Origin of the sequence: Moraxella nasicaprae, assembly GCF_025643275.1 — a bacterium.
Classification (GTDB): domain Bacteria; phylum Pseudomonadota; class Gammaproteobacteria; order Pseudomonadales; family Moraxellaceae; genus Moraxella; species Moraxella nasicaprae.
On the sequence record NZ_CP089977.1, the window covers coordinates 747,726 to 805,396 of the forward strand.

Consider the following 57,671-nt stretch of genomic DNA (forward strand, 5'->3'; position numbering starts at 1 on the left):
AAATTTAAAACGAGTAGAACTTACCGTTTATACCGACAATCAAAAAGCCATTAGCCTATATCAAAAATTTGGCTTTGTTATTGAAGGAGAACACAAGGCTTTTGCATTTAGAAATGGCGAGTTTGTGAGTGCCTATACAATGGCGAGAATTAAGGCTTAATAATAGGAGTGATTATGCAAACGATTAGTTTTGAAGTGAACGATACTGCTTATCAAAATTTTATCAACAAAATTGGCAAAGAAAATTTGCAATTATATTTTGCCAATTTTGTCAATGACTATGGCAAAGATGATAATAAGTTTCCGCCTGCCTATCAAAAAATCGGAATGGCAAAACCTTTTAAAATTCCAGAAAATTTTGATGACGAAATGACGGATTTTAGTCAATGAATTATTTGCTAGATACACACATTTTATTATGGGCATTGCTTGATGACAAACAATTTAGCAAAAAGGCAAGGGACACCATTCTTGCCAATAGCGATAGACTGTATTTTAGCAGCGTTAATGTTTGGGAAGTAGCAATCAAATACAATAAAAGTCGCAACAATGGTTTTGATGATTTTATTGAGCCTAATTATTTTTATCAATTATTAAAAACAGCACGCTATAAGGAATTGGTTGTCAATAGCCAGCACGCCATAGCGGTTAAAGATTTGCCAAATATTCACCAAGACCCTTTTGATAGAATTTTAATCGCCCAAGCAATGAGTGAAAACCTTATTTTAATGACGGCTGATGAAAAAATTAAGCAATACTCCAATCTAAACCTGTTAATGGTTTAATAACACATTTGTTTAAAAAGAGAACCCATTATGACCACCCCAAACCTACTTATTGACGGCTATGAAGTTGTCATCGGCATTGAAATCCATTGCCAATTAAATACCAATACTAAAATTTTCTCGCCTGCTTCCACTCAGTTTGGGCAAGAACCCAACACCCAAGCCAACATCATTGATTTGGCAATGCCAGGGGTGTTGCCAGTGTTGAACGCCGATGTCGTTGAAAAAGCGGTCAAATTTGGCTTAGGGGTAAACGCCCAAATCGGTCAAATGAACGCCTTTGACCGCAAAAACTACTTCTACCCCGACCTACCCAAAGGCTACCAAACTTCTCAGATGGCACACCCCATCGTGGGACAAGGCTACATTGACATTTTGGTGAACGCAGGGCAAAAAAACGAATACACCAAACGCATCGGCATCACCCGTGCCCACCTAGAAGAAGACGCAGGCAAATCGGTGCACGATGCTGTTCCCCAGATGACAGGCGTGGACTTAAACCGTGCTGGCACACCCTTGATTGAAATCGTCTCCGAGCCAGACATTCGCTCGGCGGACGAGGCGGTCGCCTATGTCAAGACCATTCACGAGCTGGTTACTTGGCTTGGTATCTCTGATGCGATTATGGCGGAAGGGTCGTTTCGTGCCGACATCAATGTCTCGGTACACAAACCAAACACCCCCTTTGGCACTCGCTGTGAGCTTAAAAACCTAAACTCGTTTCGCTTTATTGAACGAGCGATTAAATCAGAAATTGAACGCCAAATTGACCTCATCGAAGACGGTGGCAAGGTGGTGCAAGCCACTCGCCTATACGACCCCGAAAAAGACGAAACACGGGCAATGCGAACCAAAGAAGAGGCGAACGATTATCGTTATTTTCCTTGTCCAGACCTATTGCCTGTCATCATCAGCGAAGAGACTTTGGCGGCGGTTAAGGCAGCCATGCCGGAATTACCAAGCGTACGAAAAGAACGCTTTGTGAGCGAATTTGGTCTGTCTGCTTATGACGCTAATGTGCTAAACGGCAGTCGAGAGCTGTCCGATTACTTCTTACAAGTGGTAGAAAAAATCGGTAAACAACATGCCAAAATCGGTGCTAACTGGATTATGGGCGACTTGCTTGGCTCATTAAACAAAAATGAGCTTAACATCAAGCAATCGCCAATCGATGCCGAACGCCTGTCAGGTCTGATTCTTCGTATCTTGGATAATACCATCAGCGGCAAAATCGCCAAAGAAGTGTTTGGCTATCTGTGGGAATCTGACAAATCAGCCGATGACATCATCAATGAAAAAGGTCTAAAACAAGAGACTGACACAGGAGCGATTGAAGCCATTATTAAAGAAGTTTTGGCAAACAATCAAGCCATGGTGGACGAATATAAAGGCGGTAAAGAAAAAGCCTTTAACGGTCTGGTCGGTCAAGTGATGAAAGCCAGTCGTGGTAAAGCCAATCCCGCTCAGGTCAATGAGCTTTTGAAAAAATTGATTGGCTAAGCGACCAGTACACAATAAGCCTCAAATGATGATTTGAGGCTTATTTTTTGGTCAATCAAAATCTTAATCCAAACATCAATCCAACTGGCACATCATCACTCATGCAGCCTATCCAATGACGCCAGCCAATGCATCAATGACAACCCAAAAAACAAACCACACAGCAAGGGCAAGATGAAATTAACACTTGCAATCCATGCAAAACCTGCTAGAATATCACACACAATTTTCTCGGAGTGTGGCGCAGCTTGGTAGCGCACTTGCATGGGGTGCAAGGGGTCGTAGGTTCAAATCCTATCACTCCGACCAAACTATAATCTAGGGCTATCCGTCATCGTACGATAGCCCTTGTTTTTTCTAGCTTTTAAGCCTTTTTATTGTCTATCACAGTCTTTTATCGTCCGTTGAAATCTATGTTTTTTGTTGGTATATTTGTTGGTATAAAAATTCTTATACCAACACTTAGGGTAAATTATGCTAACAGACACCGCCATAAGACGGCTTAAACCGTCCGACAAATGCACCCCAAACCGCCCTGATAAATATTCAGATGGCAACGGCTTACAATTATGGGTTAGACATACAGGGGCAAAAAAGTGGGTTATCGCTTATCGTTGGCAAGGCAAACAAACCAACATGACATTAGGCGATTATCCCGCCATCAGCCTACAACAAGCACGCCTACAAACCCTAGAAATCCACACCAAAATCAAACAAGGCATTAACCCCAAAACCGCCAAGCCTAATGCCGTACTTTTTGGCGAACTGGCGGACGAATACCACAGCAACAGAAACCCAAACAACCCCACCAACAAGGGCAAGCATACCGTAGTAGTTGGTACATACAAGCGAGACTTTGCCCAATACCAAAACGACATAGCCCCACACCTTGCCCACTTAGACATTAACGCCATTACGCCCCAAATGGTGCTTGAAGTTGCCAAACGCATTGAACAGCGTGGAGCATACGACATGGCAACACGAGCCGTAAACCACATTCAGGCGATATTCACATTGGCACGCCACAAGGGGCTGTATGAGCGTATGCCACCCACCGATGGCATTAAAAAAGCCCTAACCAAGACCAAAACGGAGCATTTTGCACGCCTAGACTTTGGGCAATTACCACGCCTGCTAAATGACATTGAGCAGTCAAGTTGTGAGCCATTAACCAAACTTGCCTTTATGTTCGTTTGCTATACATTTGTACGCACCAAAGAAATGAGATTTATGACATGGCAAGAAATAGATTGGGATAATGCCCTATGGCGTATTCCTGCCGAAAAGATGAAAATGAGAAAGCCCCACATCGTCCCACTAGCACCCCAAACCCTAGCCATTTTACGCCAAATACAGGCATTAGGCTTGTCTGATACTTATGTATTTTTTAACCCAAAATCCAAAGCCCCAGTTAGTGAAAGCATTTTGACACAAGCCCTAAAAAAACTAGGTTATAAGGGCAAAATGACAGGACACGGATTTAGAGGCTTGGCAAGCACCAAACTGCACGAATTGCAATACAGCCACGAAGCCATAGAGCTACAACTAGCCCACAGCAAGGCGGATAAAGTAAGCCAAGCATACAATGGGGCAATGTACCTAGATTATCGTGTGCAGATGATGACAGAATGGGCAGAGTTGATAGACAGTACAAGAAACAAAGATTTGCTATAACCCCTTTTTTAGCCTACCCCCTTTTTTTGGGGGTTTTTTATCATACGCCACCATCAAAAAACCCCACATGAGTAGCAAAATAAAAAAATTTGTGGGAAAAGTATAAAAAAATGGTGCAATTGGTGCATAAGCCTTGAAAATACTAGGTTTAGCATTAAAAAAATGGTGCAAATTTAATAAAAAACGGTGCAACTTTATAAAAAAACGGTGCAACTTGTGGTGCAAGTAACACCATTGTAGGTTATTTTTGTTATTTTTTTTATCAGACAAGGCATAATCACGGTCAATCGACTGTTATTTCAGCCTGTTTTTGGTAATGGGTAAGTTTGTCATGAGTGGTTTTATAGATGGTTTTAGATTGAGACAATCTAATTAGTTTTTGCAAGACTAAAACCATCTAAATCAAGGGCTTATTTTTTTATCATCTTTAAATTTTGCTATTTTTTCATCATATTAGGCATAATATGTTGATGACATCAACATATCCATGCCATCATCTTTAAAATTTTGGATTTTTTAAAGATGACATTTGCCAAGTCATTATCAAAGATATATAATAACGGTATATACCAAATGGAGCTAAGGCAATGCCCATAACCACCGTATTTATGAACAATCGCACCCAAGCCGTACGCATTCCCAGCGGTTTAAAATTTAATGATGATATTAAGCAAGTCATCATCAGAAAAGTAGGTAAAGAGCTAATTATTAGCCCCCAAGATGGCGTATGGGACAGCTTTTTTTTATCCGATGAGCGTGTATCAGATGATTTTGACCGCCCCACGCCTGCAATGCCATCACAACGAGCGTCATTTGATTAAGTTGGAGGGGTTTAATGCACCGCTTTATGTTAGATACAAACATTGTTATCCATATCATCAAACAAAAGCCAGCAAAGTTGTTGGGTAAATTTAATCAGTATGCTGGCAGGATTTGCATTAGTGCTATTACAGCGTCCGAACTATGGGCAGGCGTGTATCACAGTCAAAGAGTGTATGAAAATGGCAAAATTTTGGCGGATTTTTTGTCAAGGATTGATGTGCTACCCTACAAGCCTGATTGTTGCCAGTACTATGGGGAAAATTATGCACAGCTTGCCAAAGATGGGCGATTGATTAGCGAAAATGATTTACACATTGCCAGCCACGCCAAATCACTAGGCTTAATTCTAGTAACCAACAACACCAAAGAATTTGCACGAGTACAAGGGCTTGAATTGCAGGACTGGCTGGAATGATACAGGCGTTTTTTAAACCATTTGCCAAAAATTAAAATACTTTGGTATCAAATCGCAAAATATCAGAAAGGGCAAATGATGGGATAATGTGGGCTATAATGAGATGGCATAAAAGGCGGTAAAAAAACATAACAAATTATTATATCAGCAGACAAGCAAAAGCCCCAAAAACGGGGCTTTTTGTTGGCTTTGTGTAAATAAATTCATCATGACATATTAACCCATTTTTACCCATTCTTACGCATTTTTACCCATCTTAAATTAAAACAATCCGTTATATATCAAGAACTTACATTTTGAAACCTGCCAAATTTGGCATATCATACGCCCTATCTCAAGCAATCTAGGAGCGTATATTATGAGCCAAAATAATCCAACCACCCTACCCCAAGACGGCATGAGCCGATTAAATCAGCTTTTACCCTATTTGCCCATTGGTAAATCCACCGTTTGGGCATGGGTAAAACAAGGCAAATTCCCACCGCCCATCAAGTTTGGCACGCATTGCACCGCATGGAAAAATAGCGATATTTTGTCATGGCTGGACAATCCGAACGGCTGGCAAGAGCCTAAGAGCTTGCAAGGGGGTAAAAATGAGCAAGGCTAAATCTGTTTATGAATATCTGCTAACTGGTGCAAGCATTACCCAAAGGGACAGTGTGGCAATGTTCAATCTATACGCCCTAAGCCAAACATTAGGACGATTAAGGCTAAAAAAAGGCATTCCCATTAAATCTACCGACGAAGTCAGCACCAACGGCACAAAATACACACGCTACTGGCTGGATAGAGCCTACATTGAGAAAGTAAAAAGCGGTGAGATTAAAAGGTACGCCTAGACATTAAAAATCCCCCTTGCCAAACAAGGGGGAACACCAAGCTGGAATATTATATAATGAATAAAATTCAATTTAAAGCTATATTTGATGAAAATATTTCACTTGATAAAAGCGTGAATGTGGAATATGATAAAAATCTCTCTCAAAACTTACTAGCCGTTACGCCAAACGGTTTAAATTGGCTTTTTTTACGCCCAAACACCGCCCAAAGTGGTGTAGGCATGAACCCATCATATACACACAATGTAGATACATTGTGCTTCCCCTTTATGGTGTGGTTGATATTACAAAATAAGCCAGTTGGCGAATATGTAAAGCGGTATCTAGTAAGACCGAGAGTGAGACCACACCGCCCATTTATGGGTAAATTACTCAAAACTTTACTAGGAGCGTCAATCATGACCGCATTTCTTACTGGCATTCTAGCCAAACTATCCCACTTTACCCCTGCTGAAAGCCTTGTTATTGGCTTTATCGTTGGCTTGCCCATTGCTTGCCTTGTCATTGGCTTGTTAGCGGTCATGGGGGTGTAAGATGGACGCACTACAACAAGAAAACTACTTTTTAAAATCAGCCCTAGAAAGTGCGACATTTACCCTAAATACCGTTAATCAGTTAATGGCAATTATCCATAACCACGAATTAGAAACGCCAGAATTACAAGCCCTGCTTTGGACGATATGGACGCAAATCGAACAAGTCATTAACGACACCAAAGACATTGCAGGGGGTGTAAGATGATAATTAGCTATCTGGTTAAATGCAAAGAGCTTAACTTTAATCGCTGGTATGATGATTACGAGACCGCCCACACGGTTGTATTACAGCTTGCCAAAGATTACCCCTTATTGACCTTTGAGATGTACAAAAACACGCTTTTTGTTGATGATGACGAGTTGGGCGAACAAGGGGTAAAGGCATGAATAGAAACGATACCATCACGCCAGCACACACCGTGCAAGAAGTAGATACCATTGATGAGCTTATCAAGACCTACACACAAGCCAGCGATGAGCAAATCAACTATCCACAGCTTAAAGAGCTTGCCTCTAACGCCCTGCTATGGATTGATGATGATATTAACGAACACAAAACGGCTGGCAAAGTGGCAATGGTGCTACAAAATCACAAGGGGCAAGCGGTCAATCTAGCCATACTGGGCAATCAGCCAAACCAAAAACCCCATCTAATCAACCATCAGCACATAGGGGCTGGTGTATTGGGCTTGCTGGCGTGTGATACCGCCTATGTGTTTGATGAGCTGGATTTGGCGTATGAGATGGCAAGCCAATTACAAAGCAAATCAGATGATTATTGCGTGTTGATTGCCTTTGGAAAAGTCGCACAGGTTGCCAAAGTCTTTGCACAGACAAAACGCCTGATTTTACCCATTTACCGCCACCAAGCGGACGAATTACAAGCCAAGATAGGCGATATACCTCATGTGCAAATTCACGCCTGCCTAGACCCCATACAAGACACTTTGGCAAAGTTGGACGGTAAAGACAGCGATATAAGCCCCATCAAAAGCCTAGATTTTCGTTATCAAGGCGGTTATTTTACCATCAAAGAGAGCAAGCTACACTATGCCAAATATGACAGCAAGACCGAGCAAACCCATGAATTATTCATCTGCAATGCCTTGTATATCGATGGGCAAACTAGGGATAATCAAGGCGGTAACTGGGGGCGTTTGCTACGATTTAGCGATAATGACGGCAGGGTTAAAACTTGGGCAATGCCCACCGCCCTACTGATGGGGGATAGCCGAGAATATCTTAAAATTTTGGCAGATATGGGGCTTGTCATCAACACCAGCACCAAAGCCAAAGCCTTATTAACCGCTTATATCCAATTCCACCCATGCACCGACAAACTGCTATGTGTGGATAAAGTGGGTTGGCATGATACCGCCTACACCTTACCGCATAAGACTTGGGGCGATGGCGTGATACTGCAAGCCAGCCACAGCACACACAGCTATCACACCAAAGGCACGCTAGAACAATGGCAACAGTATGTATCAAAGCCATGTATCAATCATGACCGCCTAGCGTTCGCCATTTGTACCGCTTTTGCTGGCACGCTATTAAAACCGCTTGGCGAGACAAACAGCATAGGCTTTCATTTTGTGGGTGCGTCCAGCATGGGCAAATCCTTAGCCCTACGGCTGGCGGTCAGCGTGTGGGGTCATCGTGAGTTTGTACGCACTTGGAACGCCACCAGTAACGGCATGGAAAGCATAGCAAGTTTGCATAATGATAATTTCTTGGCACTTGACGAATTGGGGCAATGCGATGCCAAAAAAATTGATGGCTTAATTTATATGCTAGGCAATGGCGATGGTAAAACACGCATGAACAAGAACCTAACCGCACGCCAGCCCCACCAATGGCGGATTTGTTACCTATCAACAGGCGAGATTACCTTAGATGGCGTACTAAAACAAGCAGGCAAAAGTATCAGAGCAGGGCAGGCGGTCAGATTTGCCCACATCAATGCAGACGCTGGCAAGGGCTTAGGAATGTTTGACACCCTAGCAGGGGCAACCGATGGGCATAGCTTGGCAGTACAGCTAGATAATCACGCCAGCCAGTATCACGGCACGGCAGGCGTGGCATGGCTGGACTATCTAACCAATCATGCCTATTTGCCACAGCTAAGGGGCTTTATTGATGAATTTATTGCCTTGTATGATGGGCTTAGCAGTCAAGCAATGCGAGTTTGTCAGTATTTTGCTATTGTAGCAGGTGCTGGCGAGCTTGCTACAATGGCAGGCATCACAGGCTGGGGGCAAAGACAAGCCCTACAAGCGGTTAAAGTGTGTTTTGATGATTGGCTAAATACCTATGGCAAATATGGGGATATGGAGCTTTACGGCTTAATCGAGCGTGTTATTACCGCCATTGAAACGCACCAATACGGACGAATGACAAACCTACAACAGACCGTCGCACTTAATGATAGTTTTGCTGATGGCAAACCCAACTTATTGGGATATATTGATAAAGGCTTGTATTTGTTTACCAGTAGTGGTTTTAGCGAAATAGCAAACCCATTAAACAAGGTTCAGGCAATCAACATACTACAAAAAGTTGATTTAACCAAAGCCAATCACAGAAAGAAATACAAAAAACAAATCAACGGCAAACCGCAATTATTCTATGCCATCAAAGAGCAGATTTTGACCTTTTTAGACGATGAAGCATAGAAACATAAAATTACACAAAATTACAATAAATCCCATAATAAAAATATGGGATTTTTTGTTTTTTGGGAAAATGGTGCAACTTGCACCATTTTTTTGCAGAGTTGCACCATTTTTATTTTGCTAAAACATAGTAATACCAATGTCTATGCACCAATTGCACCAGTTGCACCACAAAAAAACGCATATACAGAATTTTTTATTTTTTAGGGTGAAATTTGTGTAAAGTTTTGTAATTTTAGAAACAATTAAAAAAGCGTTGATGACGGAGCAAAACCCCAAAATCCAACCCACCCCCCAATCAAAGCATTTGGCAAAATGATAACAATAGGCAACCAATGACAGCCCACCAATTAGCCAAAAATTAAAATACTTTGGTATCAAATCGCAAAATATCAGACAGGGCGAGCAGTCATCAAAGGTTTTGATAAGGCGGATAACGCCACAAAAAAGTAGCGTTTTTTATGGGTAGTGTGGCGGTTGTGATGGGGTTTTTGTACATTATAAAAAAGACTTTTCCGACAGATACGCACGCGAGGATTTTTTAGCCTATTTGGAATGGTAAAAAAGGTTCTTTGTATGATAAAAATCCCATTTGAAAAACAACCCCATGACAAGGGGTAATTTTGATATAATTAGGGGCGTAAATAGACCAAAATAACCCAAAAATAGGGGGTCACTTTTTTTATTGTTGGTATATTTGTTGGTATAAAAATATTTTTGTTTTTATAAGTTATTGAAAATAATGGATAAATTTATTTAGTTCGGTTTTTATAACTCCGACCAAATTATAATCTAGGGCTATCCGTCATCGTACGATAGCCCTTGTTTTTTCTAGCTTTATTATGGTCTGCTGGCAAATCAATGTTCATGATTTTAGCCATCAAACATCAATCGCCATCAACGATTTATCCATGCTTTGATACTCGCATCGCCAAACTTAATGCCTCATGCTCAGTCGCAATATTTTATGTTATAATAACACGCATTAAATCCATAAAAATATTAGGGCTTTTTATGAGCAAGTACAACCCCTATGCCAACAGCACATCCATGCATTTTTTTGGCATTGATTTTGATGAAACGCTGATTAAAAAATACAATCAACAAGCCCCTCGTTATACCTCGTACCCCACCGCTCTTGAATTTTTACCCATCGAAGCTGATGCTGAACAGCAGATTTTAAGCCAGCAAAATCCACAGACACCCTTATCTTTATACATTCATATCCCTTTTTGTCGGCATTTATGTTACTACTGTGGCTGCAATAAAATCATCACCAAAAAGAACAGTGACGCTGGCGATTATTTAGACTATTTATTTGCTGAAATTCGCCACAAAAAATCCCTATTGGCTGGCAAAAAAGTCAAACAGCTACATTTGGGCGGAGGTACGCCTACTTTTTTAAGCGATGATGAGCTGATTCGATTGTGGCAATTTTTACAAGAAGAATTTGATTTTGATTCAGAGGGCGATTTTTCCATCGAAATCGACCCCAGAGAACTGGGCGACAATACACTAAGCGTACTTAAACACTTAGGATTTAATCGGCTTAGTTTTGGCGTGCAAGATTTGAGCGAAACCGTCCAAATTGCGGTCAATCGCATTCAGCCAAAAAGTCTGATTGAGGCTGTCATGAATCAAGCTCGTCATTTGCAGTTTGACTCAATCAACATTGATTTGATTTATGGTCTGCCCCACCAAACCACCCAAAGCATGAAGCAAACCATCGATGAAATCATCAAGCTATCGCCAGATCGTCTGTCGGTATTTAACTACGCTCATCTGCCAGAACGATTCGCCCCTCAAAGACGCATTGATGAGCGTGATTTGCCAAGTGCCAAAGACAAACTGACCATGTTTGGCAACATCATCGAGACCCTGACGCAAGCAGGTTATCAATATATCGGCATCGACCATTTTGCCAAACCTGATGACAGCATGGCAATCGCCCAACGCACAGGACAACTGCATCGTAATTTTCAAGGCTACACCATTTTGGGCGAGTGCGATTTATTGGGATTTGGCGTCAGTGCCATCAGTCAAATCGGACAACACATCACCCAAAACCCCGCCACTCTTGCTGATTATCAGCAGCGTATCCAAGAAGGCTTATTGCCTGCCATCAAGCACATTCAAAGTCAAGAAAAAGACGCCTTGCGTCGCCATGTCATCATGAATTTACTCTGTCATGACCGCATGGATTTTGCAACAATTCGCCAAACATTTGGTATCGATGCTCCCACCTATTTTGCTGACGAGCTAAGTGAACTTGCCAAGATGGTCGATGATGAATTGCTATATATTGACGAAACAGGCGTGCAAATTTTGCCCAAAGGTCGTATTCTAGGGCGTAATATTGCGATGATTTTTGATGAATATTCCACCAGCAAACAGGGTAGATTTTCCAAAGCCATCTAAAAGCCATCAAAAAAAGCCCATCATCGTGGGCTTTTTTTAACGGCGTTTTCTCCGAATCATCTGCCATAGCGTCTCATGCTTGACTTTTGGTACTTTAAGCGTGACTGTGCCAGACAGCATATCATGCACCGCAAGCCCTCGACGATTGAGCAAACAAAATAAATAATTAAACCAAAAACCCATCAAAGTCGCCACTAACACCGCCAAGCGAGAACCATGAATCAAAGAGCCAATCAACGCACATAAAATCGGCAACAAACAAGCACTGATGATTCGCACAAAACTCAATCGCCAGCCTAGAAGATTGCCTTGATTGTCCACTGTTTTTAATCGCCAAGTCTGCATGCCCAAAGTCTGTCCTGACTTTCGCCAAAAAATTCCATAAAAACCTACCAAAGTCAGCACAAAAGATGGAGTCATCACCAAATTTTGATACCAAAGTGGCAATGATTGAGCCTCTTGGGAACTGGAACCGACATTCAAAAACAGCAGCGTCCCAACCACCGACAGCACCGCACCCACCAAAAATAACATCGCCAAAATCAGCATGCCATCATAAACGATTGCCATGATGCGTACCAATGGCTTGGCGATGGTGGTTTGGTCGGTATTTGAATGCACTTGATGATTTGACATAATGAGTATGGTTTGATGATTTTGGGCTATTGTAGCACAGATTGGCGGATAGTCAATTTGTATGATGATGCTTGACTTCGCTGGCAGACTTTATCACATAAAGTCCATAGGTTGGTAGCTTAATAGACGAGATGATAACATCAGTCAGACTTTGGGGCAAATCACTCTCCTACCCCATCTAGCCTCATCACTTGACAATAAGAATCATCGATGACAAAAAGAAAAACACCGAAATCTTATGACTTCGGTGTTTTCGGTATATGGCGCACCCGGAGAGATTCGAACTCCCGACCCCTTAGTTCGTAGCCAAGTGCTCTATCCAACTGAGCTACGGGTGCGGATTTAACGATTGATTCGTATCGTTCGTTAGTGTCGGCTATTATACAGTATATTTTCTGTTTGTCAAGCCTTTTTTTAAATTATTTTCGAATATTTTTTGTTTCGAAAATCAATGGCGGTGAAGGAGGGATTCGAACCCTCGATACCCGTAATTAGGTATGGTTCCTTAGCAGGGAACTGGTTTCAGCCACTCACCCACTTCACCGAACTACTGGCTCAATGACTTGCTACGGTCATCTGGCTATCCAACTATGGATAATTTCGCCTGTCGTTGTGGGGAGTAATTATAGCAAAAAAATTTTGTTTTGCAAGTGGTTTTTTATATTTTTTGGGGAATTTTTGATATTTTCTCAAAAATTCCCTAAAAATCTCATCTATCGGCTTTATAACATCTGCCATAGATGGTGACCGATAATACCAATGAATTTTTCAAGCAACATCAATGAAAATAACGCCACCAAAAATGATAAATCAATCATGCCCACATTTGGCACAATGCGGCGAAATGGTGCAATGATTGGCTCAGCAAGCTGCATCACCAAAGACACCAAGCCGTTGCCCGTCTGGGTAAACATCACAATCCAACTACACACGACCGAAGCCAGTAGTGTATAGCGAAGTAATGATAAAAACTTGATGACACCTGATAAACTACTCACAAAAAACAGTTCAAGTGGCGTGATGTGCTTGCCCAAAATCACTGCATTCACCATCACATTCACCAGATACAAGATGAACATCAATACCAGTGCCGAAGTATTGATACGCCCCTTGCTCACTGTCGGAAAAATATGCGAAAAAACATCAACAATCTTCGTCAAGCGATGAGTGATTTTGGCAAATGGATTGGTGATGTCAATCTGAGCAAACTGCGTCATGAATCGCAAAAACAAAAACATCAAGGCAAAATTGATGAGCATATTGCTCAAAATAAAAGGGGCTGTATTCATAATCACATCTTTATTGGTGGTTGATTAACTTTGACTTAGGATTTCGCCCAACTCAACACTACGGTCGCTGCACGCCTGCATGGCTTTGGCGAAGGCCTCGCCCACTTGGTCGGCATACAGACTATCTAAGGCAGCAGCAGTTGTACCGCCTTTGGAAGTGACTTGCTCACGCAAGGTTGCAGGATTGGCATTCATCGCCATCGCCCCTGCTCCACTTAGGCTTTGAACCGCCAATGTATGAGCATCTTGCTTAGACAGTCCCATCTGCACCGCTCTGGCAATCATATTTTCTAGTACATAAAAAAAGTAAGCAGGTGCTGAGCCAGCCACCGCTGTCACTGCGTGCAACAACTGCTCATCATCCACCCAAGCAGTCACCCCAGATGCCTGCATGATTGCATCCGCTAATTGGCGATTGTCATCAGACACCGATTTGGCATACAATCCTGACGCACCCAAACCAACACTGGCTGGCAAATTTGGCATACAGCGAACAATATTGGTATAGCCACCCAGCATATCGCTGAGCGTCTCTACCGACAGACCTGCGGCAATGGATAACACTAATTGATTAGACAAATGCGGGATTACGCTGGCACACACTTCACGCATCACTTGCGGCTTGACCGCCAGCACCACCACATCAGCCTCTTCGATGATTTGATGAGCATCTTGGGGTTGGCATGCTTTGACGCCTTTTTCGGCAAATGCTTGACAACTGTCCTTATTTGGGTCAGAAACGCCCAGATTCAGTCCAAGTTGATGCTCCTGATTGGCTTTTAGCAGTCCATCAATGATGGCTCTTGCCATATTGCCACCACCAATAAAGCCAATGGTTTTGCCTTGTAAGCCATTAAATAAATCGGTCATCATAATCTCCTTGTTGATTAACTTAGCTATTGTACATCATTTGGTGTGTCGGGTGCAAAATATCGCCATACACCCATATTGCATTGCTCACCTGTGGGTATCTGCCATATCATCATTGGGGCGATGAGGTATTGGCTAGATTGATGATGATTGACGATGGTCAGTTGATACAACTGTGAGCGTAACCATACAGGCAATCCTAATCTTTGATGCAGTTTTTTGGCACGATAAGTATGCTTGCCAATCTGCACCACATCATCACGAGTAACCACCTCCACCTTGATAAGCTGATGACCATCAGGGATTTGCCACGATAAGGTAAGATGCTGCCAACACCACATCAGTCTATCATCGCACCACTGTATCTGACACGATTGCATCTGACACAGCCAAACATCGTATCGATAGCGATACAGTTTATCCTGATGGCGACAAATCATCACGCCAGCCTCACCATCCTGCCAAAACAGCCTGCTTTGATGGTCGTTATCTACTCGTTGTATCAACGATGATACCTGAGCGATGAGTTCGCCATTAGGCGATTGGATTGCTCCTCTTTTTAGCCAATCATGAATACACGATGCGTGCATGATTGCAGGCATTTTGTTAAATTGGGCAATGTCTAGCACCGCCTGATATGGCAAAAGCGTCATCTCCTTGATGTCAGGCTGCCAATCTTGTATGGCGTGCTGAATAATTTGGGCAGACTCTCCCAATAAAGCAGCACTTTTGGCAATATTGGCGATGGCTTGTGGATTAAGCTTAGTCAATACAGGCAAGACTTGCTGTCTTAGCACGCCACGCACAAACAAATCGCTTTCGTTGGTGGGGTCGTCCACATAAGGCAATCCATACCAAGCGGCATAATCACTGATTGCATCACGCAATACAGACAACCAAGGTCGCCACAACCAAAAACGCTTTGCACCCAATGATTTGGCTTGCCATACTTTCATCGCTGATAGTCCTGACACCCCCGCTCCATCAATCAGACGCATCAGCAGGGTTTCAGCTTGGTCGTTGGCATGATGAGCAAGCAATAAAACATCATCATCTTGTAGCACCTGACCAAACGCCTCGTAACGAGCCAGACGAGCGTGTGTTTCGGTGAGTTTTTCTAGTTGTACAGATAAAATCTGACATTCAAAATCGTGCTTGACCGCCCAGTTCTGCACCAATCTTGCCCAGTCATCATTGACTGATTGCCAGCCATGATGCACATGCAACAAAATCGGCAATCGGTCTATCACGCCTGCCTGATAAAGCTGATGACAGGCATACGCCAACGCCAAAGAATCTCGCCCACCGCTACACGCCAAATACAGACGACCTGACACCAAGCGTGCTTTGGCTTGCTCGAATGCTTGTTCTAACTGTTGTAAAATCATCATCAAAAACACAAAAAAGCCAGAACATACATTCTAGCTTTTTTGATGGTATTACTCAATCACAAAGAAACGGTTGAATTAAATTGCATCAAGCGGTCATAGCGTTTGAGCAACAGCTCATCTTTACCCAAGCTGGCAAGTTCTGCTAATTGCTCACTTAAAAGTTTCTTTAAGGCTTGCATGACTGGCTGAGCATCTTCACTGGCTGGCACTTCTTCGGCAATGACTTCATCAATCAGCCCAAGCTGATATAGATTATCGGCATTGAGTTTGAGAGCATCGGAGGCATCAGGAGCTTTTTCAGCAGTTTTCCACAGAATCGATGCACAGCCCTCTGGTGAGATGACCGAATAAATGCTGTTTTGAAGCATATTGACTTTATCTGCCACACCGATGGCCAATGCACCACCAGAACCGCCCTCGCCAATGACGGTGGCAATGATGGATGTACCAAGACTAGAAAAAACCGCAATACTCTTAGCAATCGCTTCTGCCTGTCCACGCTCCTCAGCACCAACACCAGGATAAGCCCCTTGTGTGTCAATGAAAGTCAATACAGGTAAACCAAATCGCTCTGCCATCTGCACCAGACGAATCACTTTGCGATAACCTTCTGGATTTGCCATGCCAAAGTTATGAGCGATACGCTCACGAGTGCTGCGACCACGATGCTGACCAATCACCATCACAGGCTGACCATTAAAGCGAGCCAACCCACCGACAATCGCCTTATCATCAGCAAATGCACGGTCGCCGTGCAGTTCGTCAAACTCGGTAAACAATGCCGCCACATAATCCAAAAACAATGGGCGATTTGCATGGCGTGCCAACTGCACACTTTCCCAGACTTTACTCATATTCCACTCAAAAAATCGTACAAATGTAAACTAAGATTTAGTTTAGCATATTTTTGGCAAATTCGTCATCTATTTTTTGTTAAGTTTTGGATAAATGTCGCCAAACCATGAATTTATAAAGTCGCCACCGATAAAGACACGCCCCATTTGGCAAAATTTGGTGCGTCCAATCTCAGCTGTTCGGCAATCAATTCTTCATGCAATCCTGCACCAACCGTCACCTGCCAATGCTCCTCCGACAATACACTAAGCGAAATTGGCGATGCCTTTGTGGTGCGACTTAGGCTAGATTGCACCGCCAAACGAAGCAATAGGCACAGATAAGCCAGCTTTCGACCGCCCAAATTTTCGGCAATTTTTAGACCATCAGATTTTAGTTTACGGCGATGGTGCAAAGCAATCTGTGCCATCATTGCCTGCTCGACTTGCGAAAAACCTGCAATGTCTGAATGTTCAAGCAAATAAGCAGTATGGCGTTGGTAATTGCTATGGCTGATTGCCAAACCAATCTCATATAAGTTGGCGGTGCGTCGTAGTAAGTCAGCACTGTCAGCAGACAAACCAAGCACCGATTTTACTTCATCAAACAATCTGGCAGCACGATTCATTACTCTTCCTGCCTGCTTAGCATCGACCGAATAGCGTTCTGCCAAAGCGGTGACGCTACGGTCTCTGACATCTTCTTGGTTTAGCCTGCCCAGCATATCGTACATCACGCCCTCACGCAATGCACCATCTGAATAGCCCAATTCATCGATTTGCAGCACCTGCATGATTTCTAGCAGTTCTGCCACACCAGCAGGGAAGACAGCTTGGCGATGAGCTTTTACGCCCTCAAAATCAATCTTATCGATTGAACCTAGCTTAATCAGATGTTTTTTGAGTTTAAGCAGTCCATCAAGCGTCACGCTTTCGCCGCCAAAGCCCAGCTCTTTTAGCACCAAATTTGCCGCCTTAATCGTACCGCTTGACCCAATGGCATTATCCCAACCAACTTTTTTGTAGCGTTTGGCGATGGTCAAAAGTTCAGTTTGGGTATGTTTGGCAGCAGCGGCAAAGGCTTCTTCGGTAATCTTGCCATCGGCAAAAAATTTCTTCGTATAAGACACACAGCCCATCTGCAAACTTTCGGTTTCGATGGGGTCAAACCCTTGACCAATGATGAATTCTGTTGAGCCACCGCCAATATCGATGACCAGACGAGTATCGGTACTGGCATTAGAATGCGACACTCCAAGATAAATCAAGCGAGCCTCTTCACGACCTGCGATGATTTCGATGGGTTTTGGCAAAATCTGATTGGCACGGCGGACAAACTCTTGGGCATTGACCGCTTTTCGCAAGGCATTGGTCGCCACGATACGAAGTCTATCAGGATTGACCTCCGTGACTAATTGGGCAAAACGATGTAAGCAATCCAATCCACGCAGTATCGCCTCTTCGCTGAGCACATTATTTTCATCAAGCCCTGCCGCCAATTGTACTTTTTCAGACATCGATGCCACTTTTCGCACTTCGCCATGGTCAAGACGAGCGATTGCCAAATGAAAGCTGTTTGAACCCAAATCTATCGCCCCTAGTAGTTCATCTTTACCAATGGCGGCAGCATCATTGATGGCACTGGCAAGCTGTGCGTGTCGTTCTGTGGTGTCAGTACTGATTGTTTTCATTGTTTATCAAGCCTTTTTTGGTCAATTTTTCATACTTTACGACAAAATACCCCAATCTGTCTATGGTATTTTGGTTACTTAGCGTTCATTTTTAGCGGTTTAATCATGCTCAAATCGCTCCAAGACAGATGCTGGCAAATGTTTTGCAAAATCATCAGGTAGTTTTGCCACAAAATGCACAGGGCGTTCACTCGACGCATCATCGTTGGGCAGATTTAGCTGCCAAGCATGTAAGCATAATCGTCCAACTATTGCCGCAGTCTGATTTTTTTGGTACTTATCATCGCCAAGTAAAGCATGTCCAATCGATGCCATATGCACACGAATCTGATGTGTGCGTCCTGTGGCAGGCATGGCAAGCACCAGACTGACAGGCTGACCATCAAGCTCAAACTGTGCCAACACCTTAATCTTGGTCAAGCTAGGTTTGGCATTTTCGCCCTTAGAAACCCTCACTCTGCGTTCACCACTAGCCAGCGTATAACGCAACAATGATGCATCGATGACTTGGTCTTTATTGACATAGCCATCAACCAAGCACAAATACTGCTTATGGATATTTTTGTGACGAAAATCATCTTGCAGCTGTTTTAGAGTGCTGCGTTTTTTGGCGATGAGCAGCAATCCTGAGGTGTCCTTGTCAATGCGATGGATAAGTTCTAAGTATTTTTTTTCACTCACAACACGCATCGCCTCAATCACGCCAAAACTCTCGCCAGAACCGCCGTGCACCGCCATGCCATGCGGTTTATTTAGCACGATTAGCCCATCGTCTTCATGAACAATTCTGGCAAGCAATCCTTTGGCAAAGGTATCGCTGACCACAGGTTCGTCCTTGACCGTCAAGCGAATCGGAGCAATACGCACCACATCGCCAATCTCCAACTTCATGTGCGGTTTACATCGCTTACCATTGATGCGAATCTCATCATCACGAATCAGTTTGTATAGGTGCGAACGAGGCAACCCTTTTAGTCGTGCCAGCAAAAAATTATCAATCCTTTGTCCTGCTTGATTAGCGGTTACAGTCAGATAATTCACTCTACCAAAATCATCAATCGCCACATCAGCTGATTGATTTGGGCGATGTTTATTGGGCGTAGATTTGGCGTGTGATTGATGTTGCACCGACGATTGTCGAATGGATGAATTTTGACCATGCTTTGGGTTAATATTGGTCGATTTGGCAGGTTTTGATGGTTTTTTTGGGTTTTTTTGAAAATTTTTCATGGTTTTCGCATTTTTTTGTAGGCGTTTTGCAAAAGATTTGGTATAGTTTACCATGTTGCACCACAATACTGGATATTTTTTGTAACAACGACAAAATTTACCAGATTTTTGACAAAGCTCTGGCGTTTTATATTTCATTTTGCCTTTATATTGAGCAAAATATTTTAAAAAAATCTCATTGATTTTACTCGCCCAACTTTGAGACGCAACCTCACAAATTTTTTAGACAATTTTTGGTCTTGACATCAAAAAAAGACCACGCAACATTTCGGTAAAATTGCCGTACAAGATTTTTGCCAAGAATTTGCCGATTGGCTCATTCGTAGAACTACTGGCTCAAAAGCACAAGACAGACACTGCTTTTGTTTGGTAAACCCCAGTATAGCTTGGCTTGGAATGATTGAATTTTTGCCAAAACGGTGCAGGCGTTTTGGTTTGGTCTGCTTATGACAGACGAACGCACATTCATGCTTGATGGTGCAATCATTATTGGCATTAGATATTTGAGCCAGACAAGGTAAGTAGCAAATATGTCTATGCCAAATCATAACCTACTGATGACAGACGATGATTCATCAAAGTAAATCTTAACCAATTTACCGATGTTGCTTAACAAGGCAAACCCTTTAAGGAACATCATGAAACGCATTTTGATTAACGCCACGCACAACGAAGAAATTCGTGTGGCACTATGCAAAGACAATCATCTGTACGATTTTGACCTAGAAAATCGCACCAGAGAACAAAAAAAAGCCAACATCTATAAGGGTCACATCACCCGTGTTGAGCCATCATTAGAAGCTGCCTTTGTCGAATACGGCTCTGCCCGTCAAGGCTTTCTACCTCTAAGAGAAATCGCCAGCGAATACCTCAATGGCAATGCTCGTGAAGACAACATCAAGCAGCTCATCAAAGAAGGCGATGAAGTCATCGTCCAAGTCGAAAAAGAAGAGCGTGGCAACAAAGGTGCTGCCCTATCTACTTATATCTCTTTGGCAGGTCGTTATCTGGTACTGATGCCAAATAATGCCAAAGCAGGTGGCATCAGTCGCCAAATCTCTGGCAAAGTCCGTGAAGAGATGAAGCAAATCATCGCTAACCTAAACCTACCAAAAGGCATGAGCGTCATCGTTCGTACCGCAGGCTTGGGCAAAGGTGCTGATGATTTGCAAAATGACCTTGACCATCTGCTTGACATCTGGAAATCCATTCAAGAACAAAATCGCACTCGCCCAAGCCCTTGCCTTGTCCATCAAGAGGCTGGCGTAGTCACTCGTGCGGTGCGTGATTATTTGCGTGATGACATCAGCGAGGTGTGGATTGATTCAGAAAATGCCTATAATGAGGCCGCCAATTTCATCGCTGCGGTAATGCCAACCCAGATGAAAAAGTTGCGTAAATATACCGAATACGAGCCGATGTTTGCCCGTTTTGGTATCGAACGCCAAATCGAGACTGCGTATCAACGAGAGGTTCGCTTGCCATCAGGTGGCTCTATCGTCATCGACCAAACTGAGGCGATGGTCGCCATCGACATCAACTCATCAAAATCCACCAAAGGTTCTGATGTTGCCGAGACCGCCTATCACACCAACCTAGAAGCCGCTGATGAAATCGCTCGCCAACTACGCCTAAGAGACATGGGCGGGTTGATTGTCATTGATTTTATTGACATGGCCGACCCTCGTCACCAAAAAGATGTCGAAAAACGCCTCATTGAAGCAACCAAACACGACCGTGCCAGAGTACAATTTGCCGAAATCAGCAAATTTGGCTTGATGGAAATGAGCCGCCAAAGATTGCGTCCATCATTAGAAGAGGCCACAGGCTACATCTGCCCACGCTGTCATGGCAATGGCATGATTCGTGATTTGCGTTCATTGTCGCTATCCATCATGCGTCAAATCGAACAAATCGCCCTTAAAGAACGCATGGGCGAGATTCAAGCCGAAGTCCCAACCGACATCGCTGCGTTCTTATTGAACGAAAAACGAGAAAGTCTGGTCTATCTAGAACAAGACAGTGGTGCACGCATTACCATTTTGCCACACGCTCATCTAGAAAGCCCGAATTTTAGCCTGCATTTCAATCCTGATGGCTTTGCTCCATCAAGCTACGAACGCATTGCTGACACCGAAGAAAAACAGACCATCGATCGTGGCTATGAAGTAAACTGGCAAAATGATAATGACAAGGAAAATCACGCCCAGCATTGGCAAAAAACCAAATCCGCCCAGCCTACTGGCGATAAAGCCGCAGAACAAGCTAAGCCAGTGGCAAACGAACCACAAGCGGTGGCTTGGTTATCCAATCTGTTTGCACCAAAACCACAAGCCAAATTGGCAGGCTCGCTAGGCAGTCAAGATGTCGCCTCAGCCATCGAATCCATCGTCAATGCTGGCGGGGTCAGTCTAGGGGCGTCTGGACAGCTTAATGCCATCGCTACACAAGTGCAAAAACCAAGCGTTCAGGAAGAGCCACGCAAAGCAAACAAAAAACCAAAAGCAAAAAAAGAGACGACTTTCATCGAAGAAATCGTCCCAGAAAAGAAAGAAAAGGACAAAAAAGAATCAAAAGACAAAGATAAGGAACAATACGCCAAACGAGAAGCTGGCTCTCGCCGTGAATCTCGTGGCGAAGTGGTGCGTCAAGAAACCTTGACACCAAAGGCAAAACATGAAAAAACCGAGAAAAAAGCTCCAACAGAGCATAAAACAGAAAAAGCCGAAAAAGCACCACGACAAAAAGCCAATACCACCGAAGTGGTGCTACACATCGCCCAAGTAGAAACGCCAGAGCCAACACCGCAAGTGGTGCATTTGACGCTAGATGGCAGCAAAGGCGAGATTACACCAAAGGCAAATAAGGTCAAAAAAGCTGAGCAAACCGCACCAGCCAAAACCACCAAAACGACTGAGCCATCACAAACTCACACGCCTGCACCTGTGGCAGTAGATGAACAGCTGGCGGAAGATACTCCTGCCCCATCTATTGTGCTAGCAAGCGAAGAAACGCCAATCCAGCAGTCTTCGGACTTGCAGGGTGTACAGATGAATGATATGCTGGTGGATAAGCTACGCACCATCGCAAGCCAAACAGGACGAGCCAGCAATGACCCACGAGTGGTACAACAGGCACTTAGCCAGCCGCAAGCCATCACTGGCACGGCAATGTCATTCATCACAGCACAACTTGGTCAGGCGGTAACTGGCAATTTCATCGCTGACTTTTTGACCGCCAAAGCCATCAGTCAAGCCACGACCGACACGCTTGATTTTAGCAACTTTGGCTATCAGGCACTGACGCCAGAACAGATGGCTGAATTTGATGATAAAATCAAGCCTGCTGCCCAAACTTCTGCCCCACAGGGCAAAAGTGAAGCTCCTGTGCGTCCTATCACTCGTCGTGCCAGCAATGACCCCCGTGGTCAGCACCCTGAGTATGTAACAGCTGCTACCGAAGTGATGATTGATGAAACCCTCATCAGTGATTCATCATCAATCAATCAACCTTCTGCGATTGATACAGAAGAAGTGGCACAAACACAGGCGACACCAAGTATCGAAGAGCTGACCTTGCTAGATGTGGCTGCTAATTTAATCGTAAAGGCAGATGAGTTCATCGAAGAGACCAAAGAAGCCATGAGCGAAAATTTGGAAACTTTGACCGCTGAGCTTAGCGAATTGGTTGCTCATACCAACGATACAGAAGTAGAGGCAAATGACCAGCCCGCCCTGCCATCAGATGAGCATCATCACGGCACAGGCAATGAGGCACAGAGTAAGGCACAAACCGATGAGCCAAATGACGCACCAGAGGCGGTGGAAGAAAAATCCACCAAGACCAAAGGTGGTCAGATTAAGCAAATCCGTGCTGACCAAAAGCCTGAAAAAAAGAGTAAGGCAAATAGCTATAAAGACATGATTGAAAATGTCGCAGGTCAGTTACAGCCTCGTGTTGGTATTTTGAATTTGATGACCCCAAAACCACCAAGCAAAACACCAAAAGCTCGTACTCGCAAGGCAAGCAAAAAAGACAATAAGCCAAAATCAGAGGTTGTGGTCAAAAAAGTAGCCAAATCCGAGTCGCCTGTCGATAATGAGGACTAAAACAAAAAACCGCCAAATTGACTTGGCGGTTTTTTTATGGTTATTATTTGCTTTGTGGCTGTTCATCGTCTTCCACTTCGGCATCAGCCGTTGCAGTCGCTGCCTCTTTTTCATCATAGTCGATGACTTCGGCAACTGGCTCCTCGCTTTCTTGCTCTGATTCAGTGGCGGCTTGTTCTGAGCTGTTATCAGTCTGAGGCTGCTGCTCCAACTCATCTTGTACCACCGTTGTTTGTGTATTGCTTGCTGGTGCTGCGGTCATTGGCACTTCTTTTTCTTCGGCAATTTCCTGAGTTGATTTTTTATTACAACCAGTCAATGCCACCATCAAAGCCAATACCGCCATTTGCCATTTTGATATTTTCATACCTTCACCTTTTATATTGGCAATGATTGCCGTTAAAAAACCCGCCTTATACACATAAGACGGGCATAGTATAGCATAATTTTCATTAAATAAGATAGATTATCAGTTACCATATCTTACTTAAAATTTTCGCAATGGCTGACAAAGCACTGGCAAATACAATCATTCAAATCAAGTCTAAGAAAATCATCTCATACTGATGTGATGAGTGATTTTCTTTTGTCATGCCTTGAAAAAAGACCAGCCTACTTATCCATTAGGATAGCTTGCCATGGCATTGCTTATATTTTAGTCCAGAACCACACGGACAAGGGGCGTTACGGCTGATGTTATCAGGAATGACCAATTCTTCATCAGGAATGACTGGCGTGCCTGCTGCCGCAACTGCACCACCACCCAGCGTTACGGTCATTCGCTGCACCGTGCGATGCGTGCGTAATACTGGTTCTTTTTGTTCAATCTCTTGACCATCAAGACCAATCTCGTTATGCTCAAAATGCATACGCATCTGTTCTGCTTGCAAGCGTCTTTGTTCTTCAAGTGCTGCCAATTCTTCTGGGGTTGGTACATGAACTCTTGCCAAATCCTGCACCATGTCCGACTTAATCGCCCCAAGCATTGACTGAAACAGCTCAAACGACTCTCGTTTGTACTCTTGCTCAGGATTTTTTTGGGCATAGCTACGCAAATGAATGCCTTTGCGAAGTTGGTCCATCTGAGTTAGATGCTCTTTCCAATGGCGGTCAAGGCTTTGTAGCATGAAATGGCGTTCAAGCTGTGCCGCCGTCTCATTACCCATCTGTTCACGGCGAGTCTCATATCGCTCAATGGCGGCTTGAATAATTTTTTGACGCAGTCCATCTTCATCTAAGCGGCGGTCAGCGTCCAGCCAATCATTGATTGGCATATAGTAGCGGAATGCCTCTTCGATTTCATCTTCCAATCCATCAATATTCCATTGGTCATCGACAGAACCTGGTGGCACAAACTGGCTAATCAAGGCATTATACACCTCGTGGTGCATCTGTTTGATGCCTTCTTGCAAATCCATCTCAGCAAGCAGATTATCACGCTGTCCATAGATGACTTTTCGTTGCTCATTGGCAACATCGTCATATTTTAACAATGTTTTGCGTGCATCAAAATCTCGTGCCTCTACTTTGCCTTGGGCATTCTCGATGGAGCGAGACACCATTTTATGCTCAATCGCCTCATCTTCTTTTAGTCCCATTGCACGGAACATATTGGTAACACGATCGCCTGCAAAAATACGCATCAAATCATCTTCTAGCGACAAGAAAAAGCGTGACTGTCCAGGGTCGCCTTGTCGCCCCGCTCGTCCACGAAGCTGGTTGTCAATGCGGCGAGATTCATGGCGTTCGGAACCAATGATGTGCAAACCACCTGCCGCCAACACTTGGGCGTGTCTTTCTTCCCAAGCTGCTTGATGGCGAGCTTTTTCTTCCTCGCTAATTTCGCTAAGGTCACCGATTTCTGCCTGCCAATTACCACCCAAAATGATGTCCGTGCCACGACCTGCCATGTTGGTGGCAATGGTTACGGTGCTGGGTCTGCCTGCCTGAGCAATGATTTCAGCTTCTCGTTCGTGCTGCTTGGCGTTAAGAACATTATGTTTGATACCCTCTTGCTCTAATAAATAGGATAACTCTTCTGATGCTTCAATGGTTGCTGTACCTACCAATACAGGTGCACCTTTTGCCGTGATTTGCTTGATTTCACGAATAATACCCTGATATTTACCCAATTTGGTTAGGAAAATTTGGTCATCAAGGTCAATACGAGCAATCGGACGGTGCGTTGGAATGATGACCACATCAAGTCCATAAGTCGATTTAAGCTCTGCCGCCTCAGTGTCTGCCGTCCCTGTCATGCCTGACAATTTGTTATATAGGCGGAAGTAGTTTTGGAAGGTGGTGGTTGCCATCGTTTGGTTTTCGGCTTGAATTTCCACACCCTCTTTGGCTTCAACTGCTTGGTGCAAACCGTCTGACCAGCGACGACCTGGCATGGTACGACCTGTGTTTTCGTCCACGATGATGACTTCGCCCTCTTGGACGATGTAGTGGATATTTTTGACAAAAATATGATGGGCTCTGATGGCGGCTTGAGCGTGAGCAAGCAATGGCAATCTGGCAGGACTATATAGGCTCTCGTTTTCGCCAAGCTCGCCCACTTCTATCAAGAAGCGTTCGATTTTTTCATAGCCTTTTTCGCTAATTTCAATGGCTCTGTTTTTTTCATCAATCCAAAAATCACCATCTTCATTATTTTTATTGGCTTCTTCATCCGATGAACGCACCAATCTTTCAACCACCTTGTCAATGGTAGCGTACAAATGAGCAGAATCCTCAGCCTGTCCTGAGATGATGAGTGGCGTACGAGCTTCATCAATCAAAATAGAATCAATTTCATCAATGATACAATAATTTAGCGGACGCTGTTTTTTCTCCGCCAAACTAAACACCATATTATCTCGAAGATAATCAAAACCGTATTCGTTATTCGTGCCATAAGTGATGTCGGCACGATAAGCGGCAAACTTATCATTGGGTGGTTGTTGGCTGTAAATCACGCCAACCGTCAAACCCAAAAATTCAAACAAAGGACGGTTTAGCTCAGCGTCACGACCAGCCAAATAGTCATTGACCGTAACCACATGCACACCCTTGCCACTAATGGCGTTTAGATAAATGGCAAGGGTCGCCATCAAGGTCTTACCCTCGCCTGTTTTCATTTCGGCAATTTTGCCTTCATGCAAGGTCATGCCACCAATCAGCTGCACATCATAATGACGCATGCCATTGACACGCTTTGACGCTTCACGACACACCGCAAAGGCTTCTGGCAACAATTTATCCAAACTTTCGCCTGCCTGATGGCGTTCTTTAAATTCGTATGTTTTTTGGCGGAGTTCTTCGTCCGTCAAGGCTTGCATGGTTGGCTCATAGGCGTTGATTTTGGCGACCGCTTTACGCATTCGCTTCAATTCACGCTCATTTTTTGTGCCAATGACGCTACTGATGATTTTTGCTAACATATCATTTTCCCAAAAAGATTAACCGCCAAGTGGCTAATCTGACCATTTATCATGTATTGTTGCCATCGATATGGCTGTTTGCTATCTTATTTGGCATTACTCATTTGCAAGCCTTATGTCCATCAATGGGGCTGATGCACACAGTTGCAAGCCCCATCAAGTAATTAAATTCCTCAAATATCCTTACGATGCCACCAATTCCAAAAATACTCGCTCAGCACACGCTATCGTCTTATCCAAATCATCATAACTATGAGCAGCACTCATAAAAGACGCTTCAAAGGCAGAAGGGGCAAGGTAGATGCCTTGTTTTAGCATAGCGTGGAAAAATTCATTAAAGCGTTTGGTGTCGGCATTTGCCACATCATTAAAATTCTTGGGCAAGTTTTCGCTAAAAAACAAGCCAAACATACCGCCAACATAGCAGGCATTAAAGGCGATAGAATGCTTTTTGGCAACCGCCTTTAAGCCATTGACCAAATAGGCGGTTTTGGCAGTCAGCTCCTCATAAAAATCAGGCTTGGTCAAATGCTCAAACATCGCCTTGCCGGCTCGCATTGCCAAAGGGTTGCCAGAGAGCGTGCCAGCTTGATAAACACCACCTAAGGGGGCGATACATTCCATAATTTCTTTTTTGCCGCCAAACGCCCCCACAGGCAAGCCCGCCCCAATGATTTTGCCAAAGGTGGTCAAATCAGGCTGTATGCCAAAATAATGGCTTGCCCCTTTAAGTCCCACACGAAAGCCTGTCATCACTTCATCAAAAATCAAAACCACGCCATAGTCGGTGCATAATTGGCGAAGCGTTTGATGAAATTCCTTAGTGGGGATAATCATATTCATATTGCCAGCAATTGGCTCAATAATCACGCAAGCAAGCTCACTGCCAAATTTTTCAAAGGCAGCCTTCAAAGCCTCTATGTCATTATAAGGCAAAGTTAGGGTATGCTTGGCAAAGTCGGCTGGCACGCCCTTAGAAGTTGGCTCGCCAATGTCCAGCATTCCAGAGCCTGCTTTGACCAGTAGGCTATCAGAATGACCGTGATAACAGCCTTCAAATTTGACGATTTTGTCTCGTCCTGTATAGCCCCTTGCAAGGCGGATTGCTGACATTGTCGCCTCTGTACCAGAGGATACCATACGAATCAGCTCAATATGAGGGATAAGCTCACAAATCAAATCCGCCATTGTCGTCTCAAAGGGCGTGGGGCAACCAAAAGATAAACCGTCATCAGCAGCCGTCTTGACCGCATTAATCACAGGGTCAAAAGCATGCCCCAAAATCATCGGCCCCCACGAGCCAACATAATCAATATAAGGGCGACCTTCTGTATCATAGATATACGCCCCTTTTGCTTTTGACACAAAAACAGGTGTACCGCCCACGCCTGTAAAGGCACGCACAGGAGAATTAACGCCCCCTGGGATATGGCGTTTGGCTTTTTCAAAGTGAACTTGGTCGGCAGTTTTTGGGTCGGCGAATACTTGGGTCATTTTTCTAACTCTTTTATTGCAATCAAAACCATCTTATTGGTCGCATCATCGATTATTGTGCGACTAAACAGATAAAACCTTGTTAAATCTATTTGTTTATTCTAACATTTTTTACACTATCATGCATTGACATTTGAGTATTTATCACATTTTTATGGCGTTTTGTTATATAATAGATATTCGATAAAAAAACAACGGACTGCAACCTCATTTGTCAAAATTTCACTATTTTTATGGAAAAATATAATGAAATCAATGTTTTATCTAACCTATGCCAGTCGCATGACTTGGTGTGCCAGCGTCAATAAAGATGTTTTTACTGACATTTATCGTACTTCTAATACATTTAACGCCACTCAAAATATTACAGGGTTTTTGTGTTTTGGTAATGGCTATTTTTTTCAGTACTTAGAAGGAGATGAAAGTAAAGTGCGTGAATTATACGCCAATATCTGCCAAGACTCACGCCACAAACAAGTTACGCTACTCTCCACAGGATATTTGTCGCATCGGCGTTTTGTTGCGTGGGATATGGCATTCATCAATATGCACAGCCCAAACATTCACCCAGAAATGGTGGATTTTTTTAGTCTATTAACACCGCTATACTGGCAAAATGCTGATATTGAACGAATGATTGAGCTTTTTGAGATTCATTGTAATACCAATCAATTTATTGCCAAATATGTACATGCCGACAATGGCAGTGCAATTTACCGCTATGCCGCCCTTCATCATCTGGTTAGGCAACATCGCAACTTTTTGATTTTATACAGTATTTTAATACTCATCTGGGCAGTTGTGATGACACTATTGTATCTTGACTGATTTGCTATGCCTTTTTAACCACGCTGGATTTTAGTTTCATCGCCCCAAAACCATCAATCTTGCAATCGATGTCGTGGTCATCAGGAGCATCATAAATCAGGCGAATGGATTTGACCTTGGTGCCTACCTTAATCGGTGTGGACGAGCCTTTGACTTTTAAATCTTTGATGACCGTCACGCTATCGCCATCGGTCAGCACATTGCCCACCGCATCTTTAATCACAGGCGTATCATCTGCACCATCGCCATCTGTCCACTCGTGGGCACACATCGGGCAAATAAGCAATGCACCATCTTGATAAGTATAATCTGATGCACATTGTGGGCAATTTGGCAAACTCATAACACATTCCTAAATGACATAAAAAGAATAACAATTTTTTAATCGCTTATTGTAACCGATTTTTGATTGATTTTGGAAAATTAACCCATATTTAGTACAAAATTTTAACAATTTCCCCCAAAATTTGCTAAAATTAGACATAAAACACCACAATCATTTGGAAAAATAATCATGACAACATTCTCCTATTTGACACTCACAGGCATTGATGCGGATAAATTTTTGCAAGGACAGCTGACCATCAACACCGCCAACCTTCATCATGCCTACAGACCAACCGCCATCTGTAATCTAAAAGGACGGGTCCAATTTAGCCTGTGGATTTGTCGAATCGAAGATGGTTTTGGCATCGTTCTACCTTCTGAGCTTAGCGATGATTTTCAAGCTCATCTAAAAAAATATGGTGCATTCTCAAAAATCACAGCATCAACCCCCACCATCATTTATCCTAGTGTGCAAGATGGCACGCCAACATTTAGCCACGATGCAAGCCAGCATGATTGGGAACAATGGGCAAAATTAAGCATCGAACAAGGTAATTATTGGCTGAATAAAACCACCAGCGAACAATTTCAGCCCCAAGAACTGCGATTACACCAGCGAGGTGGTGTTAATTATGACAAGGGTTGCTATTTGGGGCAAGAAATCGTGGCACGCCTGTGGTTTAAGGCAAGCCCAAAAACATGGCTGCATCGTGTCGCCATCAATAATTTGAATGATAAGGTGCAAATAGTAAATCAATTCAACCAAGAGGCGTTGGTTGTTGCCAGACCTGAGGATTTGGCTGACGCAACTATTTTATCATTGCCCAAGGCACTACAACAAAGCGTGGCACGAGACTAAATCATTCATCAAAACCTGCCCATCGGCAGGTTTTTTATGGCAGCTTATCTATCAAAAATCACAATCCAAGAAATACACCAAGCTAAATCAAGCTGTGCTTATTTATATAAGATAATCCAAGCATGAAGATGACCGAGAATTAAAATTATCTTATCATCGGTGGTTTGATACTGGGCGTGTTTTAGAATACAAACCACAGCCCAAATTCCACATCAAACAACCCACATTTTTAAAATAAAAAAACCAAACCCTGTCGAGTTTGGTTTTTTTTGTACGGTTGTACTTAGTTAAAGATTAGTCTTTAACAGTTGCAACAACACCAGCACCTACGGTACGGCCGCCTTCACGGATAGCGAAGCGTAGACCTTTGTCCATAGCGATTGGGTGGATAAGCTCAACGCTCATCTCAACGTTGTCGCCTGGCATAACCATTTCAGTGCCTTCTTGTAGAGTGATGGCACCAGTTACGTCAGTAGTACGGAAGTAGAATTGTGGGCGATAGCCGTTTAGGAATGGCGTGTGACGACCACCTTCTTCTTTTGATAGTACATATACTTCTGCGTCAAACTTGGTGTGTGGCGTGATTGAGCCTGGCTTAGCAAGTACTTGACCGCGCTGAACTTCTTCACGCTTAGTACCACGAAGTAGGATACCACAGTTCTCACCTGCACGACCTTCGTCTAGCAGTTTACGGAACATTTCAACACCAGTACAGGTAGTTTTTGCAGTTGGTTTGATACCGATGATTTCGATTTCGTCACCAACTTTGATGATGCCTGATTCTACACGGCCAGTTACAACAGTACCACGACCAGAGATAGAGAATACGTCTTCGATTGGCATTAGGAATGAACGATCGATGTCACGCTCTGGCTCTGGGATGTAGCTGTCTAGGGTGTCTAGTAGTTCTAGGATAGCTTTTTCGCCATACTGACCTTCGTCGCCATTTAGACCTAGTAGTGCAGAACCTTTGATGATTGGGGTGTCATCGCCTGGGAAGTCGTAGTCAGATAGAAGTTCACGAACTTCCATTTCTACCAATTCTAGTAGCTCTTCGTCATCAACAAGGTCACACTTGTTCATGAATACCATGATGTATGGTACGCCAACCTGACGAGATAGTAGGATGTGCTCACGAGTTTGTGGCATTGGGCCGTCAGTTGCAGCAACAACTAGGATAGCACCGTCCATTTGAGCAGCACCAGTAATCATGTTTTTAACATAGTCAGCGTGGCCTGGACAGTCTACGTGTGCGTAGTGACGGTTAGCAGTGTCGTATTCGATGTGAGAAGTGTTAATGGTAATACCACGAGCTTTTTCTTCAGGAGCTGAGTCAATCGCTGCGTAGTCTTTTGCTTCACCACCGTGGTGCTTAGCAGCAACGGTTGCGATAGCAGCAGTTAGAGTGGTTTTACCGTGGTCAACGTGACCGATGGTGCCAACGTTTACGTGTGGCTTGTTACGTTCAAACTTGGCCTTTGCCATAGTGAGATCCTCGTTTTGTTAATCAAATGTCATGACATGATTCTAAAAAACATCAAAACCACATCATATCCTTGCTAATTATAACATATAGAATTTAAGATTTAAACACATTAACCAATTTTTTCTGCATCGTAACCAAACATCATGGCAATGAAAAAATATTGGATATTAAAAAACCCTTGAAACCATCGGATTTCAAAGGCTAGAATATGGAGCTCTTGACGAGAATTGAACTCGTGACCTCTCCCTTACCAAGGGAGTGCTCTACCCCTGAGCTACAAGAGCATAATAATATGGAGCGGGTGGCGGGAATCGAACCCGCACCATCAGCTTGGAAGGCTGAGGTTCTACCACTAAACCACACCCGCTAAGGGCATTCTTGGGTAGGAATGGTGGTGGGGGAAGGATTCGAACCTTCGAAGCTTTCGCGACAGAGTTACAGTCTGTTGGGTTTGACCGCTCCCCAACCCCACCAAAAATGGAAGTCTCTTTTACTGGTCTTGTAAAAGATTAAGCCCAATATTGGGCCTGACCTATCATCGTTCCTAGGAATGGTGCCGGCTGCCGGAATCGAACTGGCGACCTACTGATTACAAGTCAGTTGCTCTACCAACTGAGCTAAGCCGGCGGTGTATTTCCTAAGTGGTGCGTATAATATCATATTTGATGAATCTTGCAAGAGATTTTTTTGATAAAAGTTTAAAAAGTTTATAACTCATTGATTTTTATATAATTTATTTTATGATTTGACTTGACAACCATCATGAATATCCCTATCAAAACATCATTCGCCATTTTATCAGGATTTAAGCCAGTGGACACCCAAAAAATCATCGCCATATTCATTGATGCTGAGAATATTAGTCATCAACACGCTGATTTTGTGATGAACATTGCCAAAAAATACGGCAATCCTCTGATTCGCCGCATTTATGCCAACTGGTCAAATTCTTCGGTTCATGGCTGGAAAGATGCCACGCATCAGTATGCAATGCAAGCCTTTCATCAGTTTTCCTTGGTCAAAGGCAAAAATACGGTTGATATTTTGCTGGCAGCTGATGTGATGGAAACTGTCCTGATGCAACAAATTGATGCGGTTGTCTTGGTCACTTCGGACAGTGATTTTACCGCCCTTGCCATCAAACTTCGCACACTGGGCAAGACAGTGATTGGCATTGGTAATAACAATGCCAATAATGGTCTGATGTCCGCCTGTGAGCATTTTTATCCGCTACCCACCATCAAACCTGAACACGATATTCTGCCAGAGATTAAAAGCACCCAAATCATCATCAATCCTGTCATCAAGACCAATGATAAGCCCAATCCCAATGATGATGAAGCACTCTTGGCATTTATTACCAAAATTTTTGACGAACATAACAAAGATAAAATAGAGCTTAGCTTGCTCGGCACTTATCTAAAAAATTCGCCAAATTTTTCGCATAAAAAATATCAATACAAAACACTAAGCCAGCTAATAAAAGCACTGAATGATTTTGAAATTATAGAAATCAACAAAACCACATTTATCCAAAAACGACAACCAAAAATCGTGGGTAATGCCAGCACACCCACTCAAATTGTTCATAAAAGCATCAATGAACTCAGAGATGATGCCAAGCTTAATAATGCCATCGCCAATGCCATCGCAACGCACAAAAGACAACACGGCTGGGCAATGGTTGGTGAAATTTCCAATCATGTCGCCCAAAATTTTGGTATCCACGCCCAGCAATATGGTCATTGCACGCTCAGCCAGATTTTGGCATTGTTGCCCAATTTTCAGATGGTGCATCATCAAAAAGGCGACTGGGTTTGTGACACACGCATTGATGACCCGAGCAATCCGCCCAGCGATGCCTACAATAAAAGCAATGATGATAAAAATATCAATCAAGGCATCAAGAAAGGCAATGAGCCAGAACAAACCACTCCATCGCCATTACATCAACATGGTGTGGCACATTCATCAAAAACCGCTGTCACACCGCCCCTGCAAGCACAAACTGCATTGGCAGAGGATGAATTATTCTCAGATGGCGACAAGCTGGATTTAACGCATTTGCTGATGCTAATCAAACAAGCCATCAAAACCCATCAAAACAGCGATGGACTGACCAAGATTGGCGATATTGGTCAATTCATCAGACAAAAAACAGGCTACGGTAGCCAAAGTTTTGGCTATCGACATTTTGGCGAGCTGCTGGCAAAACTGCCTGATTTTCAGCTCATTCGCCAAGAAAAACAGCTATATGCAAAATATTTGGCATAAACTTGCCATCATTAACAAAACACCAATCAACGGCTTGATGTTCTAAAAGTCAAACACATTCTAAAATGATACAAACTTTGTGATTTGACCAAATCTGGCACAAAGTGATTGTTCATGACATACCACACCTTTGACCAATAAAAAAGGAGGGTTTTACCCCCCCCTTTTTTTTTAATGATGACTTTCTTAAATGTTTAGACCATCGCAAGCCAACTCAACCGCCTTGATGATGGCAAGGGCTTTTTTGTTGGTTTCGTCCCATTCTGCCATCGGGTCAGAATCCGCCACTACGCCTGCTCCTGCCTGTACATGAGCCTTGCCATCTTTAAGTACGGCAGTGCGAATGGCGATGGCGGTATCCATATTACCATGCCAGCCCAGATAGCCCACCGCTCCACCAAAGACGGTACGACGCACAGGCTCAACCTCATCAATGATTTGCATGGCTCGAATTTTTGGTGCACCAGACAAAGTTCCTGCTGGAAAAGTGGCACAAAATACATCCAAGGCGTCAACTTCTGGCTTAACTGTGCCTTCGACATTACTGGCAATGTGCATCACTTGTGAATAGCGTTCGATGAACATTTTGTCGGTGACTCGCACCGAGCCAATCTTGCACACTCGCCCAATGTCATTACGCCCCAAATCAATCAGCATCAGATGCTCAGCAATCTCTTTTTGGTCAGCCAATAGCTCAGCCTCCAATGCCAAATCTTCTTCGATTGTCTTACCACGACGGCGGGTTCCTGCCAATGGTCGCACTGTCACGGTTCCATTTTCAATGCGAGACAAAATCTCAGGCGAAGCACCAATGATGTCAAATGGCGACTGATTTGCCCCAAAAGTCTCGCCATGCAAAATAAATAAATAAGGTGACGGATTAAGATAACGCAAGGCTCGATATACCGACAAAGCATCGCCTTCAAAGTCAGCACTCATACGCTGAGCAGGCACCACTTGCATCACATCGCCCGCCAAAATGTATTCTTTGATTTTATTGACATCTTGACAGAATTTTTGTTCGCCAGTTGCAGAGACGAATACAGGTTTTGGGTGTGTGCTGGCGGTCAATTTGGCAGGGGTTGCCAATGCCTCTTCGATGGATTCTAGGCGAGATTCGGCCTCTTCATAGCCGTTTTCAAGACTACAATTAGCATAAACCACAATCGACAGTGTATGTTCTAAATTATCAAACACCACCACTTCGGTTGAAAGCATTAACCACAAATCAGGCAAATTTAGCGGATTAGGTGCATCACTTTGTCCCACGCTAGGTTCAATGGTGCGAATCAAATCATAGCCAAAATAACCCACCAAACCGCCACTAAATACTGGCAATCCAGCCACTTGTTCATGCGTGGGCATGCGAAACTGAGCCATGAATTTGCGAATCTCGTCAAATGGCTTATCGGTACTCATCGTAGAGACCACGCCCACCAAATCACTGCTTGTCTGCATCACGCCATTTTGGTATTCAAAATAAACACCTTTGCCCAGTCCAATCATGGAATAACGAGCAAATCGCTCTCCGCCCTCAACCGATTCAAAAAGATAGGCTTTGGGATTGAGTTGTCTTAGATTAGCAAATACCGAAACTGGGGTGGCATCGTCTGTCAGGCGTTTTTTTACCAACGGTACATGGCTATAACCATCTTTTTTAAACGATAAAAACTGCTCTTTGGTCAGCATCTGGCTCATTTTTTTGTTCCATAAAAAATAAAGTCGCCCTATCATACCATAAAGCCCATCTAAGTGATACAAAAAAGCCAAACTTGCTTAGCTTGGCTTTTTTTGATGATTGGACTGGCTTACTTGACCGTCTGTTCAATCCATGCAAACAGTTCTGGTAAATCATAATCACCGCCATGACCCTGATTCCAAACCATCTTAAAGTCCACCTGTTTACCCAAGTTTTGTAGTCTGGTTGCCAAAATGACGGGTATGGCAAAACTGGTGTCGCTATCCTTAGCACCGTGCCTGATACGCCAATGCGGTGCAATGCCTGAATGTTGGTGGCCTAGATATGCCATCGGATTCATCATTTTGATGGTTAGAGCATCTGCCATCGTTGCACCCACGATGGTGCTATTGGCTTGGCTAAACTGCGTAAAATGGCGATGATTGATTGTCTGATTGCCAAATAATTGGTTCTCGCCTCGATCTAATGCCACGCCATCAAAAGCAGGAGCTGCCTTGCTACGACCGACATAATTTGCCAAAAACTCTGGGTAATTGTCGATGTAATAAGGATTTTTTGATTTATGCTGAACCATAAAAGGATAAACTGACAAATCAACCCCTTGATGATGAGCCTGATTGGCTGAATCATTCAAATAAGACAATACCTCGTCTTTAAAACTACCCAAACCCTGATGATTTAAAGTCAAACGACCTCCTTGTCTGCCCACCAAATTTAGAGCATTGACATAGCTTGGAAACGCATCTTTAAGCTGCATGGACAGCTTTTGTTCATCATCGGTCAGTACGCTTGGTACCAGCGTTCTTTTTACCTGATAGTCGAGCATACTGATGGACATTTTATTGTAATGATTGATGCCAAAAAATTGCCATTCGTATGCTGCATCAGCATTTTCTAGATTGATAATTGGAGCGTAGCTGGATACCGCAAACACCTCATCTGATGCCTTGGCTGCACCGATTTTATCCAGCTCATCTTGGTAGTCTGACTGATTGCCTGTTGCACCCAACAAGGCTGTCATCGCACCACCTGCCGATGTGCCATTGACAATGATACGATCAGCACGCCCTGCCATCAGCTTATCATTGGCTTTTAGATAGCGAACAGCCGCCTTCAAATCCACAATGGCAGCAGGAGCTTTGCCAATATATTGACCCTGCTCATCTTGCAAAGTGCGACCTCTGGCACCAGCACTTGCCACCACATAGCCTTGCACCAGTGCCATCGCCAAACTGTTTGGCTGGCCATCTCGCCCCTTGCCCACCGTCATTGGCTTGGCTGGCATATAGCCACCCACGGCATTGGGCATAAAAATCGGTGCGGTATGTGCATCAAATCGCCCTACTGTTTTGCCCAAAAAATAATTTTCTGGCACATAGATATTCATCGACTGATGGGTTTTATCCACAGGGTTTGCCACATACACGATGTTTTGATAAGCACGAACCATGATGGATTGACCGCCAGCTTGCACCACGATGGATTGATACTGGTTAGGATTGAATTGAAGTGCAGTATCACTTTGCATCAAGGTTGCTTTGGTTGGAGCAACTGACGGACTTTGGCAAGCGGTCAGTGATAGCGTGATGGCAAATGGTAAAATTTTTTTGATTATAGGCAGCATATCGGCTCCACATAAAAAATGATAATGATTATTATACTAAATTCACTTTAAAACCCTACAAATCTATGCTAAAATATCGCTATTATGGCATATTCAATAGAACTTAAACAAAAGGCCTTAGCCTACTTAGAGCAGTGTGGTAATATTAGCACAGTTTGTACTGCTTACAACATTTCAAGAAGCACCTTGTATGCTTGGATTAAAAAACAAGAACAAGGTGATTTGTCCTGTCAAAGTGGTGGCAATCGTGGTGTTAAAGTGGACAGAAATAAGCTTAAAACTTATGTAGAGCAAAACCCTGATGCTTACTTGTATGAAATTGCTGAAGTTTTTAATTGTGGTACAAGTACCATCTTTTATGCTTTACGCTCTCTTGGTATTACCCATAAAAAAAGACCACAAGTTACAAAGAACAAGACCCAAACAAAATCAAAGACTATCAAGACAGGCTAAAACAGTTACAAAGCATACAAGACTACGAGCTTGTTTATGTAGATGAAACTGGTATTGACACTTACCTACACCGCACCCACGCCAGAAGTTTAAAGGGTCAAAAAGTCTATGATAAGGTGAGTGGTAAATATTATCAACGCATATCATTGGTTGCTGGACAAATTGGTAACAAAGCCAAAAACTTGATTGCTCCACTTATCTATCAAAACACAATGGTAAGCAACTTATTTGAAACTTGGTTTGAACAAATGCTTCTACCTAGCCTTGACAACCACGCCAAGCAAACAGGTAGACCTTGTATCATCATCTTAGATAATGCAAGATTTCATAGAATGAAGCAGTTACAGGTACTTGCTAATAACACAACATGCAAACATGTTATCTTGCCACTCCCACCTTATTCACCTAACCTAAACCCCATAGAACACACTTGGGCAACTATTAAGAGATGGCTTAGAAGTCATCTGTCAAAGTTTGAGAGTATTGAAGGTGGGCTGATGTCTTATTTTGAGTTGAATTGAGTATATTTTAATACAACCATCATGCTTTGTCGATGTTCTCATGCACGACATTGCAGCCAAAAACTTATGGTCATGGCAATATTTTTTTGACAAAAAAAATTAACTTTTTAATACCGACCACCAATAAGCGTCAAATATCTTCTGGCAAGCACTGGCTAATCAGGTCATGCGGTTGTAAGATGAGCAAAACGACTTAATCAAAAAATTTGCACGAATTGATGTCATCAAAGCCGTCAGCACTTGCCAAAAACATACACACAAAATCTGGCGGTCGTACAAAAATCATCATGCTCTTCTAGTGCCTGACGATTGGCTTGTTTTGCTTTATAGGCATAAGGGGTCATCGCAATCAATGCACTAAGCTGAGTACGATTTAGCACAAACTCATGCTCAATATGATGCTCCCCTAGCAGCACAAACTCAGGCGATAGCGTCTGAATGAATTTTTGGGGCGTATGAGCAATGACCTCGCCAAATAATGCTTGACGCATCTCATACAGATGGGCTGGTGCAGGTGTCGCCATGACAAGCAGCCCATCATCACAAAGTACACGAATCATTTGTGCCACAGGCAAAGGACTAAATAGACTGGTACAGACATCAACCGCACCATCAGCCACAGGCAACACCGCTCCTGTACCGACCACCCAAGTGATGTTGCCATGACTGCCTTGTTGAGCGTGTTGTTGCTTATCAGCTTTGGCGGCAATTTGTACTGCTGACTTGGCAATATCCACCGCCACCACCTGCTTGGCTACACTTGCCAAGCCTGTCGTATAATACCCCTCGCCACAGCCAATATCGACCAACACATCGACCGATGGCTTGTACTGATGAATGATGGCAGGTAGAGCGTCTTTGAGTGGCTCATAAAATCCTGCCGATAAAAATTGACGGCGAGCCAGCACCGCCTCTGGTGTGTCGCCAGGATTTTTACTGCGTTTGTGCTGCACAAGGTGCAAATTGACATAGCCTTCTTTGGCAATGTCAAAACTATGATTATTTGGACATCGGTAAGTGCGTTCGTGCTTGTCGAGAGCAAGCTGGCAAATAGGACAGGTCAGCATCATCTTATCTTATCGTCAATCAATTGGCTCTATTTTAGCATAAATTGGCGTATCGCCAGCATTTTTGGTTAATATTGCTATTATATTTCTAAAATAGATAAATTTTTACAATTTATTTACAAAAAATCTGTAATAAATTCGCCAAAACCTAAGTCTAATACGCCAAGAGCAGTATTCTGTTCTTAGTTTGCGTGATACAATACCAAGTAAATGTTTGCATTGGTGCAAATATTTCGTGCATTGATGCCAATGTTTACTTGGTTTTTTATAATCAAGTTTTTTTCTAAGGAATTGTCATGAAAAAATTAGCAAAAACCGCCCTAGTAGGCTCTTTGGTAGTGGCAGGCGTTAGCCCTTTTACAATGAATGCAATGGCACAAGGTTACCAAAACCAACCTGCCAAATGTGCAAAATCAGATAAAAAATGTGCCACCCAAGCCAAAAAAGCCGAAGCTAAGTGTGGCGAAGGCAAATGCGGTGGCACGGCTGCTGCTGGCACAACCAAAAAAGCAGACGCTAAATGCGGCGAAGGCAAATGTGGTGGTACAGCAACAACCGCACCAAAAACCACCGAAGCCAAGTGTGGCGAAGGCAAATGTGGCGGTTCTAAATAATTAACCATCATCAATTCCCCAACCTTTATCATCGGAGATACATCATGAAAACCAAAACTTTGGCAAAAACCGCTCTACTAGGCACACTATTAGCAGGTACTGTTGCTTGCTCACAACAAGAAGCTAAGCAAGAACAACCTTTTGAAGCCAAGCCAATGGAGCAAGGCTATCAAAATGGCGAGAAAGCAGCAGACGCAGCCCAAGCTGGTGCAGCAGATGCCAGCAAAGCCGAAGAAGGTAAGTGCGGTGAAGGCAAATGCGGTGGTGCAGCTGCTACTGGCACAGACGCTAAGGCAACCGAAGGTAAGTGCGGTGAAGGCAAGTGCGGTGGTGCAGCTGCTGGTACTGACAGCAAAGCTGGCGAAGCATCTTGCGGTGGCAACAAGACAACCGACAACGCAACCGCCCCAGCGACAACCGAAAGCAAATAAGACTTGCTTAACTTATCATAACGGTAATTGGCTTAATTGCCGTTATGATTGAAATAAAGTTTATTTTTTATGTTTAATGACCAATCAACTGTCGTTAAACACAAAAAATAAATTAAATGCCTAAATGAGGGTTATTAAAATGAGTAAAAAAATATTAAAAGGGGCAGGTTTGGGCTTTCGCCGTGAATTATGCACCCAAATGCAAAATGACGATTTATCAGGCATTGATTTTTTTGAAGTATCGCCTGAAAATTGGATTAACTCAGCAGGGCAAATGGGCGGGCGTTATGAAAAAATGCTCAGAGAATACACCGAACACTTTCCTTTTATTTGCCACGGTCTTTCTTTATCCATTGGTAGCAGTGCCAAATTGGACATAGACTTATTAAAAAATACCAAAAAATTTATGCAAGCCCACGATATGACGCTCTATACCGAGCATTTGGCGTGGACTTCTGATGATAAGGGGCATTTGTATGATTTGTTGCCCATTCCTTGCACCGATGAAGCGGTAAAATGGACAGCAAATCGGATTAAACAAGCCCAAGATATTATGGATATGCAAATCGGCTTTGAAAATGCCAGCTATTATTATCAGCCGCCAGATAGCGATATGAGCGATGCCCAGTTTATCAGTGCGGTGGTCAAAGAGGCTGATTGTTTACTTCATTTGGATATTAACAATATTTATGTCAATAGTCAAAACTTTAACTTTGACCCCATTGAGTATTTACATCAATTACCCTTAGAAAAAGTATGTTATATGCATATTGCAGGGCATTATGTAGAAGAAGATGGCTTTATTATTGACACACACGGGGCTGATGTTATTGAACCTGTTTGGCGACTGCTTGATGAAGCCTATGCCGAAATCTACAAAAGAACAGGCAAAAAGGCAGTTGAAATTCCAACTTGTTTGGAGCGAGATTTTAATTTCCCCCAATTAGATAGCCTAATGAATGAAGTTAATTTAATTCACAAAGCCCAAGCCAAATTTAATGACCAAATCAAATTAACTGCTTAATGGATTTTGATTCAATAACCAAAACCATTTTAATTTAATGACTTCCTGCAAAACTAGGTTTTCCGTTCGCCCTGAGCTTGTCGAAGGGTAGGAAAACCATTATGGTTCGACAAGCTCACCACGAACGGTTTTCCTTGTTTTTGAGTTTTGCAGGAAGTTTAATGACTTTTATTGTAATAAATGGATTGGTTGATGATACCAATCCATTTTGGAATACCCAATGAGCCTATCTTTATTAGCCCCTTATTCTTTAAAAAAATTCCAATTAGAATTTGGCGATTATTTACGCTTACAACGCCAAAGTCAAAATGACAGTATCCCAAATCGTGTTGGCAAAGTTTATCAAGACTTAATTTTTAATAATGTGTGTGGCTTTTTAAATCAATGTTTTCCCATTTGCAAAAAGCTGTTGGGCGATGATAAGTTTAGAACCTTGTGTTTGTATTTTTTTCAAAGATACCCCACCCATTCGCCTTATTTTACCGAAATTCCAATGCAGTTTGTGGAATTTGTATCACAAATATTAAATAATGAGCAGGATAATTGGCTAAGTCCCTTATCTATATCTGATGAAGAGATTGATTTTATTCCCAAGTATTTGGACGAGCTTGCTCATTATGAATGGTTAGAATTATTTGTGGATACAATGCCCAATAATGAGCATAAACTGATTTTAAAAGACGATGAATTAACAACTTGCTATGCTTTAAATAGTACAGTACAAAATTGCCATTATACTTATCCTGTACAAACCATTAGCCCAAACAATGCTAACAATATTATGCCAAGTGATACTTGTCTTGTGGTATTGCGAGTTGGTGTAGAAGTTAAATTTGTTGCCATTAATGTTTTGACTTATTTTTTTATTGACTTTTTAAAAGAATGTCATACAGTTTATACAGATAAAAAAACTTTATTAACCGACTTTGCCAATAGCATTGATTATCCTGATATTGATGGGCTTATCAATTTTGCTGATGATTTATTTTTAATGCTTAGCAATGAACAGATTTTAATCAAACAATAGATTTTTGATTACAAATAAAATTGTTAATCAAATCAATCAAAGAATAAGGTATGAAATGAAAAAAATAATCGCCCTTTATCAAACATTCATCAATCAATTAAAACGCCTAGACTTTATTGGACTGTTGGCACTTAGAATTTATCTTGCTCCTATTTTTATTATTGCAGGACTTGCCAAATTAAATAGCTTTAATGACACCGCCCAATGGCTTGGCAACAGCGAATGGGGACTTGGTCTGCCCTTTCCTGCCTTGATGACGGCTCTTGTGATTTTGGCGGAATTGGTGGGCGGATTTGCCTTATTATTTGGGCTATTGACCAGATTTTTTAGCATACTTTTAATCATCACAATGGCGGTGGCAGGCTTTGCGGTGCATTTAAAAAACGGCTGGTTTGCCATTGCCTCAAGCGATGAGGCGACCAGCATTGCCTCCTTTTGGGCAAATGTTGGCTTTTCGTCCGCCCAAAATAGCGTTACCAATGCCCAAGAAGTTGCCCAACGATTAGACAAAGCCAAAGAAATTTTGCAAACGCACGGCAATTATGACTGGCTAACCGAATATGGCAATTTTGTCATTTTAAATAACGGTATGGAATTTGCCATCACTTATTTAATTATGCTTTTGCCCTTATTATTTTATGGGGCGGGTAATTATGTTTCGCTTGATTATTATTTGAATAAATTTTTAAATAAAAAATAGTATTGTTAATTGAGTATACTTTTCTGGAAAACCGTTCGTGGTGAGCTTGTCGAACCGCCACTGTTTTCCTAGACTTCGACAAGCTCAGTCCGAACGGAAAACCTTAAAATCTATCTTTATTTAACAATACCTAAAAAATTTATCGGCTGATACCAAACAATGAATGATGATTATCAACAGTTTATTGCATTATTATTAAAAGAATGCCCAAAAAATAAGAATGGCGATGGTCATCATTCTATTGGCGATGTCTATTTGGCAAATTTGTATGAGCAATTATTAAAATTTGCCAAAAATCAATTGGACGATGATGAATTGGCAAAGGACTGCGTACAAGAATGTTTAATATCAGCGATGCAATACAGCAACAAATTTAAGGGCAATAGTGCCTTTAAAACTTGGGTATTTGCCATTTTAAAACACAAAATTGCCGATATGATTAAATCTAATCAGATTTATATCAAATTAAGTGAATTATCGGATAATGACGATATAGAACTTTTTGATATGGTGTTTGATAATGGCAAATGGCAGGGCGATTATACACCAAAAGCCTTTGATGAATCGTGGTGCAATCCAGAAATTCAAGCCCAAAATAAGGCATTTTGGCAGATATTGGAATATTGTTTGGAGCATTTGCCAGCCGAGCAAGCCAAAGTTTTTTTGATGAAAGAATATGTTGGGCTTGATAGTAAAGAAATATGCCAAGCCTTAACCATCAGTTCACAAAATTATTATGTCCTAATGCACAGAGCCAGACTTAATTTACAGACTTGTTTGACACGGCATTGGTTTGTAGAATAGGCTTGTAGAATAATTTTGTAGAATAATAAGGAACATCAATGAAAACTTGTCAAGAAATTAGCCAGCTTGCCAGTCGTGCTTGTGATGAAAAAATCAGCCTAATGGAAACGGTGGAATTAAAAGTGCATTTGATGATGTGCAAAAACTGTCGTCATTTCTATGACAACAACAAAATATTAAGCAAAATACTAAACGAACACAAAAACACAACCCCAAACGAACCAAAATAACTGCTCTTTATCCAAAAAATCCTTTATAATGACTTGATAAATTATCCCAAAGGACTTGATTTTGTCTGGCAAAAAAAATCATTACTTTTGTGCATAAAAGCCTCATTATCGGCGGTGCAGAAAGCATACTCATCAACTATCTAAAATTATTATCAAAACACGACCAGTATCAAGTCCGCTTAGTGCTGCAACAAAACCTGCCCCAAAATATCCACATTGAACAAATCCCTACCAACATACAAATTGATTTTTTGCTGAGCCCAAACGAAAGCCTACAACTGGCTGACTGCGATACCAAGCTAGATAGCGATGAATTTAAACAGCTAAGACAACTGCTGCAAGATCGAATGTATCACTACCTAAGCCATAATCCGCCAATGTGCATTGTCAATTTTAATACGCATTTTGATTTTTTCTTGGAAAAATACACGCTAAGCATTCCTATCATTCGCTGGGTTCACGGCTTATCACACCTAGAATGTGGTACGGCTCAACTCAATATTATCAAGCCATCTTACCAAAACACGCTTTGCTGATTGCCATCAATCAAGAAATGCAACGAATGATGCAATGGGTGCTGACCCAGCTTGATATTAAGATAAAAAATGGCTATCTCTACAATCCAATAGATATAGAATACATACAACAAAAATCCAATCAACAGCCAGACAGTCCTACTGATTTGGCATTGCTTCATCAGCCATTTTTATTACAGGTGGCACGGCTAGAATCAGGCAAAAACCATCAACAGCTTATCAATATTTTTGCCCAATTAAAACAACAAGGACTGCCCCATAAGCTATACATCATCGGCGATGGCGAACTGTATCACACGCTAAATCATCAAATTCAGACGCTGGGACTGGCAAAAGAATGCCTGTTGCTCGGCTCTTATACCAATCCTTACCCATTTATGAAACACGCTGATTTGTTTTTGCATACCTCCTTGCACGAAGGTTTGCCAACCGTACTCATAGAAAGTATGATTTGTGGTACGCCTGTGGTTGCAATGAAATGTCGCACTGGCGTTGCAGAAATTTTGGGCGATGGGCAATATGGTGCTTTGATTGAAGCTGGCAATCAGCAGGATTTCATTGACGCTACATCTGCCTTGCTCAACAACCCAAGCAAAATACAGCAATATCAAGAAAAACCGCCCCAAGCTGTGCAGCGATTTTCTTTTCAAAACATTGAGACAATGACGCTAAATATGTTTGATTATGTATTTGCAAAATTTGGGACAAATCGATAGCTATTTAATAAAATAGATTATTGTAATTAAAAATACTTATCATTGCTAAAATATTAGATTATTGATAAAATATTGATTAATTTCTATTGATTTTCCTACCAATTTTCATCATCAAAAACCGCTTTTCTTTTTTTGGGATTTTAACCAATGAAACACGCCTTTAAACGCTCCATTTTGGCGACCGCCATCGCCCTTTCTCTTGCTCCAAATCTACACGCCTCCATCGTGCGTGGCGATGTGGATTATCAGTATTTTCGTGATTTGGCAGAAAACAAAGGTAAGTTTTATGTTGGTGCAACCGACATTCCTGTCCTAAACAAATCAGGGCAAAATATCGGCACTTTCTTAAAAGTAACCCCAACCAAACAGGTTGAAATTGAAGTTGAACGCCCAGAACGCCCCGCTTTTGATGGCTTTAAATGTTTTGATGACCCAAATTTGCCAGGCTGTGACGCCTTCTTTAATGGCGAAGACCCAGAAGAATTTGATGACACGCCTCAATATCGCACCGAAGTTGGCGAGACCATCTCCATTCCGATGATTGACTTTTCGCCCATCACTCGCCAAACGGGCATTGCCACGCTGGTCAATCCTCAGTATGTCATCAGTGTAAACCACAATCAAGGCTATCGTGATGTGCAATTTGGCGACTCGTCCAGCGAAAAACCTGACGACCATCATTATAATTATGGTGTGGTTCGCCGCAACAACTACATGCCAGACCCAAGCAAACTAAAAAGCGATGTCGGCAAAGGTGATGAAGTTCGTGAACGCAACGACAATGGCGAGAAAACCATCTATGACGCTAACGGTCAAAAAACCAACCGTTGGGACTATCATGCTCCTCGTCTATCCAAGCTGGTTACTGAGGTTGTGCCTGCTAACGAAATCGAACGACCTGCCACACAAAATGCACACGAATACTATGATGAATTTAGTGATTCATTTATTTTCCCAATGTTTATCCGTGCAGGTTCTGGCAAACAAGCCATCGTCAATAACGAAAGCGATAGACTTAACAAAGGACGCATCGAAGTCGGTAACGGCCCTTTCTTGACAGGCGGTAGCGTTCTGCCTGTTACCAATGGCGACACCAGAGCCAATGCAGGTGCAAGCCGTATTTTGGTCGCCGCTTCTGACAAAACCAACGATGTATTCACCGACCATGGCTATGGTCCTTTGACGACTTTGGGCTTGCCTGGCGATAGTGGCTCAGCAATTTTTGGCTATGACACTCGCACCAAAAAATGGGTGGTCTTGGGCGTGTATAGCGACTACTTCTCCGAAAACTTTGTAGCAGGTGGCGATGTCTTTAAGTCCTACTGGAACTATCATCACCCGCATTATGTGCGTGCCTTAGAAAAAGAAAACAACGCAGGTACACTCAGTGCCAACGCAGCCACACTCATCTGGACGCCAGCTGGCAATACCAGTACCATCACAGGTGGCGATAAAACCCTATCAGTCGATTTGGCGGACACCAACAAACCAACCCTACAAGGGCATAATGGCAATACTGGGGATAATCCGTGGAATCCACAGCTACACCACGGCAAAACCTTCCACATCACAGGCGACAACAACACCCTAACCCTAACAGACAACATCAATCAAGGTGCTGGTGCGATCTATTTTCATGGCAATACCACAGTTACAGGTACCAAAGATGACATCACTTGGCTAGGTGCTGGTGTTGATATTGATGCAGGTAAAACGGTGACTTGGAAAATCAGTAATCCTGCTGGCGATAGATTATCAAAAATTGGACAAGGCACACTCACCATCAATGGCAAAGGAGAAAACAAAGGCTCCATCAGTGTGGGTGATGGTACAGTTATCCTAGACCAACAAGCTGACAGTAATAACAAAAAATCTGCATTCTCTGAATTAGGCATCGTCAGTGGCAGACCAACTGTCATTCTAAACTCATCAGACCAATTAGACCCCAACACCATCTACTTTGGCTATCGTGGTGGGCGATTGGATTTGAATGGGAATGACTTGACCTTCCGCCGTATCCAAAACAGTGATGAAGGTGCAATGGTGGTCAATCACAATGCCAGCAAAGGAGCGAACATCACGCTCACAGGTGTGGTTCGTCCTACCATTGACCAAATCAAACTGGGTACGATTACCAATCCAGCAGAAGTGTCTCGCAATCTGGATAAAGATATTTTGGTATTCCAACGCCCTATTCCTATTGGTGCACCAAAGAATTTTATTCGTCTAAAACAAGCAATGACGGTCAATCAAATCACCGCCCTTTTTAATCAGGGCAAAGTTTTTCTTGATTTTGACCGCTTAACAGGCTTGGTCAAGGAGAATGAATATTTTGAAGTACTGGGTACAGACGAAACAACCGCCAAGCAAAAAATCCTTGCCGAAAAAGTGAAAGCTGTTGAAGGCACGATTCAAGGCTTTAATGGTTACTTTGGTGAAATCGACCCAAATAAACATAATGGCAAACTCAATGTCACCATCAACACCACCGATGTGGCAAATGGCAAGCTCCTGCTCACAGGCGGTACGGTGCTAAATGGCAATCTTAGTGCAGCTGGTACTAGTGAAATTATCCTATCCGGTCGCCCCGTACCACACGCCTATGACAAAGTAGCCAACCAAGAAATCATCAAAGACAACGAATGGCTAAACCGCACCTTTAACGCCACCAACTTTGTTGCCAAAGACAATGCTAAGATTGAAGTTAGTCGTAATGTATCATCAGTAGATGGTAACTTTACTCTCACCGACAATGCTTCTGCTCACATTGGCTTTACCCAAGGTGTTTCACACGAATGTATCCGTTCTGACCGTACTGGTGTGGCAAATTGTTCTATCAGCCCGTTATCAGAGGCAGCACTAAATAGCTGGGATAGAACCAAAGTTGCAGGCGATGTTTCATTAGCAAACAATGCCAAATTTACCTTAGGTAGTAAAGCTGACCTAACAGGAGCCATGACTGGTACTGGCAACAGCCAAGTACAACTTGATGAAGGTTCTACTTGGACAATGACCAAAAACAGTCAGCTCAATGCACTGACGGTCAATAACGCCACCATCACCTTAAACAGCAATTATGCCAAAGGCAGTACCAATCAATACAACACATTAAGCGTCAATCAACTGTCAGGTCAAGCCAACTTTAACTACTTATCTGATGTAGCAGGCTTACAAAGCGATAAAGTCATCGCCAATACCGCCACAGGTACAGTTAAGCTTAATGTCAAAAACACTGGCAAAGAACCTAATCACGACCAAAAACTGGTACTACTGACCGCCAACAACCAAAATGATTTGTCCGTCAGTCTTGCCAATGCAGGTGGTACAGTTGATGCAGGTGCTTATCGCTATGAACTCATCAAAGATGGCAATGACTATGTTCTATATAACCCCATCATTGAACAAGAACTGGCAGAAAAAAGAAAGGCCGAAGAAGAAAAACGCTTAGCCGAAGAAAAAGCCCGTCAAGAAGAATTGGCAAGACAAAAAGCTGAAGAAGAAAGATTGGAAACCGAACGCTTAGCTCGTGAGCAAGCCGAAAAAGAAGCTGAACTTGCTCGTCAAAAAGCAGAGCAAGAACGCTTAGAAGCGGAGCGTCTGGCAAAACTTGAAGAAGAGAAGCGTTTAGCCGAAGAAGCTGAAAAAGCAAGACTTGCTCAACTTGAAAAAGAGCGTTTGGAAGCGGAAGAAAAAGCTCGTCAAGAACAACTTGCTCGTGAAGAAGCTGAACGCCTAGCTAAGATTGAAGAAGAAAAACGCTTAGAAGCAGAGCGTTTAGCCAAAGAAGCCGAAGAAAAACTCCTAGCAGAAGAAGCCGAAAAAGCAAGATTGGCTCAACTTGAAAAAGAGCGTTTAGAAGCTGAGGAAAAAGCTCGTCAAGAAGAATTGGCAAGACAAAAAGCAGAGCAAGAACGACTAGAAGCTGAACGCCTAGCCAAACTTGAAGAAGAAAAACGCTTAGAAGCAGAGCGTTTGGCTAAAGAGGCTGAAGAGAAACGCTTGGCTGAAGAAAAAGCTCATCAAGAACAACTTGCTCGTGAAGAAGCTGAACGCTTAGCTAAGATTGAAGAAGAAAAGCGTTTAGCAGAAGAAAAAGCCCGTCAAGAAGCTGAAGAAAAAGCCAAAGCTGAACAAGCAGAGCGTGAGCGTTTGGAAGCTGAACGCTTAGCTCGTGAACAAGCCGAAAAAGAAGCAGAACTTGCCCGTCAAAAAGCTGAGCAAGAACGACTAGAAGCCGAACGCTTAGTCAAACTTGAAGAAGAAAAACGCCTAGCAGAAGAAGCTGAAAAAGCAAGATTGGCTCAACTTGAAAAAGAGCGTTTAGAAGCAGAAGAAAAAGCTCGTCAAGAACAACTTGCTCGTGAAGAGGCTGAACGCCTAGCCAAACTTGAAGAGGAAAAACGCTTGGCGGAAGAAGCCAAACAAGCCGAACTTGCTCGTCAAAAAGCCGAGCAAGAACGCTTAGAGGCAGAGCGTTTGGCTAAAGAGGCTGAAGAGAAGCGTTTAGCAGAAGAAAAAGCCAAAGCTGAACAAGCAGAGCAAGAGCGTTTGGAAACTGAACAACTTGCCAAAGAAGCCGAAGAAGAAGCTCGTCAAGAAGAGCTGGCAAGACAAAAAGCGGAAGAAGAAAGATTGGAAGCTGAACGCCTAGCTCGTGAGCAAGCCGAAAAAGAAGCCGAACTTGCTCGTCAAAAAGCTGAGCAAGAGCGTTTGGAAGCCGAACAACTTGCCAAAGAAGCTGAGGAAAAACGCTTAGCAGAAGAAGCTGAAAAAGCAAGACTTGCTCAACTTGAAAAAGAGCGTCTAGAAGCCGAAGAAGAAGCTCGTCAAGAACAACTTGCTCGTGAAGAAGCTGAACGCCTAGCCAAACTTGAAGAAGAAAAGCGTTTGGCAGAAGAAAAAGCCAAAGCTGAACAAGCTGAGCGTGAGCGTTTGGAAGCTGAACGCCTAGCCAAACTTGAAGAAGAAAAGCGTTTGGCAGAAGAGAAGCGTCTAGCAGAAGAAAAAGCCAAAGCTGAACAAGAGCGTTTGGCAAAACTTGCTCAACAAAAACAAGCACAGCTCATCAGTCGTTATGCCAATACTGCCATCTCTGAAATCCAATCACAAACCTATGCCTTAATGGCATTGAGTGAACAAGCCACCAAACGATTGTTGGACAAACACACCAGACCAATCGAGGTATGGCTGGATAATCAATGGTCTGATGGTAAGTACAGTTCTGATTTGTATCGTGGCTATGAACAAGATACGCACTTGATGCAGTTTGGCATTGACAAACAGATTGGTGACAATCCAAATACTCGTGCTGGTGTGATTGTCTCTAAAATGAGTAGTGATACAGATTATAGCGAGGGCAATGCCAAAGGTCGTATCAATACCGCCACTTTCTATGGCAAGCACACCACCGATGACAACATCTTTGGTATTCTTGAATTGGGCGTGGGTCGTAACAATAATGAAATCAGTTTAGATGGTCAAAAAACCAGCCTGCAAAGAGATTTAAGCTACATTGGTGCTACCATCGGCAAAGAGTATCAAACTGACAGCATGACCATCACACCACATGTGGGTGCAAAAGCTTATCGCTATCAAGCAGCAAATTATACTTTAAATAATGCCAAAGTAGAGTCCAAAGCCAATCAACTCATCAATGCCTATGCAGGGGTAGAAATTGGCAAAACCATTGAACTTGGCAATACCATCATTCACCCAACATTTAGTAGTCGTATCCACAGCCGTCAGGCAGACTTTGACATCAAAATCAATGACCGTCAAGTCAAACAAGAACTTGGATATAGCCTAGACCATGAGCTTGGTCTAAAATATCAAGCCACCAATCATCTAAGTGCCACAACCAGCATTGGCTATCGTCATGGCAAAGAGATTGACAATCAAGTCTATGGCGGATTACAACTCAAATATCGTTGGTAATCTTAATGATAAAAAAACCACTCCTTTGGGGGTGGTTTTTTATCAGGCTATTTATATTGCAAAATCGATATGATAATTTTTGTTCAAACTTAGGTAAATGATTTGGCTTTAATTTAAATAGTTTAATCAATTTGGTGCAAAATGAGTTTTCTGTAAAGGCTTGCCCATATTTTTCTTTGACTTTATTTTATCAAACAGCAGAAAGTTTTATTTTGGTTGATTTTTGATAAACCCAAAGTTGATGACTTGGGATATATTATTTTGGATTGATGATGTTATAAAAAATCCTGCCATTTGATAAATTTACTTTTTATCATCTGATTTCTTCTTTGACCCACTGTATTGAATGAAGTGTGTTTAGCTAAATTTAGCAGGTATTATTGAGCCACTTGAATTATTTTGGGTAAAAAACCGCAAGCACTGATGCTAATTTAACTTAGTTTTATTCTGATTTCACGTCAATCATTAACACCAAACAATGAATTTGATTTTCCATCGATTGATTATTTACCGAATAAGAATTGATTAAATATCGTCAAACTGGCAATGCGTGATTTTATTCATCTAATTTTTATCATTGGTATTGACGGCAAAGGATTAAAGATGGTTTAGCCACATTGAAGTGGGCTTGGATTGATATGTTTGCCTGATTGTCTGTCGATACTTGATTTTAGATGGTAAATTTAATTTGCAGCCATTATATATCAATCTTTATTCCATAAAAAACCACCCCCAAAGGAGTGGTTTTTTTATCATTAAGATTACCAACGATATTTGAGTTGTAATCCGCCATAGACTTGATTGTCAATCTCTTTGCCATGACGATAGCCAATGCTGGTTGTGGCACTTAGATGATTGGTGGCTTGATATTTTAGACCAAGCTCATGGTCTAGGCTATATCCAAGTTCTTGTTTGACTTGACGGTCATTGATTTTGATGTCAAAGTCTGCCTGACGGCTGTGGATACGACTACTAAATGTTGGGTGAATGATGGTATTGCCAAGTTCAATGGTTTTGCCAATTTCTACCCCTGCATAGGCATTGATGAGTTGATTGGCTTTGGACTCTACTTTGGCATTATTTAAAGTATAATTTGCTGCTTGATAGCGATAAGCTTTTGCACCCACATGTGGTGTGATGGTCATGCTGTCAGTTTGATACTCTTTGCCGATGGTAGCACCAATGTAGCTTAAATCTCTTTGCAGGCTGGTTTTTTGACCATCTAAACTGATTTCATTATTGTTACGACCCACGCCCAATTCAAGAATACCAAAGATGTTGTCATCGGTGGTGTGCTTGCCATAGAAAGTGGCGGTATTGATACGACCTTTGGCATTGCCCTCGCTATAATCTGTATCACTACTCATTTTAGAGACAATCACACCAGCACGAGTATTTGGATTGTCACCAATCTGTTTGTCAATGCCAAACTGCATCAAGTGCGTATCTTGTTCATAGCCACGATACAAATCAGAACTGTACTTACCATCAGACCATTGATTATCCAGCCATACCTCGATTGGTCTGGTGTGTTTGTCCAACAATCGTTTGGTGGCTTGTTCACTCAATGCCATTAAGGCATAGGTTTGTGATTGGATTTCAGAGATGGCAGTATTGGCATAACGACTGATGAGCTGTGCTTGTTTTTGTTGAGCAAGTTTTGCCAAACGCTCTTGTTCAGCTTTGGCTTTTTCTTCTGCTAGACGCTTCTCTTCTGCCAAACGCTTTTCTTCTTCAAGTTTGGCTAGGCGTTCAGCTTCCAAACGCTCACGCTCAGCTTGTTCAGCTTTGGCTTTTTCTTCTGCCAAACGCTTTTCTTCTTCAAGTTTGGCTAGGCGTTCAGCTTCTTCACGAGCAAGTTGTTCTTGACGAGCTTCTTCTTCGGCTTCTAGACGCTCTTTTTCAAGTTGAGCAAGTCTTGCTTTTTCAGCTTCTTCTGCTAAGCGTTTTTCCTCAGCTTCTTTGGCAAGTTGTTCGGCTTCCAAACGCTCTTGCTCAGCTTTTTGACGAGCAAGTTCGGCTTCTTTTTCGGCTTGCTCACGAGCTAGGCGTTCAGCTTCCAATCTTTCTTCTTCCGCTTTTTGTCTTGCCAGCTCTTCTTGACGAGCTTCTTCTTCGGCTTCTTTGGCAAGTTGTTCAGTTTCCAAACGCTCTTGCTCTGCTTGTTCAGCTTTGGCTTTTTCTTCTGCTAAACGCTTCTCTTCAGCCTCTTTAGCCAAACGCTCTGCCTCTAAGCGTTCTTGCTCGGCTTTTTGACGAGCAAGTTCGGCTTGTTTGGCTTCTTCCGCCAAGCGTTTTTCCTCTTCAAGTTTGGCTAGGCGTTCAGCCTCTTCACGAGCAAGTTGTTCTTGACGAGCTTTTTCTTCTGCTTCTAAACGCTCTTTTTCAAGTTGAGCCAATCTTGCTTTTTCAGCTTCTTCTGCTAGGCGTTTTTCTTCTTCAAGTTTGACTAAGCGTTCGGCTTCTAGTCGTTCTTGCTCAGCTTTTTGACGGGCAAGTTCTGCTTCTTTTTCGGCTTGTTCACGAGCTAAGCGTTCAGCTTCCAAACGCTCACGCTCTGCTTGTTCAGCTTTGGCTTTTTCTTCAGCTTCTTGACGGGCTTTTTCTTCTGCTAAACGCTTTTCTTCTTCAATCTTAGCTAAGCGTTCAGCTTCTTCACGAGCAAGTTGTTCTTGATGAGCTTTTTCTTCAGCCAAGCGTTTCTCTTCAGCCTCTTTAGCCAAACGCTCTGCTTCTAAGCGTTTTTCTTCTTCAAGTTTGGCTAGGCGTTCAGCTTCTAGTCGTTCTTGCTCTGCTTTTTGTCTTGCCAATTCTTCTTGACGAGCTTTTTCCTCAGCTTCTAAACGCTCTTTTTCAAGTTGAGCCAATCTTGCTTTTTCGGCTTCTTCTGCTAGGAGTTTTTCTTCGGCTTCTTTGGCTAAACGCTCTGCTTCTAAGCGTTTTTCTTCTTCAATCTTAGCTAGGCGTTCAGCTTCTTCACGAGCAAGTTGTTCTTGACGAGCTTTTTCTTCCGCTTCCAAACGCTCTTTTTCAAGTTGAGCAAGTCTTGCTTTTTCAGCTTCTTCGGCTAAACGCTTCTCTTCTTCAAGTTTTGCCAGACGCTCCGCTTCTAAGCGTTCTTGCTCTGCTTTTTGACGAGCAAGTTCAGCTTCTTTTTCGGCTTGCTCACGAGCTAAGCGTTCGGTTTCCAATCTTTCTTCTTCAGCTTTTTGTCTTGCCAATTCTTCTTGACGGGCTTTTTCTTCGGCTAAGCGTTTTTCTTCTTCGGCCTTTCTTTTTTCTGCCAGTTCTTGTTCAATGATGGGGTTATATAGAACATAGTCATTGCCATCTTTGATGAGTTCATAGCGATAAGCACCTGCATCAACTGTACCACCTGCATTGGCAAGACTGACGGACAAATCATTTTGGTTGTTGGCGGTCAGTAGTACCAGTTTTTGGTCGTGATTAGGTTCTTTGCCAGTGTTTTTGACATTAAGCTTAACTGTACCTGTGGCGGTATTGGCGATGACTTTATCGCTTTGTAAGCCTGCTACATCAGATAAGTAGTTAAAGTTGGCTTGACCTGACAGTTGATTGACGCTTAATGTGTTGTATTGATTGGTACTGCCTTTGGCATAATTGCTGTTTAAGGTGATGGTGGCGTTATTGACCGTCAGTGCATTGAGCTGACTGTTTTTGGTCATTGTCCAAGTAGAACCTTCATCAAGTTGTACTTGGCTGTTGCCAGTACCAGTCATGGCTCCTGTTAGGTCAGCTTTACTACCTAAGGTAAATTTGGCATTGTTTGCTAATGAAACATCGCCTGCAACTTTGGTTCTATCCCAGCTATTTAGTGCTGCCTCTGATAACGGGCTGATAGAACAATTTGCCACACCAGTACGGTCAGAACGGATACATTCGTGTGAAACACCTTGGGTAAAGCCAATGTGAGCAGAAGCATTGTCGGTGAGAGTAAAGTTACCATCTACTGATGATACATTACGACTAACTTCAATCTTAGCATTGTCTTTGGCAACAAAGTTGGTGGCGTTAAAGGTGCGGTTTAGCCATTCGTTGTCTTTGATGATTTCTTGGTTGGCTACTTTGTCATAGGCGTGTGGTACGGGGCGACCGGATAGGATAATTTCACTAGTACCAGCTGCACTAAGATTGCCATTTAGCACCGTACCGCCTGTGAGCAGGAGCTTGCCATTTGCCACATCGGTGGTGTTGATGGTGACATTGAGTTTGCCATTATGTTTATTTGGGTCGATTTCACCAAAGTAACCATTATATGCATAGATTCGATTGGCAAGAGCTTGGTTTTTCTGTGCCACTACATATTTTTTGGCATCGTTTTGGTTCCAGCTGACAAATTTCCAAGCACCATTTTCCAAAACAAAATAAGCTCCTTGGCTGCGGAATAAATCAGCGTCCCAACCATCACCAAAATCCACCAGACGCACATCATCGATGGTGAATACATCGCCTGTGATGGTAACATTGGCTGAGCTGGTCATATTGTGATTGACGATTTTTGCCCCATCGTCCACATTTTGAATGCGTTTAAAGGTCAAATCATTCCCATTCAAATCCAATCGCCCACCACGATAGCCAAAGTAGATGGTGTTGGGGTCTAATTGGTCTGATGAGTTTAGAATGACAGTTGGTCTGCCACTGACGATGCCTAATTCAGAGAATGCAGATTTTTTGTTATTACTGTCAGCTTGTTGGTCTAGGATAACTGTACCATCACCCACACTGATGGAGCCTTTGTTTTCTCCTTTGCCATTGATGGTGAGTGTGCCTTGTCCAATTTTTGATAATCTATCGCCAGCAGGATTACTGATTTTCCAAGTCACCGTTTTACCTGCATCAATATCAACACCAGCACCTAGCCAAGTGATGTCATCTTTGGTACCTGTAACTGTGGTATTGCCATGAAAATAGATCGCACCAGCACCTTGATTGATGTTGTCTGTTAGGGTTAAGGTGTTGTTGTCGCCTGTGATGTGGAAGGTTTTGCCGTGGTGTAACGATGGAATGTGTGGCTTACCCGTCTTAGGGTCAGCCAAAAAAGTATCCGCCAAATCAACGGTCAAATAAGTCAATCCACCAGCAATGGTGCTGGTATTGACTCTGGTGAATCTTCTGTTTGGCACACTCCAAAGCAGCGTCTTATCCTCTGCCTGTATCACGCCTGCGTTATCTGATTTTTCTAATAATTCACCATATTCAGGATAATTAATAACCCCAACAACAACCTGATCATTGCCAGCCTGCGTGGTGGCAACATATACCCATTTTTGTAGGCGATTATCCCAAGCAAACAAACCAGAGCCACTGTCCCCAGGTTGTGCATGAGATGTCATGGGACTGTAAGCATCACCAAAAACATCACCCTCAAAACCAATCAGATTATGACTAACACTACTAACACCAGAAGTTGTGCCTCCAATCATATATTCATACGCTGCCGCAAGACGATTTTTTTCACTGATTGGCGAGGATACCGTATTTTGCACACCAGAACCTGCGCGCATAAACATAGGATAAATATCTTGATTGCGATAATTATCTAGATTTTTCTCCATTGACTGCTGAACTGGCACTACCTCTGTTACCAGCTTGTGCAAACGAGGCACATGATAATCATGATGAGTAAGTTTGGCGACTGCATGACTCCCATTCGGGTCATAGTCATTGCGTGCCACCAGTTGATAATCAAAATAATGACCATCAGGATTGTTGCTACTGGCATCGCCAAATTGTACCAAGCGGTAACCTTGATTGTGTGCCACGCTGGTCACATACTGAGGCTTGGTCAAGGTAACAAAACCCCCATCTCGATTGATGGAAGAAAAATCAATCATTGGAATGCCTTGGAGCATCGTGCCAATGTT

Annotated in this window: 46 protein-coding genes and 7 tRNA genes (2 of these 53 cut by a window edge); 31 read left to right on the forward strand and 22 right to left on the reverse strand. The window is 42.8% G+C overall.

Annotation, left to right across the window (positions count from 1 at the left end):
- The 15 genes from LU297_RS03545 to hemN all read left to right on the forward strand — a co-directional run.
- Positions 1-160, forward strand: partial view of a GNAT family N-acetyltransferase gene (locus LU297_RS03545; protein ID WP_263077045.1) — the final stretch only. Its footprint begins 344 nt before the window's first position; the window shows 160 of its 504 coding nt (coding positions 345-504); its start codon lies off the left edge, out of view; it ends in the stop codon at positions 158-160.
- A gap of 14 nt (positions 161-174) precedes the next feature.
- A complete protein-coding gene (locus LU297_RS03550) occupies positions 175-390 on the forward strand; it encodes a hypothetical protein (RefSeq protein ID WP_263077046.1) in 216 nt (71 codons plus the stop codon).
- Positions 387-785, forward strand: coding sequence for a type II toxin-antitoxin system VapC family toxin (locus LU297_RS03555; protein WP_263077047.1), 399 nt, complete (start codon positions 387-389; stop codon positions 783-785). Before LU297_RS03550 ends, LU297_RS03555 begins: the two co-directional genes overlap by 4 nt.
- 30 nt (positions 786-815) lie before the next feature.
- On the forward strand, positions 816-2,285 hold the full coding sequence (gene gatB / locus LU297_RS03560; RefSeq protein WP_263077049.1) for an Asp-tRNA(Asn)/Glu-tRNA(Gln) amidotransferase subunit GatB: 1,470 nt from the start codon (positions 816-818) through the stop codon (positions 2,283-2,285).
- Between the two features lie 232 nt (positions 2,286-2,517).
- Positions 2,518-2,594 (forward strand) — tRNA-Pro (locus LU297_RS03565).
- 165 nt (positions 2,595-2,759) lie between these two features.
- Complete coding sequence (locus tag LU297_RS03570; RefSeq protein WP_263077051.1) at positions 2,760-3,959, forward strand: tyrosine-type recombinase/integrase; 1,200 nt, start codon at positions 2,760-2,762, stop codon at positions 3,957-3,959.
- Positions 3,960-4,546: 587 nt separating this feature from the next.
- Positions 4,547-4,780, forward strand: a complete 234-nt coding sequence (gene vapB / locus LU297_RS03575) for a type II toxin-antitoxin system VapB family antitoxin (protein ID WP_263077052.1) — start codon at positions 4,547-4,549, stop codon at positions 4,778-4,780.
- A gap of 26 nt (positions 4,781-4,806) precedes the next feature.
- Positions 4,807-5,196: a PIN domain-containing protein gene (locus LU297_RS03580; protein WP_263077053.1), complete on the forward strand. Its 390-nt coding sequence runs from the start codon at positions 4,807-4,809 to the stop codon at positions 5,194-5,196.
- Positions 5,197-5,554: 358 nt separating this feature from the next.
- Positions 5,555-5,803 carry a helix-turn-helix transcriptional regulator gene (locus LU297_RS03585; protein WP_263077054.1) on the forward strand — a complete coding sequence of 83 codons (249 nt, stop codon included), beginning with the start codon at positions 5,555-5,557 and terminating at the stop codon, positions 5,801-5,803.
- Positions 5,790-6,035 carry a hypothetical protein gene (locus LU297_RS03590; protein WP_263077055.1) on the forward strand — a complete coding sequence of 82 codons (246 nt, stop codon included), beginning with the start codon at positions 5,790-5,792 and terminating at the stop codon, positions 6,033-6,035. Before LU297_RS03585 ends, LU297_RS03590 begins: the two co-directional genes overlap by 14 nt.
- Before the next feature lie 56 nt (positions 6,036-6,091).
- Positions 6,092-6,568, forward strand: a complete 477-nt coding sequence (locus tag LU297_RS03595; RefSeq protein ID WP_263077056.1) for a hypothetical protein — start codon at positions 6,092-6,094, stop codon at positions 6,566-6,568.
- 1 nt (position 6,569) lies between these two features.
- Positions 6,570-6,776 (forward strand): hypothetical protein, encoded by a 207-nt coding sequence (locus tag LU297_RS03600; protein WP_263077057.1) that lies wholly within the window; start codon positions 6,570-6,572, stop codon positions 6,774-6,776.
- Positions 6,773-6,958 (forward strand): hypothetical protein, encoded by a 186-nt coding sequence (locus tag LU297_RS03605; protein ID WP_263077058.1) that lies wholly within the window; start codon positions 6,773-6,775, stop codon positions 6,956-6,958. Before LU297_RS03600 ends, LU297_RS03605 begins: the two co-directional genes overlap by 4 nt.
- Positions 6,955-9,246 carry a DUF927 domain-containing protein gene (locus tag LU297_RS03610; protein ID WP_263077059.1) on the forward strand — a complete coding sequence of 764 codons (2,292 nt, stop codon included), beginning with the start codon at positions 6,955-6,957 and terminating at the stop codon, positions 9,244-9,246. The genes LU297_RS03605 and LU297_RS03610 overlap by 4 nt, the downstream gene beginning before the upstream one ends.
- A 1,014-nt stretch (positions 9,247-10,260) precedes the next feature.
- The gene (hemN, locus tag LU297_RS03615) at positions 10,261-11,664 is read left to right on the forward strand and encodes an oxygen-independent coproporphyrinogen III oxidase (RefSeq protein WP_263077060.1); all 1,404 of its coding nucleotides are present in this window, start codon (positions 10,261-10,263) and stop codon (positions 11,662-11,664) included.
- A gap of 36 nt (positions 11,665-11,700) precedes the next feature.
- Here hemN and LU297_RS03620 read toward each other — a convergent pair whose 3' ends face one another.
- The 9 genes from LU297_RS03620 to LU297_RS03660 all read right to left on the reverse strand — a co-directional run bounded on the left by LU297_RS03620 (position 11,701) and on the right by LU297_RS03660 (position 19,658).
- Positions 11,701-12,300 (reverse strand): RDD family protein, encoded by a 600-nt coding sequence (locus tag LU297_RS03620; RefSeq protein ID WP_263077061.1) that lies wholly within the window; start codon positions 12,298-12,300, stop codon positions 11,701-11,703.
- 261 nt (positions 12,301-12,561) lie between these two features.
- Positions 12,562-12,638: transfer RNA gene (locus LU297_RS03625), tRNA-Arg, on the reverse strand.
- A gap of 114 nt (positions 12,639-12,752) precedes the next feature.
- Positions 12,753-12,844: transfer RNA gene (locus LU297_RS03630), tRNA-Ser, on the reverse strand.
- 178 nt (positions 12,845-13,022) lie between these two features.
- Positions 13,023-13,589 carry a YggT family protein gene (locus LU297_RS03635; RefSeq protein WP_263077062.1) on the reverse strand — a complete coding sequence of 189 codons (567 nt, stop codon included), beginning with the start codon at positions 13,587-13,589 and terminating at the stop codon, positions 13,023-13,025.
- Between the two features lie 24 nt (positions 13,590-13,613).
- A complete protein-coding gene (gene proC, locus LU297_RS03640; RefSeq protein ID WP_263077063.1) occupies positions 13,614-14,459 on the reverse strand; it encodes a pyrroline-5-carboxylate reductase in 846 nt (281 codons plus the stop codon).
- Between the two features lie 26 nt (positions 14,460-14,485).
- Entirely contained in the window at positions 14,486-15,850 is a 1,365-nt protein-coding gene (tilS, locus tag LU297_RS03645) for a tRNA lysidine(34) synthetase TilS (RefSeq protein WP_263077064.1), read from the reverse strand.
- A gap of 56 nt (positions 15,851-15,906) precedes the next feature.
- Positions 15,907-16,704, reverse strand: coding sequence for an acetyl-CoA carboxylase carboxyltransferase subunit alpha (locus LU297_RS03650; protein ID WP_263077065.1), 798 nt, complete (start codon positions 16,702-16,704; stop codon positions 15,907-15,909).
- Between the two features lie 113 nt (positions 16,705-16,817).
- A complete protein-coding gene (ppx, locus tag LU297_RS03655; protein WP_263077066.1) occupies positions 16,818-18,374 on the reverse strand; it encodes an exopolyphosphatase in 1,557 nt (518 codons plus the stop codon).
- Positions 18,375-18,473: 99 nt separating this feature from the next.
- Positions 18,474-19,658 carry an RluA family pseudouridine synthase gene (locus LU297_RS03660; protein WP_263077067.1) on the reverse strand — a complete coding sequence of 395 codons (1,185 nt, stop codon included), beginning with the start codon at positions 19,656-19,658 and terminating at the stop codon, positions 18,474-18,476.
- A 584-nt stretch (positions 19,659-20,242) separates the two neighbouring features.
- On the opposite strand from LU297_RS03660, the gene LU297_RS03665 reads away from it, so the two are divergent.
- Positions 20,243-23,713, forward strand: coding sequence for an Rne/Rng family ribonuclease (locus tag LU297_RS03665; RefSeq protein WP_263077068.1), 3,471 nt, complete (start codon positions 20,243-20,245; stop codon positions 23,711-23,713).
- 43 nt (positions 23,714-23,756) lie between these two features.
- Here the strand turns inward: LU297_RS03665 and LU297_RS03670 are convergent, their stop codons facing one another.
- The 3 genes from LU297_RS03670 to hemL all read right to left on the reverse strand — a co-directional run bounded on the left by LU297_RS03670 (position 23,757) and on the right by hemL (position 28,632).
- Complete coding sequence (locus LU297_RS03670) at positions 23,757-24,080, reverse strand: hypothetical protein (protein WP_263077069.1); 324 nt, start codon at positions 24,078-24,080, stop codon at positions 23,757-23,759.
- Positions 24,081-24,336: 256 nt separating this feature from the next.
- Positions 24,337-27,138, reverse strand: coding sequence for a preprotein translocase subunit SecA (gene secA / locus LU297_RS03675; protein ID WP_263077070.1), 2,802 nt, complete (start codon positions 27,136-27,138; stop codon positions 24,337-24,339).
- Between the two features lie 183 nt (positions 27,139-27,321).
- Positions 27,322-28,632 (reverse strand): glutamate-1-semialdehyde 2,1-aminomutase, encoded by a 1,311-nt coding sequence (gene hemL / locus LU297_RS03680; protein WP_263077071.1) that lies wholly within the window; start codon positions 28,630-28,632, stop codon positions 27,322-27,324.
- 246 nt (positions 28,633-28,878) lie between these two features.
- Between hemL and LU297_RS03685 the strand changes: the two genes are divergently transcribed.
- The gene (locus LU297_RS03685) at positions 28,879-29,460 is read left to right on the forward strand and encodes a BLUF domain-containing protein (protein WP_263077072.1); all 582 of its coding nucleotides are present in this window, start codon (positions 28,879-28,881) and stop codon (positions 29,458-29,460) included.
- A gap of 4 nt (positions 29,461-29,464) precedes the next feature.
- Here the strand turns inward: LU297_RS03685 and LU297_RS03690 are convergent, their stop codons facing one another.
- Complete coding sequence (locus tag LU297_RS03690) at positions 29,465-29,803, reverse strand: zinc ribbon domain-containing protein YjdM (RefSeq protein WP_263077073.1); 339 nt, start codon at positions 29,801-29,803, stop codon at positions 29,465-29,467.
- Between the two features lie 171 nt (positions 29,804-29,974).
- Between LU297_RS03690 and ygfZ the strand changes: the two genes are divergently transcribed.
- A complete protein-coding gene (ygfZ, locus tag LU297_RS03695) occupies positions 29,975-30,646 on the forward strand; it encodes a CAF17-like 4Fe-4S cluster assembly/insertion protein YgfZ (RefSeq protein WP_263077074.1) in 672 nt (223 codons plus the stop codon).
- A gap of 294 nt (positions 30,647-30,940) precedes the next feature.
- On the opposite strand, the gene tuf is transcribed toward ygfZ, so the two are convergent.
- From tuf to LU297_RS03720, 5 genes are all read right to left on the reverse strand, one after another.
- Positions 30,941-32,131 carry an elongation factor Tu gene (gene tuf / locus LU297_RS03700; protein ID WP_263075701.1) on the reverse strand — a complete coding sequence of 397 codons (1,191 nt, stop codon included), beginning with the start codon at positions 32,129-32,131 and terminating at the stop codon, positions 30,941-30,943.
- A 210-nt stretch (positions 32,132-32,341) separates the two neighbouring features.
- Positions 32,342-32,416: transfer RNA gene (locus LU297_RS03705), tRNA-Thr, on the reverse strand.
- A 9-nt stretch (positions 32,417-32,425) separates the two neighbouring features.
- A tRNA-Gly gene (locus tag LU297_RS03710) sits at positions 32,426-32,499 on the reverse strand.
- A gap of 22 nt (positions 32,500-32,521) precedes the next feature.
- Positions 32,522-32,605, reverse strand: a tRNA-Tyr gene (locus LU297_RS03715).
- A 78-nt stretch (positions 32,606-32,683) separates the two neighbouring features.
- Positions 32,684-32,759, reverse strand: a tRNA-Thr gene (locus LU297_RS03720).
- Positions 32,760-32,894: 135 nt separating this feature from the next.
- Between LU297_RS03720 and LU297_RS03725 the strand changes: the two genes are divergently transcribed.
- Entirely contained in the window at positions 32,895-34,406 is a 1,512-nt protein-coding gene (locus LU297_RS03725; protein WP_263077075.1) for an NYN domain-containing protein, read from the forward strand.
- A 186-nt stretch (positions 34,407-34,592) separates the two neighbouring features.
- Here the strand turns inward: LU297_RS03725 and trpE are convergent, their stop codons facing one another.
- Both trpE and LU297_RS03735 read right to left on the reverse strand, forming a co-directional pair.
- Positions 34,593-36,095, reverse strand: coding sequence for an anthranilate synthase component I (gene trpE / locus LU297_RS03730; protein WP_263077319.1), 1,503 nt, complete (start codon positions 36,093-36,095; stop codon positions 34,593-34,595).
- Positions 36,096-36,214: 119 nt separating this feature from the next.
- Positions 36,215-37,729, reverse strand: coding sequence for a subtype B tannase (locus LU297_RS03735; protein ID WP_263077076.1), 1,515 nt, complete (start codon positions 37,727-37,729; stop codon positions 36,215-36,217).
- Between the two features lie 84 nt (positions 37,730-37,813).
- Here LU297_RS03735 and LU297_RS10045 point away from each other — a divergent pair, with 84 nt between their 5' ends.
- Positions 37,814-38,182 carry an IS630 transposase-related protein gene (locus LU297_RS10045; protein WP_115007331.1) on the forward strand — a complete coding sequence of 123 codons (369 nt, stop codon included), beginning with the start codon at positions 37,814-37,816 and terminating at the stop codon, positions 38,180-38,182.
- 53 nt (positions 38,183-38,235) lie between these two features.
- Positions 38,236-38,703, forward strand: a complete 468-nt coding sequence (locus LU297_RS10050; protein WP_432806279.1) for a transposase — start codon at positions 38,236-38,238, stop codon at positions 38,701-38,703.
- A gap of 233 nt (positions 38,704-38,936) precedes the next feature.
- Here LU297_RS10050 and LU297_RS03745 read toward each other — a convergent pair whose 3' ends face one another.
- Entirely contained in the window at positions 38,937-39,770 is an 834-nt protein-coding gene (locus tag LU297_RS03745) for a putative RNA methyltransferase (RefSeq protein ID WP_263077077.1), read from the reverse strand.
- 296 nt (positions 39,771-40,066) lie between these two features.
- Here LU297_RS03745 and LU297_RS03750 point away from each other — a divergent pair, with 296 nt between their 5' ends.
- From LU297_RS03750 to LU297_RS03795, 10 genes are all read left to right on the forward strand, one after another.
- Positions 40,067-40,384 (forward strand): HvfA family oxazolone/thioamide-modified RiPP metallophore, encoded by a 318-nt coding sequence (locus LU297_RS03750; RefSeq protein WP_263077078.1) that lies wholly within the window; start codon positions 40,067-40,069, stop codon positions 40,382-40,384.
- A gap of 44 nt (positions 40,385-40,428) precedes the next feature.
- Positions 40,429-40,815, forward strand: a complete 387-nt coding sequence (locus LU297_RS03755) for an HvfA family oxazolone/thioamide-modified RiPP metallophore (RefSeq protein WP_263077079.1) — start codon at positions 40,429-40,431, stop codon at positions 40,813-40,815.
- Positions 40,816-40,954: 139 nt separating this feature from the next.
- Complete coding sequence (locus LU297_RS03760; RefSeq protein WP_263077080.1) at positions 40,955-41,839, forward strand: HvfB family MNIO-type RiPP peptide maturase; 885 nt, start codon at positions 40,955-40,957, stop codon at positions 41,837-41,839.
- A 220-nt stretch (positions 41,840-42,059) separates the two neighbouring features.
- Positions 42,060-42,866, forward strand: coding sequence for an HvfC family RiPP maturation protein (locus LU297_RS03765; RefSeq protein ID WP_263077081.1), 807 nt, complete (start codon positions 42,060-42,062; stop codon positions 42,864-42,866).
- A gap of 55 nt (positions 42,867-42,921) precedes the next feature.
- Positions 42,922-43,566 carry an HvfX family Cu-binding RiPP maturation protein gene (locus LU297_RS03770; protein WP_263077082.1) on the forward strand — a complete coding sequence of 215 codons (645 nt, stop codon included), beginning with the start codon at positions 42,922-42,924 and terminating at the stop codon, positions 43,564-43,566.
- 159 nt (positions 43,567-43,725) lie between these two features.
- The gene (locus tag LU297_RS03775; protein WP_263077083.1) at positions 43,726-44,370 is read left to right on the forward strand and encodes a sigma-70 family RNA polymerase sigma factor; all 645 of its coding nucleotides are present in this window, start codon (positions 43,726-43,728) and stop codon (positions 44,368-44,370) included.
- Between the two features lie 38 nt (positions 44,371-44,408).
- Positions 44,409-44,600, forward strand: coding sequence for a zf-HC2 domain-containing protein (locus LU297_RS03780; protein WP_263077084.1), 192 nt, complete (start codon positions 44,409-44,411; stop codon positions 44,598-44,600).
- Between the two features lie 89 nt (positions 44,601-44,689).
- On the forward strand, positions 44,690-45,136 hold the full coding sequence (locus LU297_RS03785; protein ID WP_263077085.1) for a glycosyltransferase family protein: 447 nt from the start codon (positions 44,690-44,692) through the stop codon (positions 45,134-45,136).
- Positions 45,079-45,852, forward strand: a complete 774-nt coding sequence (locus LU297_RS03790; RefSeq protein ID WP_263077086.1) for a glycosyltransferase — start codon at positions 45,079-45,081, stop codon at positions 45,850-45,852. The genes LU297_RS03785 and LU297_RS03790 overlap by 58 nt, the downstream gene beginning before the upstream one ends.
- Before the next feature lie 147 nt (positions 45,853-45,999).
- Positions 46,000-51,786: a S6 family peptidase gene (locus LU297_RS03795; protein ID WP_263077087.1), complete on the forward strand. Its 5,787-nt coding sequence runs from the start codon at positions 46,000-46,002 to the stop codon at positions 51,784-51,786.
- 761 nt (positions 51,787-52,547) lie between these two features.
- On the opposite strand, the gene LU297_RS03800 is transcribed toward LU297_RS03795, so the two are convergent.
- A protein-coding gene (locus tag LU297_RS03800) for a S6 family peptidase (protein ID WP_263077088.1) crosses the window boundary here: on the reverse strand, positions 52,548-57,671 show its 3' portion. It continues 186 nt past the right edge of the window; 5,124 of the gene's 5,310 nt are visible here — the last part of the coding sequence; its start codon lies off the right edge, out of view — the gene reads right to left on this strand; its stop codon occupies positions 52,548-52,550.

What these genes read in the sequence shown, in the direction of transcription:
- hemL (WP_263077071.1), bottom strand. Translation starts at nt 28,632, where the DNA reads ATGACCCAAGTATTCGCCGACCCAAAAACTGCCGACCAAGTTCACTTT.
- LU297_RS03595 (WP_263077056.1), top strand. Translation starts at nt 6,092, where the DNA reads ATGAATAAAATTCAATTTAAAGCTATATTTGATGAAAATATTTCACTT.
- LU297_RS03685 (WP_263077072.1), top strand. Translation starts at nt 28,879, where the DNA reads ATGAAATCAATGTTTTATCTAACCTATGCCAGTCGCATGACTTGGTGT.
- LU297_RS03775 (WP_263077083.1), top strand. Translation starts at nt 43,726, where the DNA reads ATGAATGATGATTATCAACAGTTTATTGCATTATTATTAAAAGAATGC.
- LU297_RS03745 (WP_263077077.1), bottom strand. Translation starts at nt 39,770, where the DNA reads ATGCTGACCTGTCCTATTTGCCAGCTTGCTCTCGACAAGCACGAACGC.
- LU297_RS03620 (WP_263077061.1), bottom strand. Translation starts at nt 12,300, where the DNA reads ATGTCAAATCATCAAGTGCATTCAAATACCGACCAAACCACCATCGCC.
- LU297_RS03735 (WP_263077076.1), bottom strand. Translation starts at nt 37,729, where the DNA reads ATGCTGCCTATAATCAAAAAAATTTTACCATTTGCCATCACGCTATCA.
- LU297_RS03750 (WP_263077078.1), top strand. Translation starts at nt 40,067, where the DNA reads ATGAAAAAATTAGCAAAAACCGCCCTAGTAGGCTCTTTGGTAGTGGCA.
- trpE (WP_263077319.1), bottom strand. Translation starts at nt 36,095, where the DNA reads ATGCTGACCAAAGAGCAGTTTTTATCGTTTAAAAAAGATGGTTATAGC.
- secA (WP_263077070.1), bottom strand. Translation starts at nt 27,138, where the DNA reads ATGTTAGCAAAAATCATCAGTAGCGTCATTGGCACAAAAAATGAGCGT.
- LU297_RS10045 (WP_115007331.1), top strand. Translation starts at nt 37,814, where the DNA reads ATGGCATATTCAATAGAACTTAAACAAAAGGCCTTAGCCTACTTAGAG.
- vapB (WP_263077052.1), top strand. Translation starts at nt 4,547, where the DNA reads ATGCCCATAACCACCGTATTTATGAACAATCGCACCCAAGCCGTACGC.
- LU297_RS03755 (WP_263077079.1), top strand. Translation starts at nt 40,429, where the DNA reads ATGAAAACCAAAACTTTGGCAAAAACCGCTCTACTAGGCACACTATTA.
- LU297_RS03765 (WP_263077081.1), top strand. Translation starts at nt 42,060, where the DNA reads ATGAGCCTATCTTTATTAGCCCCTTATTCTTTAAAAAAATTCCAATTA.
- LU297_RS03770 (WP_263077082.1), top strand. Translation starts at nt 42,922, where the DNA reads ATGAAAAAAATAATCGCCCTTTATCAAACATTCATCAATCAATTAAAA.
- LU297_RS03780 (WP_263077084.1), top strand. Translation starts at nt 44,409, where the DNA reads ATGAAAACTTGTCAAGAAATTAGCCAGCTTGCCAGTCGTGCTTGTGAT.
- LU297_RS03555 (WP_263077047.1), top strand. Translation starts at nt 387, where the DNA reads ATGAATTATTTGCTAGATACACACATTTTATTATGGGCATTGCTTGAT.
- tilS (WP_263077064.1), bottom strand. Translation starts at nt 15,850, where the DNA reads ATGATGATTTTACAACAGTTAGAACAAGCATTCGAGCAAGCCAAAGCA.
- LU297_RS03610 (WP_263077059.1), top strand. Translation starts at nt 6,955, where the DNA reads ATGAATAGAAACGATACCATCACGCCAGCACACACCGTGCAAGAAGTA.
- LU297_RS03605 (WP_263077058.1), top strand. Translation starts at nt 6,773, where the DNA reads ATGATAATTAGCTATCTGGTTAAATGCAAAGAGCTTAACTTTAATCGC.
- LU297_RS03570 (WP_263077051.1), top strand. Translation starts at nt 2,760, where the DNA reads ATGCTAACAGACACCGCCATAAGACGGCTTAAACCGTCCGACAAATGC.
- ppx (WP_263077066.1), bottom strand. Translation starts at nt 18,374, where the DNA reads ATGAAAACAATCAGTACTGACACCACAGAACGACACGCACAGCTTGCC.
- LU297_RS03790 (WP_263077086.1), top strand. Translation starts at nt 45,079, where the DNA reads ATGTGGTACGGCTCAACTCAATATTATCAAGCCATCTTACCAAAACAC.
- LU297_RS03795 (WP_263077087.1), top strand. Translation starts at nt 46,000, where the DNA reads ATGAAACACGCCTTTAAACGCTCCATTTTGGCGACCGCCATCGCCCTT.
- proC (WP_263077063.1), bottom strand. Translation starts at nt 14,459, where the DNA reads ATGACCGATTTATTTAATGGCTTACAAGGCAAAACCATTGGCTTTATT.
- LU297_RS03660 (WP_263077067.1), bottom strand. Translation starts at nt 19,658, where the DNA reads ATGGTAAACTATACCAAATCTTTTGCAAAACGCCTACAAAAAAATGCG.
- tuf (WP_263075701.1), bottom strand. Translation starts at nt 32,131, where the DNA reads ATGGCAAAGGCCAAGTTTGAACGTAACAAGCCACACGTAAACGTTGGC.
- LU297_RS03550 (WP_263077046.1), top strand. Translation starts at nt 175, where the DNA reads ATGCAAACGATTAGTTTTGAAGTGAACGATACTGCTTATCAAAATTTT.
- LU297_RS03670 (WP_263077069.1), bottom strand. Translation starts at nt 24,080, where the DNA reads ATGAAAATATCAAAATGGCAAATGGCGGTATTGGCTTTGATGGTGGCA.
- ygfZ (WP_263077074.1), top strand. Translation starts at nt 29,975, where the DNA reads ATGACAACATTCTCCTATTTGACACTCACAGGCATTGATGCGGATAAA.
- LU297_RS03600 (WP_263077057.1), top strand. Translation starts at nt 6,570, where the DNA reads ATGGACGCACTACAACAAGAAAACTACTTTTTAAAATCAGCCCTAGAA.
- LU297_RS03650 (WP_263077065.1), bottom strand. Translation starts at nt 16,704, where the DNA reads ATGAGTAAAGTCTGGGAAAGTGTGCAGTTGGCACGCCATGCAAATCGC.
- gatB (WP_263077049.1), top strand. Translation starts at nt 816, where the DNA reads ATGACCACCCCAAACCTACTTATTGACGGCTATGAAGTTGTCATCGGC.
- hemN (WP_263077060.1), top strand. Translation starts at nt 10,261, where the DNA reads ATGAGCAAGTACAACCCCTATGCCAACAGCACATCCATGCATTTTTTT.
- LU297_RS03590 (WP_263077055.1), top strand. Translation starts at nt 5,790, where the DNA reads ATGAGCAAGGCTAAATCTGTTTATGAATATCTGCTAACTGGTGCAAGC.
- LU297_RS03665 (WP_263077068.1), top strand. Translation starts at nt 20,243, where the DNA reads ATGAAACGCATTTTGATTAACGCCACGCACAACGAAGAAATTCGTGTG.
- LU297_RS03585 (WP_263077054.1), top strand. Translation starts at nt 5,555, where the DNA reads ATGAGCCAAAATAATCCAACCACCCTACCCCAAGACGGCATGAGCCGA.
- LU297_RS03690 (WP_263077073.1), bottom strand. Translation starts at nt 29,803, where the DNA reads ATGAGTTTGCCAAATTGCCCACAATGTGCATCAGATTATACTTATCAA.
- LU297_RS03635 (WP_263077062.1), bottom strand. Translation starts at nt 13,589, where the DNA reads ATGAATACAGCCCCTTTTATTTTGAGCAATATGCTCATCAATTTTGCC.
- LU297_RS03580 (WP_263077053.1), top strand. Translation starts at nt 4,807, where the DNA reads ATGTTAGATACAAACATTGTTATCCATATCATCAAACAAAAGCCAGCA.
- LU297_RS03760 (WP_263077080.1), top strand. Translation starts at nt 40,955, where the DNA reads ATGAGTAAAAAAATATTAAAAGGGGCAGGTTTGGGCTTTCGCCGTGAA.
- LU297_RS03725 (WP_263077075.1), top strand. Translation starts at nt 32,895, where the DNA reads ATGAATATCCCTATCAAAACATCATTCGCCATTTTATCAGGATTTAAG.